Source organism: Mesorhizobium sp. CA12 (assembly GCF_020165255.1).
Lineage (GTDB): Bacteria > Pseudomonadota > Alphaproteobacteria > Rhizobiales > Rhizobiaceae > Mesorhizobium.
This window is the reverse complement of the sequence record NZ_JAIUHT010000005.1, coordinates 57672-115342: the sequence shown is the minus strand read 5'-3', so window position 1 is coordinate 115342 and position 57671 is coordinate 57672. Positions and strand designations below refer to the sequence as shown.

Here is a 57671-nt window from a genome sequence, read left to right as displayed (position 1 = left end):
CCACCGAGATCAGGCCGCCGCCGGAATGGATCATGAAGACCGGGCACTCGGCGCCCATGTCCTTGAGGCGCGTCTGCAGGCGGGCGAGATAGTCGGCCATCTGCGGCCGCACATAGGCGTTGGCGCAGACCGTGTTGAAGCGCTCGAACTCGCGCATCTGCGGCGAGACCTCGGCGCTGATCGAGATCGGGATGGTGAGCTTGCGAGCGAGGATCTGGCGCGCCCGGCGCTCGTGGTCGGGGTTGGCGTAAGCGTGGATGAAGCCGATCGCCACCGAGCCGAAATTGCCGGCCAAGATCCGCTCGGCGATTTCCTCCAGGGCTGCTTCGTCGAGCGGTTGCAGTTCCTGGCCCTCGGCGCCGATGCGGCCCTTGACGGTGAAACGATCTTCACGCGGGATCAGCGGCGTCGGCAGCTGCAGGTTCAGATCATACTGCTCGAACCGGTTCTCCGTCCGCATCTCGATCACATCGCGAAAGCCTTCCGTCGTGACAAGCGCGGTCCTGGCGCCGCGCCGCTCGATCAGCGCATTGGTGGCGAGCGTCGTGCCGTGGATGATGATGCCGATCTCGGCTGCCGAAATTCCGGCATCGCGCACGACGACGTCGATGCCGTCGAGGATCGCCTGCTCGGGCGCCGAATAATTGGTCAGCACCTTGGTCGAAAACATCGTTCCTCTGACATCGAGGGCGATGTCGGTGAAGGTGCCACCGATGTCCGCGCCGAGGCGGATGTCGTCTGATCTGGAGGTCATGGCGTGGCCTTCTGCGAAGCGAGTGCTGCGTCGCGCATCTGGGATAGGGTCTGCCGGGGCGTGAGCGCTTCGGGCGAGATGGCGATGTCGAGAACGGCGCCGGTCGCAGACTGCTGGGCCCGCCGGAACGCCGCCGCGAAATGCCCGGTGCTTTCGACGCGCTCGGCGTGAAAACCATAGGCCCTTGCCAGCGCCACGAAGTCCGGGTTTTCCAGCGAGGTGCCGGAGACGCGGGCCGGATAGTTGCGTTCCTGATGCGCGCGGATCGTGCCGTATATGCCGTTGTTGATGATGAGCACGATTGGCTGCGCGCCGGCCTGCATAGCCGTGCCGAGCTCCTGGCAGTTCATCTGGAAGTCGCCGTCGCCGGCAAAGCATACGACTGTGCGCTGCGGAAACGCGACTTTCGCGGCGATGGCTGCAGGCAGGCCATAGCCCATGGCGCCAGACTGCGGGGCAAGCAGCCGCGCGTCCGGCCCGAACTTGAAGAACTTGTTCGGCCACACCGTGAAATTGCCGGCGCCGTTGGTGAGGATGACATCGGCCGGCAAGGTCTCGCGCAACCAGGCGGTGACCGTGACCATGTCGACCGGGCCGGGCTGGACGGGTGCCGCGAATGTGGCTTCATAGGCCTTGCGCGCTGCCGCGCGCCAATCGGCCCAGGCGCCCTTGACCGGGGTGAGTGCCTTGGCGAAAGCGTTCGGGCCGGCATGGACGCCGATCGCGGGCACGTAGATCTTGCCGATTTCGCGGTCGGAGCCGTGCACATGGATCAGCTTCTGGCGCGGCACCGGAACGTCGAGCAGCGTGTAGCCGTCGGTCGTCATCTCGCCGAAGCGGACATTGACAGCCAAGATCACGTCAGCATCGCGGATCAGCGTCTTGACATGCGCCACCATGCCGACGCCGGCTTCGCCAACGAAGACTGGCGAATGGTTGTCGAACTGGTCCTGGTAGCGGAAGGCGGCAATGACGGGGATGTCGGAAGCCTCGGCGAAGGCCTGGAGCGCGGCGCGTCCGTCCGCGGTCCAGTTGGCGCCGCCCATGAGCAGCACCGGCCTCTCGGCCGCAGCCAGCATCTCAAGCGCCGACGAAAGGGCATTCTGCGACGGAGCGGCTTCGAAAATCGAAGCAGGGCCGCTGAGCGGCGCGGCCTCGGTCGAGGTCGTCAGCATGTCTTCGGGCAGCGCGACGACGACGGGGCCGGGCCGGCCGGTCAAGGCGGTGGTCCAGGCGCGCGCCAAGATTTCAGGCAGACGCTCAACGTCGTCGATCTCGACCGCCCATTTGGCGACGGTGCCGTAGACGGCGCGGTAGTCGATCTCCTGGAAGGCCTCGCGGCCCTTCATATCGGTGCCGACCTGACCGACGAAGAGGATCATCGGCGAACTATCCTGCATCGCGGTGTGGATGCCGATGCTGGCATTGGTCACGCCTGGGCCGCGGGTCACTAAGCAGATGCCGGGCGATCCCGTCAGCTTGCCGTAGGCCGAGGCCATGAACGCCGCGCCGCCTTCATTGCGGCAAAGCACATAGTCCAGCCTCCCCTTGGTGTCGTGCAGCGCGTCGAGAACGGCGAGATAGCTTTCGCCGGGCACGCCAAAGCTCTTGGTCGCGCCCAAGGCGATCAGGCATTCGACAAGAAGGCGACCGCCATTGCGGACCATGCTTCGACATCCTCTTAAGCCGGTGGCAAGCGGACCGAGCCTGCCTTTCGGATTTATACCTGCACTGCGGCCGGTCGACGCGAAATCAAGAAATGCGATCCATACGAAAGTTTTTCTTTCGCTATGCAATCCGCACCAAAACACTGGGGTTCATCATGCCCGACGGATCGAATGCATCCTTCAGCCGTGCCATGAGCTCCCGCTCCACCGGACTTCTGTTCCGGTCGGCCATGGCGATCTTGGCGCGGCCGAGCCCATGCTCGGCGGCGAAGCTCCCGCCCATGTCGGTGGCTGAAGCGGCCAGCGCCTCAGCGAATACCGCGGCTTTCCCATCGAAATCGGCGCGGCCCGCCGGCGGCGACAGATTGTAGTGGATGTTGCCGTCGCCGAGATGGCCGAACGGGTTGACCCGCACGCCCGGAAGAATCTCGTGGCATAGTTTCGCGCCCGCCTCGATGAAGCGCGCGATCGCGCCCGGCGGCACGGAGATGTCGTGCTTGAGCTGCTCGCCCTCCAGCCGCTGGCCTTCCGGCTGCTCCTCGCGCAGGCGCCAGAACTGCGCCCGCTGCGCGCCCGAATTGGCCAGTGCGCCATCGACGACCAGGCCTTGCTCCATGCCCCATTCCAGCGCCGAACCCAGGATGTCGTCGAGGGGAACGCGCGTCGAGCCCGACGCCATCTCGACGAGCAGATAGACGTCGCCCCGCGTCTCCAACTGATAGGCGAGGTCTGGAAGATGCTTGAGCGCGAGCGTCAGGCCGACATCCGAAAAGAACTCAAGGCCGGCCAGGAACTCTCCGGCCTCGCCACGCAGAAACGCACCGAACGACACGGCGGCGGCGAAGTCGGACATCACCAGGAGGGCGCTCGCCCGCTGCTTTGGCGAGGGATAGAGCCTGAGGATTGCTCGCGTCACGATGCCGAGCGTGCCTTCCGAACCGCAGAACAGCTTGCGCAGCTGATAGCCTGCATTGTCCTTCTGTACCGCGCGCATTCCGTCCCACACCGTGCCGTCCGCCATGACGACCTCGAGGCCGAGGACCAGATCCTGCATCATGCCGAAGCGGAAGGCCTGGCTGCCGCCGGCATTGGTGCCGATCAGACCGCCGATCCTGGCGCTGCCTTCGGCCCCAAGATGCATCGGGAACATCAGGCCATGCGGCTCCAGTGCCTCGTGCAGCGCGGCGAGCACGACGCCTGCCCCAACCGCGATCGAGCCGCTCTCCGGATCCGGCTCGCCGATTGCGGTCATGCGCGACAGCGAGACGATCACCGCGTTTGGCTGCTCGGCGACGGCCCCGCCGCACAGGCCGGTATTTCCGCCTTGCGGCACGACCGCCAATCCTGCCTGCCGGCAAGCCTTGACGACCGCGGCCACCTCCGCGGTGTTGGCGGGGCGGGCGACGCCCACGGGCCGGACGCCGTAGCGGTTGAGCCAATCGCGCTGGTAAGGTTGGGCATCATCGCCCGAAAGCCAGCCTTTCGGTCCGAGTATCCCGCGCAGGGCGACTATAGGATCGGTCATTGAAATTCCTGCTGATGTGCGCGCGAACGTTGCATCTCCCGGGATGCTGTTCAATGACCCAGCACCTGCGACAGGAACTGACGGGTTCGCTCGTTTCGGGAGGACGTGAAGAACACCTCCGGCGGCGCCTCTTCGACGATCTCGCCGCGGTCCATGAAGATGACCCGGTCGGCGACGCGACGGGCGAAGCCCATTTCGTGGGTCACGCAGATCATCGTCATGCCTTCGGAAGCGAGCGTCACCATGACATCCAGCACCTCGGCGATCATCTCCGGGTCGAGCGCCGAGGTCGGCTCGTCGAACAGCATGATCTGCGGCTGCATGCAGAGCGCGCGGGCGATCGCGACGCGTTGCTGCTGCCCGCCGGAAAGCTGGCTCGGAAACTTCATCGCCTGCTCAGGGATTCGCACCTTCTCCAGAAAGCGCCTGGCCGTCGTCTCGGCTTCCGCGCGCGGCCGCTTGCGCACGATCATTGGCGCGATCATGCAGTTCTCCAGCACCGTCATGTGCGGGAACAGATTGAAGTGCTGGAACACCATGCCGACTTCGCGCCTGATCCCGTCGATATTGCCGACGTCGTCGTTGAGCTCGGTGCCGAGTACGGCGATGCGGCCGCCGTCATGCTGTTCGAGCCGGTTGATGCAGCGGATCAGGGTGGATTTGCCGGAGCCTGACGGACCGCAGATGACGATCCTTTCGCCGCGCCCGACGGAGAGGTTTATCTTTCGCAGCGCGTGGAACGACCCGTAATGTTTGTCGAGGCCTTCGATATGCACGGCCGGGCCGGACGGGAGCGTGGAATCCATGCGCGCCTCCTACCGCTCGCCGACCGCCATGCGGCGCTCGAGGTAAGCGCCGTAGCGAGACAGGCTGAAGACGAAGACGAAATAGATGAAGGCAATGAAGGCATAGACCTCGACATATGCGAAGCGCCATTCGCCGGTGCCATAGGCGGCGTTGCCGGAGGCCAGGATCTCGAAGAAGCCGACGATGACCACCAGCGAGGTCTCCTTGAACGAGATGACGAACTGGTTGATCGTGGCCGGCAGCGCGTTGCGCATCGCCTGCGGCAGAAGGATGCGGCCGATACGCTGCCAGTAGCTCATGCCGAGCGCCATGGCGGCTTCTTCCTGCCCGGCCGGGACGCCCTGCATGCCGCCTCTGACGATCTCGGCCTGATAGGCGGAGAAGAACAAGGCGGAACCCAGGATCACCCGGTAGAGCTTGTCGCCCGCCAGCCACTGCGGCAAGGCGAAAGGCAGGACGATGGCGAAGGTGAACAGGATCGAGATCAGCGGCAACGACCGGACCCCATCGATGATGAGACCGGTGGTCCTGGATATCCATGGCAGCTCGGAGCGGCGCAGCAGCGCCAGGCAGACCGCCAGCGGGAAGCCGATCAGGCAGGTGGTCACGAAGATGAAGAGGGTGAGCGCCAGCCCGCCCCAGGCTTCCTCGCCGACATAGGAAAGGCCGAGCACGCCGCCCTTCATCAGCACGTAGTACGACGCTGCTCCTGCTCCCCACACCAGCGCGATCCGGCGTCCGGTCCAGAAGGCCGGAATACAGCTCAGCACCGTCATCACCACCACGGTCAGGCAGGCGAGCGCGGAGCGCCATTGCTCTTCGAAGGGATAGAGGCCGAACAGGATGATCCGCCACCGGGCAGCGATGACCGACCAGCAGGCTCCCGCCGCCGCCTGGCACGCCTCGGGTCCACCGCTGGTCCTGAACACGGCAGAAAAGACTGCCCAGTTGAGCAGTTTCCAGACGATAGAGACCATGATCGCCAAGGAGATCAGCGACAGCAGCGCCTGGAGCGGCGTCGCGAAGAAGCGGCGCTTCAGGTCTTCGAGCCTGCCCGGGGCAGGGGGGGCGACAATGACCATCTCCATCTCTGTCATCACCTCAGTTGATTGCCCTTGATGGCAATGGCCTTGTTGATGCGGTTGAAGACGGCGGCGAGGCTGAGATTGATGGCGAGGAAGCCTCCCATCAGGATGCCGATCACTTCCAGGGTCTGGCCGGAATGATTGATGGTCAACGCCACGATCATGAAGAAGTCGGTGAAGCCGACGGCAATGCCCATGGTCGTGGCCTTCATCAGCCAGACATACTGGTTGGCAAGGATCGGCAGCATGGCCCGCAACGCCAGCGGCAGACGCACCAGCGTGAAGACGCGCCATGGGCTCAAACCGAGCGAGCGTGCAGCTTCCATCTGGCCCATGCCGACAGATTTGAAGCCGCCGCGCACGATTTCTGCGATGTAGGAGCCGCCATAGATGGCGATCGCGATAGCCAAGGCGGAGAATTCCGGCGGAACGCGCAGGCCGCCCCTCAGGTTGAGGCCTTCTAGGGCCGGGAAATCGAGCAGCGGTGCGTCAGGCAGACGTCCTACCACCAAAACGATGGCCGCGCAGGCCAGCGCCGCAGCAGCACCGGCAAGCTGAATGGTGGCACGCTGGCCGAACGGCTGGCTGAGCCGTGACGTCCTGGCCAGCCAGACCGGCAGCGCGACGGCGGCGATCACGGCCGATGTGGCCAGCGCCATTGCCACCCCGCCGACATTCGGCGCCGGCACGTAGAGGCCGCGGCTGGTCAGCAGAAAGCCCCAGGCCTCGTGCGCAGCGCGCGGCGTCGGCAGGTGCGTGATCAAAGCGTACCAGAAGAAGACCTGGAGGATCAGCGGGATGTTGCGGAAGATGTCGACATAGGTGCGGCCGAGCAATTGCGCCAGTTCGTTGGACGAGGTCCGCGCCAGGCCGACGATCGTCCCGACGAGCGTTGCCAGGATCAGCCCGGTGCAGCCCAGGAACAGCGTGTTGATGATGCCGATAAGGAAGAACCACCAATAGGGATCGTTGGCCGTGGCCGGCAGCAACGAGAAGTTCACGTCCCAGCCCGTCGACTTGAACAGGAAGTCGAAGCCGGAGGTAATGCCTTGCTCGGCGAGGTTGCGCCTAGCGATCATCACGCAGGCAAGGACCATCGCGGCGAGTGAGCCGACATAAAGGGCCTGCAACAGCGCGTTGCGGACCTTCTGATTTCTCAGCAGGCTGATCATCAGGATCTTCCCGAATTGGCGCCGGCTCCGCCGGGCAGGCGGCCGGGCGGAGCGCAAAGCGGATGCGTTAGGAACGGATCAGTCGATCACCAAGGGGATCAGTCGATAACCAGCGGGAACAGGACGCCGCCATTGTTCCAGAGGTTGGTTAGCTCGCGATCCATCTTGTAGGGCGAATCCTTGCCTAGGTCGCGATCGAAGATCTCGCCGTAATTGCCGACCTTCTTGATCACGTTGTAGGCCCAATCGTCGGAGAGTCCGAGGCCCTTGCCCATGCCGGGCGTCACGCCAAGGAACTTCGCCACCTGCGGCGAGGTCGGCTTGGCCTTGATCTCGTCGACGTTCTTGGAGGTGATGCCTTCCTGCTCGGCGAAGATCAGTGTGCTCAGCGTCCAGTTGGCGATGTCGACCCAATTGTCGTCGCCTTGGCGCATGATCATGACTTCCGGCTCTACCGCGAGCACGTCGGGCAGGATGACATGGTCTTCGACCTTGCTCTTGGCGATGCGGGCGATGGCCAATGTCGGACCCCACTGCGCATAAAGATCGCAACGGCCGGAGAAGTAGGCCTGCTCCAACTCTTCCGTCTTTTCGATCAGCACCGGCTCGAGCTTGATGCCGAGCTTCTGGGCGTAGGCGGCGACCTGCTGTTCCTGCGAAGTGCCGGCGGGAATGCAGATCGTGCCGCCATTGGCATCCTTGAGCGATTTCAGGTTGAGCTCCTTATGCGCCATCACCTTGGTGGTGCCGAGATAGTAGGACATCGAGAATTGCAGGCCGAGCTCGGTGTCGCGGCTGAGTGTGCCGCCCGAGGCCTTGATGATGATGTCGACATCGCCCGACTGAAGCGAGGGCCAGCGCTGCGCCCAGCTGATCGGCACGATCTTCAGTTTCGCCGGGTCGCCGAACACAGCGGTCGCCACCGCCTTGCAAAGGTCGATGTCCATGCCCTTCCAGTTGCCCTTGTCGTCCACTTCGGCGAAGCCGAGATAGGAGCCGTCATGGCCGGTGCAGTTGAGCACGCCGCGGGCCTTCACGGTCTCCAGCGTCTTGCCGCCGGCGGCTTCAGCCGGCGCCGCCAGATGAACGAGGCCCAGGGCCATGGCGGCGGCCCCCCATTTGATCATTTTCATAGTTGTTGTCTCCACTGTTGAGGTTGTTCCGTTTCTTGTTGTTGGAGCCCCGCAAGATGTCTTCGGAACTCGGTCTCGAAGCCGCCTCTCAGTCGGAAAGCGGGGTCGGTTTCGGCAAGGAGAGTTTCAGGTCGCTCCGCCAATCCTCCTGGGCGAGCCATCGATGGAGCGCTGCCACCGCCTTCACGCGCAGATGCCCGCGCGGAACGACGAGGTAGAAACCCGGCACTTCCTCCGGCTTCATATCGGCAATGGCGTCGCGGCCGATCGGCGCCACCAGCGCGCCGGAGCGGAAATCTTCCTCGGCATCGATCACGGAAACCAGGCCGACGCCGATGCCTTGCAGGGTCGCCCGACGCATGGTCGCGGCATCGTCGAAGCTGATGCTGCGGTCTCCATCCGTCAGCTCGACGCCAAGGTGCCGCAGAATATCCGGCCACAGGCGCTTCGACTTGACGGTGTCGAGCAGCGTGAACTTCGTGAGATCGTGCGCCGACTTGATCTTTTCGCCGATCGCCGGCGTGCAGCAAATGATCTTCGGATCCGGCACCAACAGCGTGGTTTCGTAGTCCGGCCAGTTGCCGTAGCCCCACTGCACGGTCATATCGATGTCGTCGCGCCCGAAGTCAGGCAGGTCGACCATCGTCGTCAGGCGCAGATCGGCGCCCGGCAGCATCTCGCGGAAGAGCGAGAGCCTGGGCAGCAAATAGTGCGTGGCGAAGTAGGGGCTGGCATTGAGGTTGATGCGGTCGCGGTAGTTCGACTTGGTGACGCGGCGGACACCTTCGGAAAACTCCTCGAAGCCGGCCTTGACGTAGTGCGAGAGCAAAATGGCGGATTCGGTCAGCTCGATCGATCGGCCCTTGCGCTCGAACAGCGTCACCTGGAGCGTGTCCTCCAGCAGCTTGATCTGCTGCCCGACCGCTTGCGGCGTGACCAGCAATTCGTCGGCTGCCTGCCTAAAACTCTTGTGCTGCGCGACGGCGTGGAAAACGCGCAGCGCATTGAGCGATGGGAGGCGAAGCTTGCCGGTCATGGGAATTCCGCCTCCTTTCGTTCGAGACTCCGTCGATCATGCACTGCTGAATGTCAGCCGGGCCGGGCTGATGAAATTGGTTCAGGCGTAGATGTAACCACCTGAGACAATGACGTTTTCACCGGTCATGTAGGTATTCTTGGGTCCGCCCGTCATGAGTACCCACTCGGCGATTTCCGTCGGCTCGGCGCCGCGGCCGAGAGGGCTTGCCTTAGCCAGCTCCTCGAGGAAACCGAGCGCCTTTGCCTTCTCCGTGGCCATGCCGGCGGGTGCGACGGAATTCACCAGGATGCCGTCCTTGGCGACGTGATGGGCAAAGGAGCGCGTCAGGCTGACGACGGCTGCCTTCGTCGCTGCATAATGGGCGTTCTGCGGATGCGCCTTGAAGGCATCGACCGAGGTGAGGTTCACAATCCGCCCGCGGACATGGTTCTTCGGCTCTTGCGCCTGCATGTGGCGAACCGCGGCCACCATCATGTGATAGGTGCCCTTGATGTTGATGCCGTTGGAGGCGTCCCAATCGGCGTCGGTGATTTCGAGCAGCGGACGGCGCGGATAGATGGCGGCGCAATTGATCAGCGTGTCGATGCGCCCGAGCTTCGAAACGATGGCGTCGAAAGCGGCATGGCACTGCGGGCCGACCTGGATGTCGCAAGTCGCCGCTGCGGTCGGCAGGCTCTTGGCCTTTGCCGGATCGAGCGCGCTCTGCGCTGCTTCCTGGTTGATGTCGATGATACCGATCTTTGTCGCTCCGGCCTCCACGGCCATGCGGGCGAGAAGAGCGCCGAGGCCTGCGCCGCCGCCAACGATCAGAACGGAAAGGTCTTTCATCCTGTTTCCCTTACTTGGTGCCGCTCGGCGAGGTTGGCCAGGTCGGCATGATGTCAAAACGGGTAACGTCGGCCCATGCGGGGAGCGCGAGAACCGCGGTCACCATCTTGGCCACGTCATCCGGCTGCACCACTTTGCTGGCGTACATGGCCTCGCGCGCCTTGGCGTCGAGGATGTCTTCATAGAGCTGCGTCTCGACACGGCCGGCGACGATCTCGGTGACGCGTATGCCGGACGCAGAGAGGTCAGCGCGCAGCGCGCCGGCAAAGCCGGAGATCGCCGCCTTGGTGGCCGCGTAGACGGCGATGTTGGAGAATGCCGTGTGGCCGGCGACGGAACCGGTGAACAAGATATGGCCCGACTGCCGCTCGCGCATCTGCGGCACGACGAGGCGGGTGAGCAGGATCGCGGCGCTGAGGTTCACCTCGAGCGTGGTGTCGATGTCGGCGATGTTCATATCGGCGAAATTGCCGAGCGGCGGCATGATGCCGGCATTGTTGATCAAGACGTCGACGGTGAGATCGGCCAGCACCGATTCCAGCGCCTCGCGGTCGGTAACGTCGACGGCGATCGGCACGATGCCCGGACGCTCGGCCTGTAGCTCCTTGAGCGCGGCCTGGCTGCGGCCGACGGCATAGACTTCGTAGCCGGCGTCGCTCAGCGCAATTGCCATCGCCCGCCCTATGCCGCTCGTCGCTCCTGTTATGAAGGCTGTCGTCACCTGGGCTTCCCCGATTGCTTGGGCTTCAGTTTGCGGCCTGAGCCGATGCCGCGAAACCAAGAAAAGCAGCAAAAAGGAAAGATAAACTTTCCAACGCCTTTCGGCGGCTGAAATATTTCGGCGTGCCTATGCGGCGACAAACGCTGCTATCCCAAGGAAAACAATGTCCTCAACCCGCGAAGGCGGATTTCCGATCGCCAACTGAGAAAAAAAATGGCTTTCGTAAACAACCGGCCGCCCGCGCGGCGACAGAGGCAAACGACATCGAAGTCGGTGAACCTACCCGGCGGTCGGCAAAGGCTTTTTCAGCTTGGTGAAAAGCGAGGCCGCCGCGGCCTTCTGCTCGGCCTCGGTTGCCTCGACGCCCGAGGCTTTGGCAAGCGCGCGCACACGTCCCAAACTGTTCTGCAGATGCTTGCGCATCGCCTGTCGGGCTTTGCTTCCGTCCTGCCTTTCAATGGCATCGACGATGGCTTTGTGCTCGCTGTGGATGCGCGCGTAGTAGCTGTCCTTGAGGGCAGGCTCGACGACATAACCGAGCTGGAATCTCGGCACGATCATCGGCCCGAGATAGGCAAGGAAGCCGTGGATGAATTCGTTGCGCGCCGCCTTGGCGATCGCGAGGTGGAAGTCGTAATCGTAATGGATCTGGACCGCGGCGGGGTCGGCCTGCTGCGCGTCGATGTCATCCATTATGGCGCGGATGCCGCTTGCTTCCTTGTCGGTGCGGCGTTCCGCGCAGAGCCCGGCGGATTCCACCTCGACGCTCAGTCTGAGTTCAAGCAAGGAGATGGTTTCCGGCAGGGTCCTGAGTGCCTCGTCCGGGATCGAGAAACTGCGCGGGGTCGGCGTCTTGCTGACGAACATGCCGCGCCCCTGCTGCGGCACAACCATGCCTTCTGAGCGCAGCCTCGCCACCGCCTCGCGCACGACGGTGCGGCTGACATCGTATTCGGCGCAAAGCTCCGCCTCCGTCGGCAGCTGCGCGCCGGGCTGCAACTGACCGGAGCGGATCTTTTCGGCCAGGCTCTCCGCCACCAGGGTGGAAAGCGGCTTGCGTTTCGTCATTGAGGTCCTTCCGTTCAAATCAGATCAGGGCCGTTCAAGTTCAGATTCGGGATGATGCCCGAACCGGCAGGACCATTCAAACCGCCGCGGTGACGATCAGTTCGACCAGCATGCCGGGCTTGGCCATGCGGCCCTCGCCGGAGGAGCGGGCCGGCGCGTGCTCCTTCGGCATCCAGGCATCCCAGACCGTGTTGACCTCGTCGAAATCGCGCACGTCGTCCAGCCACATCTGGACGTGCAGGATGCGGGTCTTGTTAGTGCCCGCCTTGGCGAGCAGCGCGTCGATCTTGTCCAGCACCTCGCGCATCTGGTCGGCCGCGGATTGGCCCGGCTTCGCCACCTGACCGGTGAGGTACAGCGTGCCGTTGTGGATGACGCCGTGATGAACGTGGGTGTCGAAGTCGAAGCGCTGGATGTCGGTCACGGGTTCTCTCTCAGGTAGCCGGCGTCAGCCGAATGGGATTGCCTTGCAGATACTGCGCGTAGGGCGCCTGGACGAGCCAGCCGGCATCGACGGGCAGGGTCACGCCGGTTATCGAGGCGGCGCGGTCGGAGCACAGGAACAGCGCGGCCTCGGCAACGTCGCGCGGCTCGACGAAGCGGCGCAGAGCCGTGGTCGCCTGGATGGCTTCGGGGTTGCGCTCGCCCTTGGCGATCTTTGCTTTCAGCCCGTCCGACAGCGTGTAACCCGGAGCCACGGCATTGACGCGTACCCCATGCGGGCCGAGCTCGGCGGCCAACATCTGGGTGAGAGCCAGCACCGCATGTTTGCCCGGCGTATAGGCCGGCAGCGACAGCGGCGCGAAAGAGGCAAGCGAGCCGACATTGAGGATCGCCCCGCGCCCGGCCGCCGACATCAGCCGGCCGAACACCTGGCAGCCGAGCAGGGTGCCGCGATAGTTGATGCGCCACATCTTTTCGTCTTCGGCGAGGTCCTGGTCGAGCACATGCTTGCCACTCTGCAGGATGCCGGCGCAGTTGACGACGACATGAGGCGTGCCGAAGGCGTCGCCGACGGCTTGCGCCAGCGCCTCGACGGAGACGGGATCGGCAACGTCGGTCCGGACGAAGAGGGCGCGCGGCGCGCCTACGCTCCCGCAGGCGCTCGCCGTTTCCTTGCCACGGACGCTGTCGCGGCCGGCGACGACCACCTGATAGCCGTCCCCGGCAAAGCGCTCGGCGATCGCACGGCCGATGCCGGACGTGCCGCCGATGATGACGGCGCTCATTGCATCAGCCATGGCGGTGGTCCTTTCGCTCGATGTCGAAGAATTCGGCCATGGCCTCGACCTGGAAATCCATCATCGGGCGTCCGGGTTGGATGCGGCAGCCGATTCCCTTCGCAGCTTTGAGCAGCGCCGTCTCGGCCGGCTCCATGATGATGTCGACCACTGTCATCTCCGGCGTCAGCTTGCTCACGTCCATCGGCAGCGGATCGATGGCCTTCAGTCCCGAAGGTGTCGCGTTGATCGCCATATCCATGCCGGACGGATCAGGCTCTCCGACCTCGATCCGGCAGTTGGGAAAAGCCTTGTTGACCAGCGATGCGAGTTTTTGCGCGCGTTCCCTGTCGATGTCGGCCAAGCGGATTTCCGCCGCGCCTTCTTCGGCAAGGCAATAGGTCAGCGACGACCCCGCGCCGCCGGCGCCGACCTGGAGGATGCGCTTGCCGGCGATCTGGTTTCCGCCTGCCTTCAAGCCATCGATGAAGCCGACGCCGTCGAAATTGTCGGCATACCAGCTGCCGTCCGCCTGCCGGCGCACCGAGTTGGCGCTCTGCACGCGCGCGGCGCGGTCGTGAGCGGCCGCGCATTTGTGGTAGACCGGGACCTTATAGGGCACGGAGATGATCACACCCTTGATGTTCTCGGCCGCCGTGATGCCGGCCCAGAAAGTGTCGAAATCTTCCGGACGGCAGCTCAGCGGCACCATCAGGCTGTCGAGCCCCTTCTGCTCGAAGATCTCGTTGAATATGCCGGGGCTCTTCGCATGGCCCACAGGATGGGCCAGCATGACGAAGATGTCGGCCTTGCCGGTTCCGCGCATCGGTTATTCCTTTCCGTTTGACAGTTCGTGATCACTCAGGATTTCGAGCGCCCGCACGAGTGACGAATGGTCGGCGTCCGCGCCGGCGGTTCGCGCTGAGCAGGCATTCATCAGCTGCTGCGCCGTTGCCGTGCCCGGCAATGCAACGCCAAGCGCGCGAGCACTTTCGAGCGCAAGACCGAGATCCTTCTGGTGCAGCCGGATGCGGAAACCCGGGGCGAAGGCGCGGGCGATCATGCGCTCGCCATGCACTTCAAGCACGCGCGATGAGGCGAAGCCGCCCATCAGGGCAGTGCGCACCTTCGCCGGATCGCAGCCGGCCTTGCCGGCAAAGACCAGCGCTTCGGCAACCGCCTCGATGTTGAGCGCGACGATGATCTGGTTGGCGATCTTGCATGTCTGGCCGGCGCCGTTCTTTTCACCGATCAGCGTGATGTTGTTGCCGAGCTCCTCAAAGATCGGCAGCGCGCGCTCGAACTCGGCGGCCGGTCCGCCGACCATGATGGTGAGTGTGGCCGCCTTGGCGCCGACCTCGCCGCCGGAGACCGGCGCGTCGAGAAAACCCGCTCCGACTTCTCGTAGCTTCGTCGCGAATTCGGCTGTGGCGATCGGGCTGATCGAGCTCATGTCGATCACCAGCTTGCCGGCGGATATCCCTTCAAGCACGCCGTTCTGGCCAAACAGGACGCGCTCCACCTCAGGCGTGTCGGGCAGCATCGTGATGACGATCTCGGCGGTCCGCGCCACCTCAGCGGCGGAGGCGACGACCGATGCTCGCAGATCTGCAGGCAGAGGCGAGCGGTTGAGCACCGTGACGACCTCATGCCCTGCGTCGGCGAGATGCCTTGCCATCGGCGCCCCCATGACGCCCAGTCCGATAAAGCCAATCTTCATTTGCAACTCCGTTGCGGCCAGAGCCATCTTGCAGGTTGAGCTGGCCATATGATATAGGACATCATACAAATTTCAATGCACCTTCTTCTCATTGGAGACCGATCGCAAAATGCAGGAGCGTGTCAATTCGCTAAAGGCTGCCGTGCAGGCGGGCAAACCCCACATCGGTATCTGGTGCTCGCTGGCTTCGGCGCTGACCACCGAGGTCGTCGCCGGCTCCGGGACGGGCTGGCTGCTGATTGACGGCGAACACAGCCCGAACGATCTGCGCAGCATCATGGCGCAGCTGCAGGTCGCGGCAGCGTTTCCTTGTGAGGCAGTGGTGCGCCTGCCGTCGGACGATGCCAACCTCATGAAGCAGGCTTTGGATGTCGGGGCCCGTAGCTTGATGATTCCAAATGTGCGCACGGCGGAGCAGGCACGCGCCATCGTCGCAGCCATGACCTATGCGCCAGGCGGCTTCCGAGGCTTTTCCGTCGGTCATCGTGCCAACGCGTTTGGCCGCATCGCCGGCTATCACGCCAAGGCACGCGAGCAGCAGCTGCTGGCCGTCCAGATCGAGGACGAATCGGGCGTCGCCAATGCGGGCGAGATCGCCGCTGTCGCGGGCGTCGATGTGCTCTTCGTCGGCCCCGGCGATCTCTCCACCAATATGGGCGCGATGGGCTATCCAGGCGCTGCACATGTGCAGGAGGCGATCGCTTCCGTGCGCAAGGCCGCGGCCGCCGCTGGCAAGGCCAGCGGCATCCTGGCGCCGGTCAAGGCCGACGCCGACCGCTATGTCGCCGACGGCTTCACCATGATTGCGGTGGGCTCGGATCTCGGTTTGCTGGCGCGGGGCTCGGATGCCCTGATCGCTTCGTTCAGGCAGTAGGAAAAGCCATGGCAATTCCTCCTTACAAGGCGCCTTCCCGGAACGCCTACGACATCGTCATCGTCGGTGGCGCGGTGATCGGTTCGTCGACCGCTTACTGGCTGAGCCAGGCGCTGGGCAGCGGCGCGTCGATTCTCGTGGTCGAACGCGACTCAAGCTACGAATTTTCCTCGACGGCGCTCTCCACCAGCGCAATCCGCCAGCAATATTCCAACCCGATCAATGTGAAGATCAGCCAGTTCGGCATCGAGATCATCCGCGGTTTTCAGGAGCGGATGGCGCCGTTCTACACCAATGAGCCCGCGCCTGATCTCGGCTTCAAGGAACATGGATATCTCTACTGCTGCTCGCCCGAGGGCGTGAACGCGGCGCGCGAACGGGTCGAGCTGCAGCGCAGCCTCGGCGCCCACACCGTCTTCCTCGAACCGGGCGCGTTGAAGGAACGTTTTCCGTGGCTGAATGTCGACGACCTCGGCGGCGGTTCGTGGGGTTCGCGCGAAGAGGGCTGGTTCGACTCCATGGGCTTGCTTAATGGGTTCCGCCGCGCGGCGCGAGCGAGCGGCGTCGAATATATCGACAACGCCGTGACGGATTTGGATGTTTCCGAAGGCCGGGTCGTCTCGGCCCGTCTCTCGACCGGCCAGACGGTTCGTTGCGGAACCCTAGTCAACGCCGCCGGTCCACGCGCACAGCAGGTCGCCGTCATGGCTGGCTTGTCCATCCCGGTTGCTCCCTACAAGCGCTACAGTTTTGTTTTCGCCAGCGCCAATCCCATCCCCGGGCGGATGCCCAATGTCATTGATCTTTCCGGCACATTCGTACGCCCCGAAGGCGAGCTCTTCCTCACCGGCAACACGCCGCAGGGCGACGGGCCGGCCGACTACGACGACTTCGAGATGCATTTTGAAGAGTTCGACGACTACATCTGGCCGGCGCTCTGGCACCGCATTCCAGCCTTCGACGCGTTGAAGGTGCAGACCAGTTGGACCGGCCATTACGAATACAACATGCTCGACCACAACGGTATCGTCGGCTTCCACCCGGAGGTGACCAACTTCATGTTCGCCAACGGTTTCTCCGGCCATGGCCTGCAGCAGTCGCCTGCCGTCGGCCGGGCGGTCTCGGAGCTGATTGTCCACGGGGCTTTTCAGACGCTCGACCTGTCGCCGTTCAGCTACGAGCGCATACCGCGGAATGAACCGTTTCTCGAAGAAGCGGTGATTTGAGCCGTGTCAAACTGAGCCGACCGGCGCTCCCAATTTGATTTCAGGGAAAACGGAAATGAAGATCCTTGTGCCCGTGAAGCGGGTTGTGGACGCCAACGTCAAGGTCCGGGTGAAAGCCGACGGACTGGGCGTCGAGCTTGCCAACGTCAAGATGGCGATGAACCCCGTTCGACGAGATCGCGGTCGAGGAAGCCATCCGCATCAAGGAAGCCGGCAAGGCTGAAGAGATCATCGTCGTGTCGATCGGCCCGCAACAGGCGCAGGAGACGCTGCGCACCGCGCTCGCCATGGGCGCCGACCGCGCCATCCTGGTCAAGACCGACGAGCAGACCGAGCCGCTGGGCGTCGCCAATTTGATCATTTGATGACTCGCAGGACAGCTGGCTGCTTCATTGCATCGCTTTTCGCCTCGCGATCATTTCTGGCGCGAGCGATATCCACCGCGATCCGCTTCTTGTTTGCTTCGGGACGTAGTTGTCCGTCACGCTTTTTGACGAATGACCCATAGTCCCCATGATGGCGGGCCTGAATGTTGCATTCTCTTCTGGCGAAAATGGAAGGCTTCGATTAGCTCCAAAGAGCGTCGAACAGCTCGAAAATGGCTTCAATGACAGCGCGGAGCCGATCTGCGTCGAGATGTTCCATCGATGTCGCGTCAGGTCAGAGGGTACTCTGGGTCGACCTTCAGGCTTAGAAATCGTTCGATCGATCATGCATTCTTCTGTTGCGTCGCACTGTCAAAGTCGAGCCACCCCATCGTGTCCTCAAGCCGTCTCGCTGCATGAGAAAAGGTCTTCGCCAGCGCTCGAGCTGGCAGGTCGATGACTGCAGCTTTTCGAAGCGAAGTTGAGCAACTCATTGGTAGACGAAGTTGCCGGAACTGCGCCAACGGACTCTGCCGTCCAAGTGAGTGGAACCTTCCGATCGATGCTGCCTTATCTTCATGTTTGAAGAAGCAGCGAGAGGAAGCAATTGAGCAGCATTGCCTGGCGGAGTCTGCTTTTACTGCCGGTGCTTGCACTGGCGCTGGCCTCCTGCTCCTCATCTGAAACCGTCGAACAGCAATCGAAGCTTGCCGCCTCGACGGCGGAGGCGGCGGTATTGGTGATCGATGCCTGGCTTTCGGGCGCCGCACCGCCGCACTATGCATCTGCGGCCCTGCAATCCTTTGCCGGCACGCTTGGTGATGCCGACCGGCAAGTTCAATCGGCCCCCTCATCCGATATCGCAAGGCGGGACGCGCTGAAGTCGGCGGTCGGCCGGCTGACGATCGCAGCAGCCGCGGCCGAGCGCGCCGTTAAGGCTGAACAGCAGATCCAGGCCAGACAGGCGCGGCAGGATCTTCGCGCCGCGCAAGCGGATCTCGCCGGGGCCTATCGCCAGTATTTTGCGCAGCAGCAATGAAGAAGCTGCTTGAAATTTCACTCGGTGTCGTGACCAGCGTCGGCGGCTTCCTGGAGGTCGGCTCGATGGCGACGGCGGCGCAGGCCGGTGCATTGTTCGGCTACCAGCTCATCTGGGCGGTGGTGCTCGGTACCATCTGCATCATCTTCCTGGTCGAGATGGCCGGCCGCTTCGCCGCGGTCAGCCATCACACCATTGCTGACGGCATCCGCGAGAGGTTCGGCTTCAATGCGTTCATCTGGCCGCTGCTTGCAGTCTTGCTGGTCAACTTCCTGGTGCTTTCCGCCGAGATAGGCGGTGTTGCCGTCGCTGCCGAGCTTGCCACGGGGATCAGCTTCCAGTGGTGGGCCTTGCCGGTCGCTTTCCTGGCGTGGCTGCTGCTGTGGAAGGGCACGTTCGGCCTCATAGAGAAAGGGGTGTCGATGCTTGGCCTCGTCACCCTCTGTTTCGTCGTCGCGGCCTTGATGCTGCGCCCTGAATGGAAAGAGGTGGCGGTCGGGGCCGTGCCCAGCCTGCCGCAGCACGACACGGCGACCTACTGGTTCATGGCCGTCAGCATTCTCGGCGCATCGATCTCGCCTTACCTTTTCATGTTCTATTCGTCGGGCGCGATCGAGGACCAATGGGACAAGAGTTACCTCGGCACCAATCGAGCGATTGCCGGCCTCGGCATGAGCTTCGGTGGCACGATCTCCGTGGGCGTGCTCATCGTGGCCGCGCTCGTGCTGGGCGCTCATGGCGTGAACCAGGTGGATGACTATAACCAGCTTCCGCTGATGCTGATCCCGATATTCGGGTTCTGGGGTTTTGTCCTCTTCGTTGCTTCGCTGGCCATCGCCTGCTTCGGCGCCGCCCTCGAAGTGGCTCTGCAGCAAGCCTATCTCGTCGCCCAGGGGTTCGGCTGGAACTGGGGTGAGGATCTCAAGCCGCGCGACGATCCTGGCTTCAGCCTCGTCTACACGCTGACGCTCTTCCTCGCCGCCGTTCCGATAGCGTTCGGCCTCGACCCGTTGAAGCTCACCATCTTCTCGATGGCGCTGACCGCGGCCAGCCTGCCGCTGACGGTCGTTCCGTTCCTTTTCCTGCTGAACGACGACCGCTATGTCGGCAAGCATCGCAACGGTGTCATTTCGAACGCGGCCGTGATCTTCGTCATCGCGCTCGGCTTCGTGCTGGCGGTGGTGACCATTCCGCTGCAGATATTCGGAGGCACATGATGCAGCTGCTGCGCGATATATTGGACAAGCAGGTCGTCGATCGCGAGCAGGTAAAGATCGGCAAGGTTGATGGCCTGGTCGCCGAGCTGAGGCAAGGCAAGCCGCCCAGGGTCATTGCGATCGAGCTTGGCTCGATCGCGCTGGCGCGTCGGCTTGGCGCGCAGCCAGGCCGATGGACCGCGCGGCTCGCGGCAAAGCTTGGCGGCAAGCGCCAGGCACGGCCGCACCGGATCGCGTGGCACAAGGTGCGCGACATCGGCGTCGACATCGAATTCGATATCGACGTTCGCAGGACGAAGATCTTTGCCTGGCAGCACTGGTTGCGCGATCACGTCGTCGGCCGGATCCCGGGAGCCTGACGATGACGAATGTAAACCTCGAGCATCTGGCCGGTCGGCGCGTGTGCTCAGAAAGCGGCAAGAGCATCGGCTACATCGAGGAGATCATCGCCGAGCAGGATGGTGACGATCTCGTCGTCACCGAATTCCATATCGGCATCTTCGCGGCGTTCGAACGTCTGTCCGCGTCGACCGTCGGCACCGCATTGCTCGATTTTTTCAAGCTGCGTCGCAGGTCGGGCCTCTATCGCATACCTTGGGACAAGCTCGACATTACCGATCCGGCGCACCCGCGGCTGCTCTGCTCGGATAACGAGCTTTCGGGATTAGAAGATATTGGCAATTCTCGCACAAGTCCCGCTCCCCTCCATCAGCGCGACAGTTGAGGCAGCGGTCTCCCGATGTCGTCCGAGACGCTTTGCACCGATCCGCGGGCGCGCCGTCTGTCCAGATGAGCCCGGACTTGCCGACGCCAAGGCCGCTACTCTTGCCATATTGCATTTATGCCCAAGGAAACTCCTCCTATGCGGAACGATCGAGTCCAACTGCCGTTACCGTCAAAAAGACAGGAGCGAGCAATGACTGGACGCACGACCCACGATCAGCAGATACGTGTCATCGAGAAGTGTGAGAATACGAAGAACGCGCCCAAGGAATTCGAGGCCAAAGCGGAGCTGAAGCGGTCGGCGGCGGAGCGCGAGGCACGGCGGAAGGGGTCGAGCCTCAGGGGCGATACGCCTGACCTGGTCGATCCAGACGATCGCAATATCCTTCGCGGCAAAAATCAAGAAAGTGCCCATAACAAGAATCGAGGTTCCAAGTAGGACCGCCTTCCGCGGCAACCCCAGGGCCTCCCGGCCGCAATCGGTGCCTTCTCGATAATCTGTGGCAGCAGTCTTTTGCGCAACTTGCCCGGATTCTCGACGAATAACTGTGATCGGCTTCGACGTGTTCGACTGGAAAAGGTCTCCAGGCTGAATCACCGCCTTCGCTAGCGGTTGACCACCAAAAGACCGCAGCCCCGGCGCCCGCGGGAATGGAACCTCGCCCATCCTGCAAAGTTAAAGCGCGGGAGCGGTTGTCATGTCAGCAAACGCCGGCCTTCTGGTAGGCTTCGCATTTTGGTTTCTTGCCTATGCCAGCAACTGGGTCGCAGCCGAGGAACTCGGGCATCAACAAGCGAAGGTCGTCAAACCTCCGATCGAGCCCGTGATTCCGGCTGCGCCGCAATTCTCGAACCTAACCGCATCCCAAGACCCGCCGGGCAGCGGGCTGTCGCTGTTCCTGAGCAACGGTTGTGGTGCATGCCATACCATAAGAGGCACCGAGGCCCGCGGGACGATTGGCCCGGACCTTTCCCATGTCGGATCGCGATCAGCGATCGGCGCCGGGGTCCTGCCTAACACCGAGGAAGCCATTGCACGTTTTGTCGCTCGCCCTGATCTGTTCAAGCCAGGCGTGAAAATGCCGGCGTTCGACATGCTGCCGCAAACCGAAATCCAGACGATCGCGCGATATTTGAAAGCCTTGCAATGACGCCTGGTTCTCGTACCGAATTCGGGACAGCGTCGTCCAATGCTACTGCCGAAGAAGACGCCGTTCGCGTGGCGAACCAGCCGATGATGATCCGCGTGAAGCATGTCGTATTCGGCGCCATCGGTTTGCCTGTCGTCCTGTTGCTTGGGGCATGGATCGGCTTTTTCAACGTCGGCGCCAGCAGCGGCCATTGGAAGGTGACGGCCTGGTTCCTTCAACTCGCCATGCGCTCGGCCGTACGCACCTATGCATTAGCCGTGGACGCGCCGAAAACGCTTGACCGGCGGGGGCTCCCGGCGGCAGCCGGACATTTCGCGCGAGGCTGCGCGATCTGCCACGGCGCACCCGGCGAGCTCCGCTCGCCGGCGGTGCTGCGGATGCTTCCGCAACCGCCGGATCTTGCGCTCACGGTCGGAGATTGGACCGACGCCCAGCTTTTTCGGATCGTCAAGCATGGAATACGGTTCACCGGCATGCCCGCCTGGCCGGCCCGCGACCGCGATGACGAGGTCTGGGCAATGGTTGCTTTCCTGCGGGAACTTCCAAAGCTCAATCCGAATGAATTTCGAGCGCTTGCCTTCAATGGCAGCGATGCTACCAGCAGCGATCGGCAACCCGCCACCCCGGATGTTCTCTCCGACTGCATGCGCTGCCACCGAGGCGACGGCGAGGGCAGGGGTGACGCCGTGCCCGTGCTGGCCGGGCAGAAAGAAGCTTACCTGCTCGCCAGCCTTCAGGCCTATGCCAAAGGCGATCGCACGAGCGGCTTCATGGCTCTGCCGGTGACTGGCGTCGACCCCGCCGATCTGGCTGCGCTTGCCCGGTATTTCGCGGCGCAGCCGCCGGTATCAGCGGACCGCGATCAAGTTTCGGCGGAGGTGATCAACAAGGGACAGCAAATCGCTGAGGCCGGAATTCCGGAGCGGAACGTGCCTGCCTGTTCCGGCTGCCATCTCGGCTCCGACAAAAATCCGGTTTATCCACGCCTTAACGGTCAGCGTGCTGCTTACCTGGAGCGGCAGCTGAAGCTGTTCCGGTCCGAGGACCGAGGCGGCACGCCGTTCTGGCATATCATGGCTACCGCGGCCCAACGCCTCACGGACGACGATATACAAGCCGTATCGGCCTATTTTTCCAGACGTGCTGAAGGTCCTCGGTGAGCACAATGCGCCTGCTGTACAAGGCGCCTCGAAATCGGTTCAAGGAACTTTATCCCATCCTGCCAGTTCCAACTCCGCACAGACGGCCTGAGCAGACAGCCGGCTGAAGTATCCTTTGCGGGTGAACCAGGCTGAATGCACTTCCGGTGGCCCCACGAGACATGCAATTTCGGGACTGCAGCCTGTCCCGGCCCCCTGTCGCAGCTATGGCGCGTAGATGCCGCAGAACAGAAGAACGCCGCCGATCAGGCAGAAGGCGAGGAGTGTCGCAACGCAGAATCCGGGTTCGCGAAAAATCTTGGTATCGCGTTTCAGACTCAAGGCTCGGCCCCTTCGGTACTCTACGAAGCCCTCAACACGGAACGGGACCGGCGAGTTCCGGATGCTGTGTTTCGTCTGTTTCGAAGAGCCCCCAATTGGCGGGCGTTGGCCAGTCTCACGGCTGCCGCCGGCGGATCCGTTCTCGCCTCTGGCTGCACCGGTGTGCAGTCGGCCCTCAATCCGCACGGCGAGCAGGCCGACGCTCTGGCTGTTCTGTTCTGGATATTCACGGCCGTGCTCGGACTTGTCTGGCTGGTCACCATGGCCGGGTTGTTCTTCGCGCTGACACGCCGGCGAGACAGTCGCGTCGAACTGGCGCAAGCGCATCCAGCCGTCAAACGGCCGATGCGTATCGCCTTTGCTGCGATGCTGACATCGACCGTCATCATTCTCTCGGGCCTGGCCGTGCTCAGCTTCGACGGACAAGGGGCGGTTTACGGAGACAGGGCCGGGGCGGCCATAACAATATCCGTCATAGCGCACCAATGGTGGTGGCAGGTCCGCTACGAAGGAAACAATGGTTTCGAAACGGCGAACGAGATTCGCATTCCGGTAGGCAGCGCGGTCGACATCAAGCTCACCACGGGTGACGTGATCCACTCGTTCTGGATACCGAGCCTTGCCGGCAAGCTCGATCTCATTCCAGGCAAAAGCAATGAGCTCCGCATCCAAGCGGATAAGCCCGGCGTGTACCGCGGCCAGTGTGCCGAATTCTGCGGCCAACAGCATGCGCATATGGCGATCTTCGTGGTGGCGCTGGAGCCGAGCGAATTCGAACGCTGGCGCGCAAAACAGGCCGCGCCGGCAAGGCCGATGGCTCATCTTGCGAAGCAACAAAATGTCTTTGCTTCCGCGGCATCGTCTCCATCCCCCGCCCTTTCGGAGCGTTGGCGATGAGCCAGGCGGTCGAAGAACGTCACGAGACCCGTGACACCGATCTGGGTGACGAGGAACTGCGCGCAAGGCTGAGCAAGACCTGGGGCTCGGCGCGTGGTCTGATAGGCATTCTTTCGACAGTCGATCACAAGATCATCGGCATCCGCTATGCCGTCACCGCCTTCGTCTTCCTGTTGGTTGGCGGCATCATGGCGATCATCATGCGGCTGCAGCTCGCGCGGCCGGACAGCCACCTTGTCGACGCCGAGCTCTACAACCAGCTTTTCACCATGCATGGCACAACGATGATGTTCCTGTTCGGGGTGCCGGTTGGCGAGGCGTTCGCCGTCTATCTGGTGCCGCTCATGGTCGGCACCCGCAACATCGCCTTTCCGCGCCTCAATGCCTTCTCCTACTACGTCTATCTGTTCGGCGGTCTGATGTTGTGGGGCGCTTTCGCGTTGAGCATCCGCCCTGATGTCGGCTGGTTCTCCTATGTGCCCCTCGCAAATCTGAATTTCACTCCAGGCAAGGGGCCGGACTACTGGGCGCAGATGATCACTTTTACCGAAGTCGCGGCGCTCGCAGTCTCGGTGGAGATCGTCGTCACAGTCCTGAAGCAGCGCGCGCCGGGCATGACGCTCGACCGCATTCCACTCTTCGTATGGACGATGCTCGTCCATTCCTTCATCATCATCTTCGCCATGCCGGCGATCATGCTCGCCTCGTCTATGCTGATCATGGAGCGGCTGGTCGGCACGCAGTTTTTCAATCCGGATGCGGGCGGCGATCCGCTGCTTTGGCAGCACCTTTTCTGGTTCTTTGGTCACCCCGAAGTCTACATCATCTTCCTGCCTGGAACCGCTTTCGTGTCGGCGATCGTAGCGACATTCTCCCGGCGGCCGGTCTTCGGCTATTTGCCGATGGTGCTGTCGCTGATCGCGATCGGCTTTTTGTCCTTTGGCTTGTGGGTTCACCACATGTTCGTGACCGGCCTGCCTGAAATCGGCGCCGCATTCTTCACCGCCTCCAGCATGGCAATCGCCATTCCGAACGGGGTCCAGATATTCTGCTGGATCGCGACGCTGTGGGACGGCAAGCCGGTGCTCAAGACGCCGTTGATCTTCGTGCTCGGTTTCTTCTTCATCTTTGTCGCCGGCGGGCTCTCGGGTGTGATGCTGGCGTCGGTGCCGATCGATACGCAGGTGCACGACACCTATTTCGTCGTCGCCCATTTCCACTACGTGCTTATAGGCGGCACCCTCTTTCCGCTTGTCGCGGCCGTTTACTACTGGTTCCCGAAAGTGACGGGCCGGCTGATGGATGAGCGGCTCGGCAAATGGCAGTTCGTCCTCGCTTTCTGCGGTTTCAATGTCACGTTTTTTCCGATGCACCTGCTCGGCCTGTATGGCATGCCGCGCAGGGTCTACACCTATCCCGCGGAGATGGGCTGGGGCGCACTCAACCTGCTCGCCAGCGCCGGCGCGCTGCTGTTCTTCGCAAGCTTTCTGCTCATGCTCTACAACATGATTGCCAGCGCCCGCTCGGGCGTCCTTGCCGGCGACAATCCCTGGGGAGCCGACACGTTGGAGTGGGCGACCAGCTCGCCGCCCCAGCCGCAGAACTTCGATCGCATTCCCTGCGTCACAAGCGGCTCGCCACTATGGGATCAGGGCGATGACAAGGCGGTGGTCGGCGGCCTCAAGGTTGATGAGCGCGAACTGCTCGTGACGAGCGTCACGGAGGCCCGGCCTGACATTCGCGAGGAATCGCCGGCGCCCTCGATCTGGCCCTTTCTGGCGGCGTTTGCCACAGCCGGCGCGTTCATCGGCTCGATCTACACGCCTTGGGCGGTTACTTGGGGTTCGCCCGTCGTTGCCATCGTGCTGGTCGCCTGGTTCTGGCCGAAAACCATCGAGGAGAATGTCTAGATGGCCCGCAGCGTCATCGATGTCTCGGGTTTGCCGACCTATGCCTTCGGTTCGCGTGTCACCCCCTGGTGGGGGACGTTCTCGTTCTGCCTGCTGGAGGGAACTGGCTTCGCCCTCGGCATCGGCGGCTATCTCTACCTGGCCGTCACCAATAAGGAGTGGGCGAAGGACGCGGTCCCTTTGAGCCTGCTCTGGTCGGCGCTCTTCACGCTCGTCCTTGTCGTCAGCGCACTGCCGAATTTCCTGATCAAGCGAGCAGCGATGCGGGAGAGCTTGCGCTCGGTCCGTCTGCTGCTGCTGATCATGAGCGCGATCGGGCTGGTGCTTATCGGGCTGCGCATCATGGAATTCTCGGCCTTGCCGGTACGCTGGAGCGACAATGCCTATGGCTCCTTTGTCTGGCTCCTTCTCGGTCTGCATGGCGTGCATGTGCTGACCGACGTTGCCGACACGCTGGTCCTGGCCGTGCTGATGTTTACGCGGCACGGAACGGGCAAACGCTTCAGCGATGCCGAAGACAATGCTTTCTACTGGTATTTCGTCGTGCTCTCATGGCTGCCCCTCTACGCCGTGCTCTATTGGCTGCCGAGGTTGTGATACGGCCGGGATCGCGCAGTTCCTCCGACGCCACGCACGGCGCCTGATGACCGTCTACCTCCAGCGCTTCGCGCAACAAGTCGAGACCGTCGACATGAAGACGATTCTCTCGGCCTGGACCTGAAGCTATGCGACGATCCTCACCGGCACCGACTTCGCCGCCGGGACGTGCGCTTTATGAGCCCTGTGCCACAGCGGAATCAAAGGATTGAGTTCGGGATAATAGCCGGCGCAGTTGCCGCTTGGTATGGAGTAAGGCGTGACCCGCAGGCCTCCCACCCGCCGCTCGACGCCATCATCGGCATGCGCCTCGAGAGCGACTTCCTGCCCGGCGCTGAGCCCCATCCGTCTGATGTCTTCCTCGTTCATCAGCAGGACCATTCGCGTTCCGATGATGCCGCGTAACCGATCACGATAACCATACACGGTCGTGTTGAACTGGTCGTTCGACCGTACTGTGATCAGCGTCAGTACGTCCTCGCCCGACACATCGATGTCGGGGTCGGTTTCCAGCGTGGTGGGCAGCTTGAAATTCGCCTTTTTGTTCGGCGTTTGCCAGACGCGCTTCGACGCCTTGATATCGCGATGGAATCCACCCGGCGTGAGGAAGCGTTTGTTGAAATCCTTGAAATGTGCCGGGAAGCAGCGCTCGATCTCGTCGCGGATGCGGGAATAGTCAGCGACCCAGTCGTCCCAGGGAATCGAACTCATGCCGGCGACGGTCGCCTTGGCGAGTTCCGCCACAATGCTCGGCTCGGACATGAGATGCTCGCTCGGTTTTGGCCGCGACCCGAAGGAACCGTGGATGCAGGCGGTCGAATCCTCCATCGAGACCCATTGCGGCCCGCTGGCCTGAATGTCCTTCTCCAGCCGAGACAGGCATGGCAGCAGATACGTGACTTTCCCGGCGATCAAATGGCTGCGGTTGAGCTTGGTCGCGATCTCGACGTGCAGGTCGAGGTTCCGCCAGGCCTTCTCGACCAGTCCGGTTTCCGGAACGGCCCGCACGAAATTACCGCCGAGTCCGACGAAACCGCGAACCCGCCCGTCGATCACGCCCTCGCACGTCTCGACGGTATCGAGCCCCTTATCCCGCGGCGGCTCGAAGCCGTAGAAGTCGCGAAATTTGTCGAGCGGAACAAGCTCCGGCTTTTCGGAAATGCCGACCGTTCGCTGTCCCTGCACGTTGGAATGTCCGCGCAACGGCGATATGCCGGCTCCGGGCTTGCCGATATTGCCGCGCATGAGCAGCAGGTTGCACAGCATCTGCACATTCTCGGTACCGTGGCGATGCTGAGTGAGCCCCATGCCGTAATTGCCGATGACCGCATTGGCCGAACTGTATACTTCAGCGACATGTTCGAGATCAGCCCGCGAGATGCCGGAACGTCGAACGATGTCTTCCCAATCGGTCGCGCGCAGATAGGCTTCGAAGTCGGCAAAGCCGTATGTATGCTCCTCGATGAAAGCGGTATCGAGGACGCGTTTTCCGCCTCGCTCTCGGGCTGCGTCATCGAGCGCCAGCACAGCCTTGGCAATACCAGTCATGGCCGCAATATCCCCGCCCGCCCGGATCTGGAAGAAATCGCTCGACATTTTCGTCCCTGGGCCTGGCGACAGCATCTCGACCGGGTTCTGCGGGTTCTTGAATCTCACCAAGCCCCGCTCCCGCAGAGGGTTGAAGGTGATCACCGGGACACCGCGCTGGCGAGCGTCCTCGATGGGGTGTAACAGGCGCGGCGCGGTGACACCGGTATTGTGGCCGAAGAAGAACATCATGTCGGATTTGGCGAAGTCCTCCAATTGCACCGTGCCGACAGGAGAGCCGATCGATTCCGGTAGGCCGACAGACGTCGACTCGTGACACATGTTCGAGGAATCGGGCAGGTTCGAAGAGCCGTAGATGCGGGCGAAGAGCTGATACATGAACGAGGCCTCGAGCGAGGCGCGTCCGGACGTGTAGAAGACCACGGACTTCGGGTCGAGGCGCCTGAGCTGAGCGCCCATATCGCCGAACGCGTCCGGCCACGCCACAGGCTCGTATTTGTCGGTGGCGCGGTTATAACGCATCGGCTCCGTCAGGCGTCCCTGTTTCTCAAGATCGTGATCCGGCCAATCCAGGAGTTCGGTCACTCTATGGGTGGCAAAGAAGGACGGCTCGCAGCGCCTGCTGGTCTGCTCCCACATCGTTGCCTTGGCGCCGTTCTCGCAGAACTCGAAAGGCCGCGGCTCGGCCGGCTTCGCCCATGAGCAGGAGACGCACATGTAGCCATCCGCCTTGTTCTGCTTCAGCAACGTGCTCCATATGTCGGACAGCAGCAGCCCCTGGTCCCGCGCGTTGCGGATCAAAGACTTGAGCGAGCCCCAGCCGCCGGTCGGATGATTGTATTTCTTGATCTCGACGCGATCGGTGACAGCAGGTTCCATGTGAGTCGTCCAAAAAAGAGGAAAGCAAAGGGAAAACCGAAGCGGGCCTCAGTTGTTCCAGCTTGCCTCGTCAATGACTTATCGTAGGCCGCCAGTGCTCAGGCTCGCTAACGGTAGCGCACGGTCGTGTCGAATGGCTCAATTGTGTCCAAAGAGGCGCTGCCGATCTCCACCAAGAGTGCCGAAGGACGGTGCCGGACAGCCTTGAACCGAGCGGACGATTGAGGTGGTGCCCGTCTATCATCAGCTTCGCGCTGCCCAGGGCAACCGTGGACGTCCGGCCGCCGCTGCGCTGCGCTCGTTGATAGGAGAGATCGTGCTCACGCCCGGCGACAAGCGCGGCGAGGTCCATGCCGAGCTATGCGGCGAGCTGCTCGGCATCCTCAAACTCGTCAACCCTTCATGCGCCAGGGGTATGGTGCGACCTGAGCTCAGATGTCGGGTTATAGCGCCCGGGCGGCGAGCGACACTATGGTTCGAAAGGCTCTCCCAGCGAAGCCACGCCGTTGAGCTTGAGCAGACGCCGGTTCGAAGAAATGATGCCCAGCACGACGATTGTCACGAGATAAGGTAGGCTCGATAGAAGTTGCGAGGAAACGTCGAGCCCAGTTGTCTGGGCCGCGAGGCTTGCGAGGGACACGGCGCCGAAGAGGCAAGCACCAAGGAAGATACGGCTGGCAAGCCAAGTGCCGAAGACGACGAGCGCGATCGCTATCCAGCCGCGCCCGGCGATCATGCCATCGGCCCAGAGCGGAGTGTAGACCACGGCCGCGTAGGCACCGGCAAAACCCGCCAACGCGCCGCCGAAAGCGACCGCGGCGAAGCGCACGGCGATTACCGGATAGCCGAGCGCACGGGCCGCCTTGGGATTCTCGCCGACGGCGCGGATGACGAGGCCGGTCTTGGTGTAGGCGAACACCGCCCAAATGGCAACGGTCGCAGCGAGCGAAAGCCACACGACAATGTCTTGGCTGAACAGGCCGCCGATGACCGGGATATCTGAAAGCCAGGGCAATGAGAGCTTCGGAAGCCCTTTGACCGTGAGGCTCTCAAAACTCTTGCCGAACAGCGCCGACAGGCCCTGGCCGAGGATGCCTATGGCGAGGCCCGTCGCAACCTGGTTCGCCCGGAATCCTAGCGCCACGACCGCAAAGACAAGGGAAAGAGCGGCGCTGGCGAGACCAGCGGCCAGGAAACCCAGGAGATGCCCGCCGCCTTGATAGACGATGATGAAGGCAATGACTGCGCCGAGGGCCATCAGGCCCTCCACACCGAGATTGAGGACCCCGGCGCGCTCTGCCACCAGTTCGCCGAGCGCCGCCAGAAGGAACGGCGTAGCCGACGCCAACATCCCGGCGATGATGAACTCCACGGCGTTCATGGCGTGCTTGCGTGGGCGGCATGGCGCCATTCGAGCCGATAGCGGACGAAGGCGATGGCGACAAGATAGGCAAGCAGCAGGCTGCCCTGGAAGACCCTGACCGCAGCGACCGGCAGATTTGCCGAGACCATGGCGTTATCGCCACCGATATAGAGGGCCGCCATGAGCAACGCGGAAAAGACGATACCGACCGGGTGAATGCCTCCGAGATAGGCGACGATGATGGCGGCATAGCCGTAGCCGGTCGAGATGGAGCGCTGCAACTGTCCGAGCGGCCCGGCCACCTCGGCCGCTCCGGCGAGGCCTGCCGCGAAGCCACCGACGAGGAGCGAAAGCCAGATCGCACGTCCTTCGTTGAAGCCGGCGTATCCGGCGGCGCGCGGCGCGAGGCCGCCGACCTGCAGCTTGTACCCCGCGAAACTCCTCTGCATGAACACCCAGGCGCCGAGGGAGAAGGCGCAGGCGACAAGCAGCGAGACGTTGACGCGGGTGCCGGGGATCAGGATCGGCACCATCGCGTCGTACTGGAACATCACCGATTGCGGGAAGTTGAAGCCATTCGGATCCTTCCAGGGGCCGAGAAGCAGATAATTGAGCAATTGCGCGGCAACGAGCGCCAGCATGAGCGATACGAGAATCTCGTTTGCGTTGAGCTTCACGCGCCAGAAGGCCGTTAGCGACGCCCACAGCGCGCCGCCCAGCGCGCCGATGACCAGCATCGATGGCCAGATCCACTGGCCCGTTGCCTGCGGGAACCAGACGGGAATGGCGGATGCGAAGATCGCGCCGAGGATGAACTGACCCTCGGCGCCGATGTTGAAGACCTTCGCGCGAAAGCCGATCGCAAGCCCCTGCGCGATCAGCAGGAGCGGCCCCGTCTTCAGCAGAACTTCCGAGAACGAGGCCCAGGACAGGAAAGGCTCCAGAAGCATCGCGTGGAAAATAGCGGCCGGATCGCGGCCCATCAGGAGGTAGAGGCCGAGATTAAGCAGCGTCGCCAGGGCGAGCGCCATGGGCGGGGCGACCAGCTTCACGGTAAGCGAGGCATGCTCCCGGCGAACCAGAACCGGAAGGAACGGCCTGGAAAGAGCGCTCATGCCGGGACCTTCGTGGCCATTGATTGCGCGCCGATCATGTAGCGGCCGATCTCCTCGGGTCTGGTGTCGCGCGTCACCAGCGGCGGGCTCAGCCGGCCTTGATGGATCACCTGGATCGAATCGCAGAGTTCGAACAGTTCCTCCAACTCCTCCGAGATGACGAGGATGCCCATGCCCTCGTTGCGCAGGGCGACAAGGCGCCGGCGGATGGCGGAGGCCGCGCCGATGTCCACGCCCCAGGTGGGTTGCGCCACGAACAGCAATTTCGGGGACAGCATGATCTCGCGGCCGACGATGAACTTTTGCAGATTGCCCCCGGAAAGCGCGCCGGCCTCCGCTTCGGAACCGGGCGTGCGCACGTCGTATTGCCGGATGCAGTCCTCGGTGAAAGCCTTCGCCCGGGCTGTGTCGACAAGGCCGCGTTTCAGCAGACCGAATGGATGGGCGGTCAGAAGGCTGTTGAGGACGAGCGACATTTCCGGCACCGCGCCGCGGCCGAGCCGTTCCTCCGGAACGAAAGCGAAGCCCAGCCGGCGGCGGGCGGCCGTATCGAGCGCGCCGACATCCTTTCCCATCATGTAGATGCAATCGGACTTTTGGCGCGGCAGCACCGTTTCGCCCGAGATCAGCGCCGCGAGTTCGCTCTGCCCGTTGCCCGATATGCCCGCTATGCCGAGGATCTCACCGGCACGCACCGTCAGATTGACGTCGCAAAGCGGCACGGCGAAGGGATCATCGGGCTGATGGTCCAGGCCCACGATTTCGAGGCGCTTTTCGCCGCCGGAATGCGCCAACGCCGGCATGGGCTGCGGCATGTCGCGGCCGATCATCATGCGGGCGAGGTCGTGCGCGTCATGGTCGCGCGGGTCCACGTGGCCGGTGACGCGCCCGTCGCGCAGGATGGTCGCTCGATCGCAGACCGCCCGGATCTCCTCCAGCTTGTGCGAGATGAACAGGATCGAAACGCCGCCGTCGCGCAGCCGCCGCAAAGTCTCGAACAGCTTGTCCACCGATTGCGGCGGCAGGACGGAGGTCGGTTCGTCGAGGATCAGGAGCTGGGGTTCGGTCATCAGGCAGCGAATGATCTCCACCCGCTGCCGTTCTCCCACCGAGAGCGCGTGCACATGGGCAAGCGGATCGACCTCGAGTCCGAAGTCGCGGCCGAGCGCACGGATGTGTTGCGCCAGATCCGATTTGCCCCTGGGCACGACCAGGCGGATGTTCTCCACCACCGTCAGTGTTTCGAACAAGGAGAAATGCTGGAAGACCATGCCGATCCCCTTGCGCCTCGCATCCGCGGGGGAAGCGAGGGCCAGGGGGTCTCCTTTCCAGGTCGCCATTCCGGCGTCCGGCTGCTCGACGCCGTAGATCAGCTTCATCAGCGTCGACTTGCCCGCTCCGTTTTCCCCGAGGATCGCATGGATCGAGCGTGGAGCCACATCCAGATCGATGTCTCGATTGGCATGGATCTGGCCGTAGCTCTTGGAGATGCCGCGCAGCGACAGGAGCGGGACGGTCACGGTCACTTGGGCAGCGGCGTGGTGACACCCTTGACGTGCCAGTCCATGGCAACGATCTCGGCCCCGGTCATCGTCTTGCCGGCGGGCACGCCCTCGCTGCCGTCGGCCTTGACGATGGGACCGGTAAAGGGCGAGAAGCTGCCGTCGGCGATCTTGGCTTCAACGTCCTTGATCCTGGCCATCATGTCGGCCGGGATTCCCGGGTTCCAGTCAACGACCTCGACCACCTTGTCGCCCACACCCAGGAAAGCGTTTGCGCCCTTGAAGGTGCCGGCGATGTGGGCGTCGACCGAGGCTTTGAAGAAGGGCGACCAGTCGGTCGCCACGCAGCCGAGATAGTTTTTGGGCGCGTATTTCTTCATCGACGAGTTGAGGTTGAAGGCGGGGACGCCGGCCTCCTCGCAGGCCGAGACGACGGAGGGTGTGTCCTGCGCGTTGGAGAAGATCACGTCGCATTTCTGCGCCAGCAGCGCCTTGGCGGCCTCCTGCTCCTTGGCTGGATCGAACCAGGAGTTCACCCATACGACCGAAACCTCGACATCGGGCTTTACCGCCTGCGCTCCCAGCGTGAAAGCGTTGATGGAGGTGATCAGCTCGGGAATGGCGAAGGCAGAGACCGAGCCGAGCTTGCCAGTCTTCGAAAGCGCGGCTGCCGCCATGCCCATAAGGTAGGTACCCTGGGAATATTGGGCCGCGAAGGGCGAGAAGTTCGGCGCCACCTGGAAACCGGAAGCGTGCAGCACGGTTACATCGGGATTGCGGCGCGCGATCTGCAGGGCGCCGTTCTGATAGCCGAAGGAGCCGGCAATGAGGAACTTGTTTCCGTCGGCGACGGCCTTGTTCATGATGCGATCGGCGTCGGGTCCCTCCTGTATGTTCTCGATGATAGTGACCTTCACCTTGTCGCCATAGGCTGCCTTCACCGGCTCGAGCCCGTCGGCGAGCGCGCGGCCCCAGCCGACATCGCCGACCGGCGACGGGACCACCAGCGCGATGCCTAGCGGCTCGTCGGCGGCAAGCGCTCGGCTGCCCACCGCGGCAACGAGGCCGGATGCCGCGGCGCCCTTCATCAATGTTCTGCGGGTAAGATTTATCAGCATGTCGGTTCCCCTTGCTTTTGGTTTTGGCTGCTAGAATTGCACGGTCGCGAGCGCCGCCTCGGCTTGCGCGAACAGTCTGGCCTCATCGAGCCCCGGGAACTCGCCTTTGGCCCAGACGATGCGGCCGTTGATCATGGTTATGTCGGTCGGCGCGCCGATGCCCACCTTGGCCAGCAGGCTCAGCGGATCGTGCCGCGTGCCGACATAGTCCATGCGCCGGGTGTCGATGGCGAAGAGATCGGCGGCCATGCCAGGCGCCAGCCTGCCGATGTCGCCGCGCCCGAGCAGCGCCGCGCCCCCCGCCGTCGCATAGCCGAGAAAATCAGCCGGCGGCGGCACCGAATGACCGCGCGTCGATGCCGCGAGGCATTGCAGCATGTAGGCGGAATGGATGCAGTGCATCAGGTTGGAATTGTCGTTCGAGGCGGCGCCGTCGCAGCCCAGTCCGACACTGAGCCCGAGGGCCGACATCGCCGGTATGTCAGTGATCTCGGCGCCGACGAGGTAGACCGGCTCAGGGCAATGCGAGACGCCGGTGCCGCTCGCCGCCATCTTGCGCAGCTCGTCGTGGGTCAGCTCCCAGCAATGGGCATAGAAGGCATCCGGCCCGCAGAAGCCGATCTCGGTGCAATAGTCGACGGTGCGCAGGCCGTGACGGGCCTGCATGACCGGGCTTTCGCCCTCGCCGACATGGGTATGCATGCGCACCCCACGGTCGCGCGCCAGCGCCACCGATTCCACGAAGGTGTCGCGATAGCAGTTGACTGGCTGGCAAGGCGCGACGACGACCTGCCGCATGCCGAAGGGACCGGCATCATGGTAGGCGTCGATCAGCCGGGCGCAGTCGGCGATGAATTCGTCGGTCGTTTCCAGCATGGCGTCGGGGATGGTCGAGCCTTCCGATTTGGGCAGCGTGTTGCCGCCACGTCCGGCATGGAAGCGCATGCCGAGCAGTTCGGCTGCTTGGAACTGCCGGTCGATCAGCCGCTTGCCCGCCTGCCGCGGAAAGCAATACTGATGGTCGAATGCCGTCGTGCAGCCGTGCTTTATCAGCTCGGCCATCGCCGTGACCGATGCATGGTAGAAGCATTCCTCAGTCAGCCGCGAGAAAATGGGATAGATGCGGTCGAGCCATTCGATGACCGACAGCTTCGTCCAGTCCAGATCGGCGCGGTTGCGCACGAAGCATTGAAAGAAGTGGTGATGGGTGTTGACGAGGCCGGGATAGACGAACCAGCCGGCGGCGTCCTGCGTGATTGTTCCAACGGGCAGCTCTGCCTTGTCGAGGCCTGCGCCGATGGCCCGTATTGCCGGGCCGTCGGTCAAGACATCGACATTGCGTCGGATGTCCGGACCGTTGCCCTCGTCCACGATGACCGCAGCGCAGCCCTTCAGCAAATAGCCCGCCACGTCAGGCCTCGCCGACTTCGAGGACGGGCGCGGGTGTCAGTTCGTGCAGCCGGTGGATGCCCGGCATCTCGATGAAGCCCTCGAGACTGCGGACCGCCCGTGACCAGAGCCGGATCGCGGGATAGGGGTCGAGCGAAACGCCGCCGTCCGGCGCCAGCGCAACATAGGGAAAGCAGGCAATGTCGGCGATCGTCGGTCGATCCGACGCGAGGAAGCGCTGGCCGCGGATATGCTGTTCGACGAGGCCGGCTTCCAGCTCCCGCAGTGCCGCTATTCCCTGCTCCCGAAGGGCGGCGATATTGCCCGGACGCAGCAGCATCTCGTGCAAGCGCGCCGCCCCAAGGCTCGCGGTCAGCCGGTGCGAGAAGGAGAGCCATTGTTGGACGCGCGCCGCCCGCCCGACCGTATCATTGCCCAGCCATTGGGGTGCCGCTTTCGCGGCGAGATAGACCAGCATGGCCGAGGATTCGGTCAGCACGAGGTCGCCATCCTCCAAGATCGGGATCGAACCGGCCGGATTGAGCGCCATGAGCTCAGGACCGCGATGCTCGCGACCGGGATGGAAGTCGACAGGACGGATGTCGAGCGTCACCCCGATCAGCGCAGCCATGAGGCGCACCTTGTAGCAGCTCGGCGACAGCACGTAGTCGTAGAGCTTCATTGCGCCACCAGTTGCGCGCCGTAGGTGTAGCCGTGGCGTTTCAGCCAGCGCCGGTAGGCAACCGAGGTAAGGTCGGCGCGCGTGGGAATCTCCATGCCGGGATCGAGCGGGAGCAGCGTCGGAATTTGGTTTTCGAGGATCGATCGGTCCTGAACGAAGATCGTCTGCTGGAAATGGATCAGGTCGGCCATCGGTGTTTCGTCATCGAACAGCGCCATCCATGGCCAGACGTCGCACAGGTCTTCGGCAAGTGGCTGCACGAAAAGTGTGATGACGTCCCATTCCGCCGGGCGAGGCGGGCAGGTCTTGTAGAGCACCGAGCAGGTCGGCGCGGGCACGCGATACATGTATTCCGTGGTGATGCCACCTTCCGCCGACTTGGCGGCCTGCGGCTGGTAGAACTTCACCTGAGTGGCCCAAACCTCGTCTTCGTCCTCTCGGATCTCGACCTTGTAGTTCTGCACCTCCGTATGCGGCTCGGCCCCCAGTATGTCGGTGTGCACGAAAGGAAAATGCGCGATGTCCAGGAAGTTCTCCACCGCACGCAATGGCGAGCAGCGCACGCGCACCACCCCGACATCGACGAGCCGGCGGCCCGGCTGATCGGCCTCGGGGATCGCAAACAGCGGCTTTTGTGGATTACCGAGCGATGACCAGACATGGCCATAGCGGATGCAGGCCGGCAGGTCACGTCCGTTGCCGCCCGTGACCTTCGCGTTTCCATCTTCGCCGCGCCTCACCGCGATCGGCTCGCCCATCAGGGCCGTCCTGCGCCCATGCGCATCGAGCTGGCTAGCAAGGCCGACAGGGTACCATCCGTCGATCATCGTGTTGCGGGTCATCGGGCGATCCCGGCGCGTGCAATATCCTCGGCCGCCCGCCGCAGCGCCTCGGCGGCCCTCGACGCGGCGATACGCTCGTCCGGATTGCTGTCCTCGTCCACCAAAACATGCATCAACGTGCGCGCCTGCCCATCGGGAGCAAGCAGCAGCCGGACGGTCCGGTCATCATAGGTGTAGTCGAGCAGGTCTACAGCGGCCGTCGTGCCCGCGGCCGCCTCCAGCGCCACGATGCCCGCTTCCACCACCATGGAGCGGAGCGGCGCAAGGCCCTCGAACCGCGGCGGCCCGGCGGCGGGTTCGCCAACCGAAATCCATATGATGCCGCCGCCATCCTCGACGTGCTGCGTTGCGACACGAATCGTGTCCGGCGGCGTCAATGCCGGATGGGCCGGAATGCGCTGGCAGTTTCCCGCCTTGGCGTAGCTCCAGCCGTGATAGATGCAGGCCAGGGTCTCACCGCGTACGAAGCCGTGGGAAAGGCGCATGCCGCGATGGGGGCATCTGTCGGCGAAGGCCGCCGCACGGCCGGAGCGGGTTCGCCAAAGGGCAACCGGTCCGGCCGGGGATTGCGCCGGCATAACGGTTCCCGCCGGCAAGTCCGCGGAGAGGGCAACAGGCATCCATGAGCCGGTGGGATAAGACGGCATGCATCAACTTTCAAAACGGCACCAGCATCTTCCCGAGCGAAGCTTCGCGGTCAAGGATATGCTAATACGCCGGGTTACGTTTGCACAACATTTCCTCACTGGCAATAATGCCTAAAAAAGGTGCATCACACCTCCGGAGGCAGAGGGCCGCAGGCCCAGAAACTTAGCCCGATTCGCTCTCGATCGGCGCCCGGCGGATGGTCTCGACCCAGACATCGATTGGTCCAAGAGAGCACCCCATCTCCATCATGTCGATGAGTTCGACCGGACCGGCAATGTCGAGTTCAACGCGGTCGGGACCGGCAACGCATATCGCATGCGCGAGCCCGAGCTTGGCGGCATGACGCTCGATCCACGGAAGAAACGATGCCACCTCGACATCGCCGAAGATCGTCATGCGCTCCCGCCAGGAACATCGATTTTGCTCGTTCATAGAAACCTCGGCAATGAAGCTGATATTCTATCTATCTACATCGTGCTCAATCGCTGAAGCATCTGCTTATGAGAGCGTCGTCACGCCAGATATGAGGTCGAAGACCGCTATATGCGAGTTGATCCCCAAGATCGACAGACAGGTTTCGGTCCAACTAGTCGCGCTCACGACCTGGTTGATATGCCTTCGACGACGCGCTACGGGATTGAGGGATCGTATAGGCCGCTGGCTTCCCAGCGCGATCTATCCTGGCGGATCGAGGGTGCCGACGGTCGCGAAACACTCAAGAAGCTTTTCACGATTTCTCCCTACGGGTCCGAGGAGCAGCGCGTGCTCAACCGCCTCTGGACCCAGATCAAGACCGGAAGCTAAACGGAATATGGCGGCTCAAACCTTTTTCGAGCGGCGCCTCGGCGTGGAGGCCTGCCGCCGCGTCGTAGCCATGCGACAGAGGAATGGCAGAGGGACATGGCGAAATCTCTGGGGTCGGTAAAGAGCATATTCACGCTCAGGGCCGACCAGAATGACTCCCGCGATCTCCAGCACGCCGCTGCCGAGAGCGCTTTCTCGCGCCGGCAGGATATGGTCGAGCGCCCGTGACGGGCGCAAGTCGGTGGCGATCTGGCCAATTGCCAGTTCCGCCGCGTTAACGAACTGGCTGTGTCTGATGCTACCGGCCTCGCGATCGTTTGAGCCTTTCCGACCCGATCAGATCGAGCGTAGCTGCGATCACGTTCGCGTGGCCGCGTTCACAGGACAGCAATGAATGCTCAAGCCCGCATGGCCTTCCACAATTTTCGGGCGCGCGATGGTATCCGCGCAGGCGGAGTTCATGGTTGCCGCGACCACGAAGACCACCAGTCCCAATCTCTTCAGCATTTCAGTGCTCCTCATCAGGCTTGATCGCCGGGCGTCGGAGTTGGCCTCCTGCTTTGCAATGCGAGAGACGGTTGAGCAGGTTCAGGGTGATCCTCCCCACGTCGTTCATTGTTTTGCCGGCAGGCAGCGCACCGCACCAGGCGACCGAACTTGCCGAAAAGATCAGGCCACCCGCAGCAAGATTTCGTAAGGTCATTTCGGCGCAGCGACGCCCGGCGCGCTCTTCATCCCCGCCCACGTACCAGCGTGAGGGATCCTGGAAGAAGCCGGCCGGAAAGTCCGTCGCGCGGGCGATCACAATGGTGTCGGCCGACGTGCCCAGGGCCGGGTTCGTCGCATCCACCTCGTAACCCGCGGCGGCACCCAATACGATGCCTTCCGAACCGAAGGTTTCGTCCTCGATGCCTTCAAACAACCATGCGCATTCCGGCGCGTGGCTTTCGGGCGTTCGCGTGAACGGGCGCGCGCCGTCGAAACCCATCAGCGAAATCGCGCCGCCGACCAGTGAAAACTCGCCGCGGCCCCGGGAGCGAAGGTGGCCGCCAGGCTCGTTGGTTATCGACAGATATTGTTCGCTGACCGGACCATCCCAAGTGCGGCCAGGTTCCAGGGGCGAGCGGCGCAATTCCATCAGGTCGTCCTTGAAGGCGACCGTTCCGGCAAAGCCGTTTCCGCCGAGATAGGCGATGCTGCCGCCCTCGGCCGCGAATTGCCGCAGTGCCCCTTCCATCTCGGTCGACATGTATTCCGGATGGCTTCCGGTCACGACGGCCCGATGCCCGCGGAGAACCTCGATCCCCTGCCGATGCAGATCGTGATCGGTGACGATGTCGAGCGCTACGCCGTTCTCGTTGCAGAATCTGAGGAAATGCAGATCGACCGGCAAGTTGTGAGGGCAGCCGCATAGCGGGTAGTTGTAGTCGTCCCGCAATGTCACTTTGGGTTTGCGATAGGAGCAGATCGACACGCCGCTGAGATCGGAGTGATAGTCGTAGAGCGACTTGAGGCTGTTTGCGATGGCAAAGCGGTGTCCGCGATCGTCGCACTTCCATTCATAGAGATGGTCGGGGAGATACTCGTCCGCGTAAGCGAGATAGGTCGCGGTCGGCAGCAGATAAAGCAGCGGTGAGGAGGCACGCGCGGTGGTGACGAAAAACACGATGCGCTCGTAGCCGCCGTCCCATTCCACCTGGAAAGCGTATACGCCCGGCTTCGCATTCTCGGGCACCGCGGCGCGGTGGGAAGCAGGCCAATCGAGCGGTCCCATGTCATCGTCATGGCAATGGACGGCATCGTAGTGCGAAGGCACGAGCCGGGGGTCGAAGCTCGATCCGTCCCAGCGCGCCGATGTCACGCAGAATGTAGGCTGATTTATCACATCGAGCGCCAGCGGAACCGGTCCGCCTGACGACAGGATCGGTCCCGTCGGCAGCAGAGTCGGGAAATTCCAGGCGATTGGCCCCTGAGAAGTCTCCAGCCGAATAGCTGCAAATCTCGCATTGAGAGTCAGCTCGCTTCGAGAGCCGCTCGCGCCGAAGAGGATGTCGCGCCCTTGTGGATGCCATTCGGCGTCGTGCAGGCGCCGCTTGAATTCGTAAGGGGCGAGGAGGTCGTGAGATTTCAGCTTGAAGAACGGCTCGTCCTCATGCAGGCCGAGCTCGACGGTCAGCCAAACCCCTTGCGGAACCGGCGCAGACAACAGACGATCATTCCGCATCTCCAAGGCGATCGCCCCATCGCGAAGGCTCAGCAGAAAGGACCCCACTTCCAGGATCGTGCGCGGCCCCGTATTGCGGGTGAGAAACAGCTCAAAGCGGATGCCCTTGACGGCAGGCGCTTTTGCAAGCTCCTCGGCACGCAGGCGAAGGTACGATCCATGATCGAAGCTGCGATGGGCGTCCGGCTCGGATGTCGCCTCGATCGGCCAATTCACAAAATCCGCGGCTTGCGTGTCCAGCCGGCATATCCGCACGCTCTCCACCGGCCGGCTGCAGGAGAGGCCAAGTTCCACCCGCTGGCCGGGCCTTACGCTCCAGGGCGTAGCATAACCGGCAGCGCTCATCGCTCCATGGTCAACCAAGCGGCGCATCGATCGTGCCTCTCAAATCCATGAATGACGGCGCGACTTCGCGGTCTTGGTTCCAGATCGACCGGTTGTCGCGCATGCCCTCAACCACTACCGCAACCCAGTTGATTTGTATATGCTTGTATAGGTAAGTTCGATCCATTAGGCTCAAGGCGAGATCGCCAAGCCGGCCCTGCCAAGGAGGATCGCATGCGCAACGCTCCGCTCTTCGACCTGTCGGGCCGGAAAGCACTTGTCACCGGCGCAAGCCGCGGCATCGGGCGTTCCATTGCCGAGGCGCTGAGCGCGGCCGGCGCCGATGTCGCCGTCACGGCACGCAGCCTTGCCTCGCTTGGGGAGACGACGGCGACCATCCGCGCCGCCGGCCGGGTGGCACATGCCATCGCCCTGGACGTCACCGATGTCGGCCGCTGCAGGGCGGCGACGGCAGAGGCCGCCGGCCTGCTCGGCGGTCTCGATATTCTCGTCAACAATGCCGGGATGGAGGAAGTCCGCCCCTCGCTCGATGTCGACGAGGCGCTTTGGGACAGGATCGTCGACACGAATCTCAAAGGCGCATTCTTCTGCGCCCAGGCCGCCGCGCAGCGCATGAAGGACGCCGGCCGGCCGGGCGCCATCATCAATCTTTGCTCGCTCACCTCCGAAGTCGGGATTCCGACGGCTGTGCCCTATGGCTCGTCGAAGTCGGGCCTGCTCGGCATGACGCGCGCTCTGGCGGCCGAGTGGGCGGATCTGGGGATCAGGGTCAACGCCATCGCCCCCGGCTATTTCAGGACGGCAATGACGGAAGTGTTCTACGGCAATGAGGCATGGCGGCAATCGATGCTCGCCAAAATCCCGCAGCATCGCTTCGGCGACCTGTCGGACCTGCACGGGATTGCGGTATTCCTCGCCTCCGATGCCTCGGCCTACATCACCGGTCAGTCCATCCCGGTCGATGGCGGCTTTCTCGCGTCGATCTGAAGATGGCCTCTCATCAGCTGAGCTCGAGTTGGCGGGACGCAGAAAATGCTGGCAGCCGTTATGTGTACATGTATATACTTTTGCAGGCTGGCAATGTTCCACCTGCGGCCCTTGCCTCGTATTGCCGGTCTCAAAGGTCTTCCAGGCGTGTGACCGGCCATCGCCAACCGCCACTGCGTTCCGGGAGAAGGAGCAGCCATGTCCGATATCAGCTTCCACGACCTGTCGACCCTCGACGCCGACCGGCGGGCCAGCTTGCTGAGGCGCGCCGAAGCCGATCTTTCGGTCTTTGTCGAAAAAGCCCGTCCGATCATCGAGGCGGTCAGGACCGAAGGTGACGCCGCCCTGCTTCGGTTCGCGCGCGAGCTCGACAAGGCCGATGTGGCCGATGGCGGGCTCAAGGTCTCGGAAGCGGAGTTCGACGCGGCATTCGACAAGGTCGAAAAGGATGTCGTGGAGAGCATCCGGTTCGGTATCGAGAACATCCGGCATTTCCACGAGGAGCAGCGTCCGGAAACGATGTGGCTGAAGGAAGTCCGGCCGGGCGCCTATGCAGGTGACAGATACACCCCGATCGCCTCCGTGGCGCTTTACGTTCCGCGCGGCAAGGGCGCCTTCCCGTCGGTGACGATGATGACCTCGGTCCCGGCTGTGATTGCCGGCGTGCCCCAGATAGCGATCGTGACGCCGCCGACTTCCGATGGATCCGTCGATGCCGCGACCCTGGTTGCCGCACGTCTCGCCGGCGTCGAGACCGTGTACAAATGCGGTGGCGCCCAGGCGGTCGCTGCTGTCGCCTATGGCACCGAGACGGTGAAGCCCGCCGTCAAGATCGTCGGGCCGGGCAGTCCCTGGGTGGTGGCGGCAAAGAGCCTGCTGTCCTCGGTCATCAACACCGGCCTTCCGGCCGGCCCTTCCGAAGCCATCATCTTTGCCGATGATAGCGTCGATGGCGGCCTTGCCGCGCTGGACCTTTTGATCGAAGCCGAGCACGGACCGGATTCCTCGGCCTATCTGGTGACGCACAGCCGCAAGGTCGCCGAGGCCGCGCTGGCCGCGCTGCCGCAGCATTGGTCCCGCATGAGCGAACAGCGCGTCGAATTCTCGCGCGCTGTGCTGACCGGAACGCGCGGCGGCATCGTGCTGACCGCGTCCCTGGAGGACAGCTATCGCTTCATCAACGACTACGCTCCGGAGCATCTCGAGATCCTGTCGAAGGAACCGTTCGCGCATCTCGGGCACATCACCGAAGCGGCCGAGATCCTCATGGGTCCGCATACGCCGGTGACGCTCGCCAACTTTGTCCTCGGGCCCAATGCCGTGTTGCCGACCAGCCGGTGGGCGCGCACGTATGGGCCGCTGTCGGTCACGGATTTCGTCAAGCGCTCGTCAGTCGGTTATGTGACGTCGGCGGCCTATCCGGAACTCGCCCGGCATGCGCGCAGGCTCGCCCGCTACGAAGGCTTCAGCTCGCATGAAAACGCGGTCTCGGAAATCCGCAGCCGCTATCTCTCGGTCTGAGCGGAAGCGAAGACGATGAAGGCCGCGCGACTTTACGGGCCCGGCGACTTGCGCGTTGAGGATATCGCCGCCCCGGGCGTCCCCGATGCGGGCTGGGTGAAGCTCAAGGTGGACGTCGCGGGGATCTGCGGCTCCGACCTGCACAATTTCCGCACGGGCCAATGGATAAGCCGCTCGCCTTCGACGGCCGGCCATGAATTGACGGGCACGGTGATCGCCGTCGGAGAGGGCGTCGACACCATCGCCATTGGCGACCGGGTGGTCGCCGATTCCCGCTTCTGGTGCGGAGAGTGCGCGCAATGCCGTGCCGGCAGGCGCCATCTCTGCACGTCGCTAGGCTTCGTCGGCGAAATATGCGACGGCGGATTTGCCGAACAGGCCGTGCTCCCCGCGCGCCTGTTGCATAGCGTCGATGCCGCGCTTGATGCACGGGTGGCGGCGATGGCCGAGCCGCTCGCCGTTGCGCTGCACGCGGTACGGCGCCTGCCGAAAACAGCAGGCTCGGTGCTTGTCCTCGGCTGCGGGACCATCGGCGGCCTTGCCGCCTTGCTGCTGTCGCGGACGTTAGCGGGCACCGTGCTGATCGCCGACCGCAACCAGGCTCGCTGCGCTCGCGTCGCGCGCGTGACCGGCGCCACGATCGTCGATCTAGACCCGCACGCCATCGCCTCAGCGACTGCGAATACCCCCTTGCTCGCGGCCGTCGAGGCGACAGGCAGCGTCGCCGCGCTCAGTCAGTTGCTGGGTGTTCTCGGCCCGGGCGGCACCATTGCGATGGTCGGCATCTTCCACGGCCGGCTCGACATCGACCCCAACATGCTGGTCGAGCGGGAGATCGCGTTGCTGGGCTGCCACGCCTTCGCCGACGAGCTTCCCGATGCCATCCGGATGCTGGGTGAGCTGAGCGAGCCGCTGATCAGCCTGATCGACCGCGAGATCGGCCTGGATGACGTCCCCGCAGCCTATCGGCGGCTGCTGGAAGGCCAGGGCGACGGCTTGAAAACAATCATCCGGATGCGGCAACCCCTTGAGCATTCCTGATTTCCGTGCTTGCCGGAAAGGACATCTGAAATGAACACTCTGCCCGATACGGCCAGCCCCCTCTACGAGAAGGTCAAGGACTACATCCTGACGAACATCGGAACCGGCCGGTGGAGCAAGGACCGCAAGCTGCCGTCCGAAAATGAATTCGTGGCAGCGCTTGGCGTCTCCAGGATGACGATCCACCGTGCCTTGCGGGAACTGACCTCGGCGGGATTTCTGATCCGGCTGCAGGGCGTGGGAACATTCATTGCGCCGCCGCGGCCGCAATCGGCCCTGATCGAGATCAACAATATCGCGGCCGAGATCCTGGCACGCGGCAACAAGCATCGTTCCGAGGTTCTCGTCCTCGAAAAAATCATGCCGGAAAAGGAGCTTGCGCTGTCCTTCGAGTTCGCCAGGCGTTCGTCGGTCTACCACTCCGTCGTCGTCAATTTCGAGAACGATCTGCCTGTGCAACTGGAAGAGCGCTTCGTCAATCCGAGCCTGATACCCGACTACGACAAGCAGGATTTTTCCAAGACCGCGACCTACGACTATCTGATGCAGAAAACACCGGTGACCGAGGTCGAGCACATCATCTCGGCAATCCCAGCCGATGCCGAGACGGCGCGGCATCTAGGCATCGATGCCGGCAGCTGCTGCCTGCTTCTGCACCGCCGGACGTGGACGGGAGCGATCGTCGCCACGATCAGCAAGCTGACCTATGTCGGCAGCCGCTATTCGCTCGGCAGCCGGTACTCTCCTTCCAAAAGCGGCTGATCGCGGCAAGGCGAGCCCTGTTCCGGCGCAAATCGCGTGACGGACTTCCTGGATGCCATCGGCCATAACGCCATGCGGCAAACGAATGCGGTCTGATGTTCCGAAAGTTGCGAACCCAACCCGTCCAACTTGTATATGCATGTATGTATTTTAGTCTTGACATTCACCGCCGCCGACGTCGAGTATCCTTGCGCTTCCGTTGAAGTGGCAGGTAAGACGCCGAGGCAGAGTGCCGCAAGAGCATAAGCCTGCATTCTCATCCAGGCCGGATATGTAGTTCAAAGAGCGGCGCGATCATAAAGGGGAACAGAGATGATGCGTAACCTAGCAGGACAATTTCGTGCACTCGTCGCGGCTGCCGTCATCGGGTTCGCCCCGGCGGCCTTTGCCGCCGACGCGGCCATTCCCGCGACGCCTGAAGCGGGCACCTTCAAGATCGGCATCGAGCCATGGCTCGGCTATGGCCAGTGGCACGTCGCCGAGGCCAAGGGCCTGTTCAAGGCAAGCGGGTTGTCGGACGTCCAAATCGTCAACTTCGCGGAAGACAAGGACATCAATGCCGCGCTCGCGAGCGGCCAGCTCGATGCCGCCAACATCGCGACCCATACCGCGATGGGCATGGTTGCGGCGGGCCTGCCGGTGAAAATCGTGCTGCTGCTCGACGTCAGCATGACGGCCGACGCCATGATCGCCGGCAAGGATATTTCCTCCGTCGCCGACCTCAAGGGCAAGCAGGTCGCCTTCGAGGAGGGCACGACCAGCGACATCCTGCTCAAATACGCCCTTGCCAAGAACGGCATGTCCATCGCCGATGTGCAGCCCGTGCCGATGCCGGCGGCCGACGCCGGCAGCGCGCTGATTGCCGGACAGGTCCCGGTCGCGGTCACCTACGAACCTTATCTCACCGCGGCCAGGGCGCAGAACAAGGACGTCAAGCTGCTCTTCACCGCCGGCGAGGATCCCGGGTTGATCAGCGACGTGCTTGTGGTGCGCGACGAGGTGATCAAGTCGCGACCCGGCCAGGTGCTTGCCATGATCAAGACCTGGGATGCGGCCCTGAAGGACTACAACGGCGATACCGCCGGTGGCCGCGCCATCATTTCCAAGGCCGTCGGTTCCAGTGTAGAGGACCTCAACACGGCCTTCGACGGCGTGCGCTATTATTCTCTCGCCGAGAACAAGAGCGCTCTGACCGGCGAGTTCTCCACCAAGACATTCGCCGATGTCGAAGCCGCCGCCAAGAATGCCGGGCTGCTCCAGGCCGACGTGACGCCGGAGCAGATGATCGACCCGTCATTCGTCAAGGCCGCGGAATGACCAAGGCTGCGTCGCGGTGGTAGCGCGGATGTCCGAGCAGCGTGCCGCCAAAACGAGCCAATCCGGCCCCGCGCAAGGACCGGCTGCGCGACCGGTGCCGCGCCGCCGATCCTCCGGAATCGGCGCGCCCATCACGCGGTCGCGTTTCCTGATGATCGCCGTGGCCGTTTTTGCCGGCCTCGGCCTTGCCTGGTGGGCGGCAACAGGCCTGGAGCTGGTGAAGCCCATCTTCCTGCCTTCTCCGGAAAGCGTGGCGGGACAGCTCGGCAAGCTCTGGAGCGACGGCACGCTGTGGCTGGACCTCAAGGCCTCGATATACCGCATCTCCGTCGGCTTCCTGATCGCCTCGGCGCTGGCGATACCGATCGGCGTGCTGATCGGCAGCTTCAGGGTCTGGGAAGCCGCCGTAGAGCCGCTGGTGGATTTCATCCGCTATATGCCGGTGGTCGCCTTCGTGCCGCTTTCCATCCTCTGGTCGGGAACCGGCGACGCCCAGAAGTTCCTGATCATCTTCATCGGCACCTTCTTTCAGCAGGTCCTGATGATCATGGACAATGTGAAGCGGGTTCCGACGGATTTCGTCGGCCTCGGCAGGACGCTCGGCCTGCCGGACCGCAAGATCCTGACGCGCATTGTGGTGCCCAGCGCCTTGCCGGGCATCTGGGACACGCTGCGCATCAGCCTGGGCTGGGCGTGGACCTGGCTCGTGCTGGCTGAGCTCGTCGCGGCGACATCCGGCCTCGGCTACCGCATCACCGTGTCGCAGCGTTATTTCCAGACAAACACCATCATCGGCTACATCTTGCTCCTGGGCGTGCTCGGTCTCATCACCGACCAGGTGATGAAGGCGCTGGGAAAGGTGCTGTTCCGGCAGGAAGGGCACGCGCAATGAGGTTCGGCCGATGAGCTTGCCCAAACTGCGCATCGAAGGCCTCCACAAGAGCTTTGGCACCGGGGAGCGGCGCACGCAGGTGCTGCGGGACATCAATCTCGATCTTGCCGACAACGAGTTCGTCTCGCTGGTGGGCACGTCGGGTTGCGGCAAGAGCACGCTGCTGTCGATCGTTGCCGGGCTGCAGGATTTCGACGCCGGCGAGCTCGATATCGACGGCTCGCCGATCCTCAAGCCCGGCCTCGACCGCGGCGTCGTCTTCCAATCCTACACGCTGCTGCCTTGGCTGACGGCGCAGCAGAACATAGAATTTGCCCTCAAGGCCGCCGGCTATGATCGCTCGACCTGCCGCAGGATCGCGCGCGAGCATCTCGACCTCGTCAAGCTTCCGCACTGCGCCGATCTCTATCCGTCGGAACTGTCGGGCGGCATGAAGCAGCGCGTTGCCATCGCGCGGGCGCTGTCCTATCGGCCCAAGATGCTGCTCATGGACGAGCCCTTCGGCGCGCTCGACGCCTTGACCAGGCACCAGATGCAGGAGCTGCTGACGCAGATCTGGGAAGAGCACCGGCTGACCGTGCTCTTCGTCACTCATGACGTGGAGGAGGCCGTCTATCTGTCCGACCGCATCGTCGTCATGGGGATCGGCCCGGGACGCATCATGCGAACCTTCAACGTCGACATAGAGCGCCCGCGCCGGGAAGAGGTCATGGAAAGCGCGGAGTTCATGGACCTGCAGCGCAATGTTCACAAGGCGATCCGCGAAGCTTCAAGACGCCCCGAAATGGCATGAGGCGAGCCGGCCTTGCCGGCCGCCTGCGGTATCGCCCCTCTGCGACTAACATAATCGTTATCGGCCAATAGCTTACGAAGCGGTTCGCCAAAATTGACAAGAGCCCGCGAGCGGCGCTGTCGCAGCTTCCGATCGAGCGGAATACGCCAAGCAATTCCAAGGACAAAGCAAGCCACATAACGGGCGAGCCTTCGCGCATTTTTAAGAGTTTGCCGGCGTGCGGATAAGATTCGATCTGCACATCGGAACAAATTTGCCCCTACCACGTTTCAGGGCTTGCGGCGAATTGTATACCTCGCCGCGAGGGCGGGACTTCATCTGATCATCAGTTTCTTCAAAAGCAGATGGACTGGGGAGGGGCACTGTGAGCGTGCAGGCATCAAGGGCGCAATTAGATCGCCGTCAGATTCTCAATTCCTTAAAGGCCTTCAGGCGAGGCGACTTCTCCATCCGGATCGATAACATCTACGAAGGAATCGATTCCGATATTGCCGATGCCTTCAACCAGATCGTCGAACTCAACGATCAGGTGACGAAGGAGTTTGAGCGACTGAGCAGGGTCGTCGGCAAGGACGGGAGAATTGGCGAGCGGGGTCATGTCCGCAATGCCACCGGCAGCTGGGAATCAAGCGTCAGGTCGGTCAACGACCTGATCGAAGACATGGTTCAACCGACCGCCGAAGTGGCCCGCGTCATCGGGGCAGTGGCCAAGGGCGACCTTTCCCAGACAATGATGGTCGAAATCGACGGCCGCCCGCTGCGCGGGGAGTTCCTGCGCATAGGCAAGATCGTCAACACGATGGTGGGGCAACTGGCTTCCTTTGCCTCCGAAGTGACACGTGTCGCGCGTGAGGTTGGAACGGAGGGAAAGCTCGGCGGACAAGCGCGGGTGAAGGGCGTGGCCGGCACGTGGAAGGACCTGACCGACAACGTCAACGCCATGGCCACCAACCTTACCGGCCAGGTGCGCAACATCGCCGAGGTGACCACTGCGGTGGCGTCAGGCGATTTGTCTAAGAAGATCACTGTCGATGTGAAGGGCGAGATCCTCGAGCTCAAGAACACCATCAACACGATGGTCGATCAGTTGAACTCGTTCGCATCGGAAGTGACGCGCGTCGCGCGCGAGGTCGGCACGGAAGGCAAGCTCGGGGGCCAGGCGCGGGTCGAAGGCGTCGGCGGCACGTGGAAGGACCTCACCGACAATGTGAACTCGATGGCCGAGAATCTGACCGGCCAGGTTCGCAACATTGCCGAGGTGACGACGGCGGTCGCGCTGGGCGATCTCTCGAAGAAGATCACCGTCGACGTGAAGGGCGAGATCCTGGAACTCAAGAACACCATCAACACGATGGTCGATCAGTTGAACTCGTTCGCATCCGAGGTCACGCGCGTCGCGCGCGAGGTCGGCACCGAGGGCAAGCTCGGCGGCCAGGCCCAGGTTCGCGGCGTCGCCGGCACCTGGAAAGACCTGACCGACAACGTCAATTCCATGGCCGAGAACCTCACCGGCCAAGTGCGCAACATTGCCGAGGTCACGACGGCGGTTGCTTCGGGTGACCTGTCGAAAAAGATCACGGTGGCAGTGCAGGGGGAGATACTCGAGCTCAAGGATACCATCAATACGATGGTCGATCAGCTGAACTCCTTCGCCTCCGAAGTCACGCGCGTTGCGCGCGAAGTGGGCACGGAAGGCAAGCTCGGCGGGCAGGCAGAGGTGAGGGGCGTCGGGGGCACCTGGAAAGACCTGACCGACAACGTCAATCTGATGGCGGCCAACCTGACTGGCCAGGTTCGAAACATCGCCGAGGTTACGACAGCCGTCGCCCGCGGCGACCTTTCCAAGAAGATCACCGTGGACGTCAAAGGCGAGATCCTCGAGCTCAAGGATACCGTCAACACGATGGTCGACCAGCTGAACTCCTTCGCCTCCGAAGTCACGCGCGTGGCGCGCGAGGTCGGTTCGGAAGGCAAGCTCGGCGGCCAGGCCCATGTGGAAGGCGTCGGCGGCACTTGGAAAGACCTGACCGACAACGTCAACGCCATGGCCGGCAATCTGACCGTGCAGTTGCGCGACGTGTCCAAGGTCGCAACCGCGATCGCGACCGGCGATCTGACGCAGAAGATCACCGTCGATGCCTTGGGAGAGATCCTGCAGATCAAGGATGTGATCAACACGATGGTTGATCAGCTGAATTCCTTTGCCTCGGAGGTGACGCGCGTGGCGCGCGAGGTCGGTTCGGACGGCAAGCTCGGCGGCCAAGCGCAGGTCAGAGGCGTGGGCGGCACCTGGAAGGACCTGACCGACAATGTGAATGCGATGGCGGCCAACCTGACGGGCCAGGTGCGCAACATCGCGGAAGTGACCACGGCCGTGGCGCTCGGCGACCTTTCCAAGAAGATCACCGTGGACGTCAAGGGCGAGATCCTTGAGCTCAAGTCGACCATCAACACCATGGTCGATCAGCTGAACTCCTTCGCCGGCGAGGTGACTCGCGTGGCGCGCGAAGTCGGCACCGAAGGAAAGCTCGGCGGCCAAGCCCAGGTGCGAGGCGTGGCCGGTACATGGAAGGATTTGACCGACAACGTGAATTCCATGGCCGAGAATCTGACCGGTCAGGTTCGCAACATCGCCGAAGTGACGACGGCGGTCGCGCGAGGCGATCTTTCGAAGAAGATCACCGTCGACGTGAAGGGCGAAATCCTCGAGCTCAAGTCGACCATCAACACCATGGTCGACCAGCTGAACTCCTTCGCCGGCGAGGTGACACGCGTCGCACGTGAAGTCGGCACGGAAGGAAAGCTTGGCGGTCAGGCCGAAGTGCGCGGCGTGGCCGGCACCTGGAAGGATCTGACCGACAACGTCAACCTGATGGCCACCAATCTGACCAACCAGGTGCGCGGCATCGCCGACGTCGTGACTGCGGTTGCGCAAGGCAATCTCAAACGCAAGCTGACTGTGGACGCGAAGGGCGAAATCGCCTCCCTGGCGGACACCATCAACGGGATGATCGAAACGCTCGCCACCTTTGCCGACCAGGTGACCAATGTCGCGCGCGAAGTCGGCATCGAAGGCAAGCTTGGAGGCCAGGCGCGCGTGCCTGGCGCCGCCGGTCTGTGGCGCGATCTTACGGACAACGTCAATCAGTTGGCGGCCAACCTAACCACGCAGGTCCGCGCAATCGCCGAGGTCTCGACGGCGGTGACGAAGGGCGATCTGACGCGCTCGATCAGCGTCGAGGCTTCCGGAGAGGTCGCCGCGCTCAAGGACAACATCAACGAGATGATCCGCAATCTTAAGGATCAGACGTTGAAAAACGCCGAGCAAGATTGGCTGAAGACAAATCTCGCGCGTTTCTCCCGCATGCTGCAGGGAGAGCGCGATCTCGCCACGGTGTCGCGTCTCATCATGTCCGAGCTCGCTCCGCTTGTGAACGCGCAATACGGCGTCTTTTATGTGACCAATCGGGACGAGGAGGAGTCCTATCTGGAACTGGCGGCGTCCTATGGTGCCGAGAGCAAGGCGGCAATCAAGCAACGCCTCGATCTGCGTGAGGGTCTCGTCGGACAAAGTGCTGCCGACAAGCGAGCCATTATGCTCGACAATGTTCCGCCGGACTTTTTGCGCGTCACATCGGGGCTTGGCAGCGCCTCGCCGGCAAACGTCATCATTCTACCTGCCTTGTTCGAAGATGAGGTCAAGGCTGTCATCGAGCTCGCATCCTTCAGCGAGTTCCGCGACACGCACCAATCGTTTCTCAATCAGCTGATGGAATCGGTCGGCATCGTCCTCAACACGATCGCGGCGACGATGCGCACCGAGGGCCTGCTCAAGCAATCGCAATTGCTGACATCCGAGCTGCAGGCGCGTCAGACCGAACTGACGAAAAAGCAGGAGGAACTGCACGCCACGAACGAGGAACTCCAGGAGAAGGCTCAACTTCTGGAGAATGAGAAGAAGCAGGTCGAAAACAAAAATCTCGAAATCGAGATGGCGCGCCGGGCGCTTGAGGAGAAAGCCGAGCAGCTGGCGCTTACCTCCAAGTACAAATCCGAGTTCCTCGCCAACATGAGTCATGAGCTCAGAACCCCGCTCAATTCGCTTCTCATTCTTTCAAATCTGCTTGCCACGAACCAGCAGGGCAACCTCAACGAAAAGCAGGTCGAGTTTGCTCGCACCATCAATTCGGCCGGCACGGATCTTCTCAGCCTGATCAACGACATTCTCGATTTGTCGAAGATCGAGTCCGGCACGGTCTCGATCGACATCAACGATATGCCAGTCGCCCATTTGCGCCAGCATATGGAGCGCACGTTCCGCCAGCTTGCAGCCGACAAGGGTCTGGGCTTTACCATCAATGTCGATCCCGCTCTTCCGGAAACCGTGCGCACGGACGAGAAGCGGTTGCAGCAGATCGTGCTCAACCTGCTGTCGAACGCCTTCAAGTTCACCTCCGAAGGCAAGGTCAGCCTGAGTTTCAGAATGGAAAAGGCGGGACGCCGCAACGGCGCCAAGCTGCCCAGGAAAGCGCTTGCCATAGCGGTAACCGACACCGGTATCGGCATCCCGGAAGACAAGCAGAAACTGATTTTCGAGGCGTTCCAGCAGGCCGACGGCACGACCAGCCGCAAATATGGAGGAACCGGTCTTGGGCTCTCGATCAGCCGTGAGATCGCCCGTTTGCTCGGCGGTGAGCTAAGAGTTGAAAGCATTCCCGGCAAAGGATCGACGTTTACGCTGGTCATTCCGATCGATGGTCCCAGGGTTGCCGCCGCCAGCCAGCCGGAACTGCTTCCGGCCACCGAGGCAATCGCGACGACAGCGGCGCCCAGCGGTTTGCCGTCGGCGGAATTGATGGACGATCGCGACGCTATATCGGCGCAAGACAGGGTCGTTTTGATCGTCGAGGACGACCCGACCTTTGGCGGTCTGCTGCTGGGCCTGGCACGGTCTGCCGGATTGAAAGGCGTCCTTTCGACCGCAGGCTCCGGAACCTTGGCGCTGGCCCGCAAGCTGGTGCCGGACGCGATCACGCTGGACCTCGGCCTTGCGGACATCGATGGATGGGTGCTCTTCGACCTGCTGCGCCATGATCCGAAGACCGCCGGCATTCCCATTCATGTGATTTCCGGAGCGGAAGACATCGATAGCCTGGCTCGCAAAGGGGCATCGAGCATCTCGACCAAACCGGTCTCCTCCGAGGAGCTGGTGAAGGTGTTCCAGGAAATTCATTCGAGGAACCTGCGCGTCCAGCGCCGCGTGCTCGTGGCTGACTCCGATCCCGAGCGCCGCCTTTCCCTGGTCGAGACGATCCGCGACGGCGTCACCTCGGTCACCGCAATCAGTCGCGCGGCAACCGCAGAGGACATCGACCTCGCCTCATTCGATGCGGTTGTCCTTGGGCTTGGAAAGTCTGCCAGGGATAATGCGCGGGCCCTTGACGAACTCACCAACCAGTTTTCAGACGGCCTTCCGCCGCTGCTGTTTTTTGCCCCTCATTCAGAGGCAGTTGAACAGGTGCTGGCGTTGAATCCCGCTTTGTCCTCAGTCCCGCGAGCTGAGAATTTTGCTCAATTGGCTCTCCATATATCTGCGACGCTTCCGGGAGGATTGCGCGAGGAAAGCGGGGCAGGTGTCGAACGAGCTGACAACAGGTCGAATCTTGCGGGCGCGAAAGTCCTGATCGTCGATGACGATATTCGAAACATCTATTCGCTGACGAGCGTCCTTGAGACCTACGATATCGAAGTCCTTCACGCTGAGCGCGGTCGCGATGGGATAGCGTTGCTGGAGGAGAATGCCGACGTCGATGCAGCCTTGATCGACATCATGATGCCGGAGATGGACGGCTACGAGACGATGAGGAGTATCCGCAACACACCCTCCATCGCGCATATTCCATTGATATCGGTGACAGCAAAGGCGATGAAAGGCGACCGGCAGAAATGCCTGGAAGCCGGTGCTTCCGACTATATTGCCAAGCCTGTCGATCTCGACCTGCTGTTGGCACTGCTGCGGGTCTGGATCGGTCGCTCTCGGGATCGGGTCGAGACATCCCAAAATCTGCTTAGGTCAGTCAGCTGACGGGATGCCCCGATGCAAAGGCTGTCGCGAATCCGTTCGAAGAAACTGGAGATTGTGCAGTTGGCGGACAATCAGTCAAAGGCACGCATCCTGGCGGTCGATGATGACGAACGAAACCTGTTGGCGATCGAAGAAGTTCTCACTCCACTCGCGGAAGTCGTCGCTGTGCAATCCGGCGAGGAGGCTCTGCGCTGCCTCCTAAAGGAGGATTTCGCCGTTATCTTGCTGGATGTTTTGATGCCGGGCCTCGACGGCTACGAAACAGCCGCGTTGATCCGCCAGCGCGAACAGTCCAGACGAACCCCTCTCATCTTCCTCACGGCCATCAACAAGGAAGATGCTCATATGCTGCGTGGCTACGACGCCGGCGCAGTGGACTATATGTTTAAGCCCTTCGACCCCGCCATGCTGCGATCGAAAGTGGCTGTATTCGTCGAGCTTCACGAAAAGACGCTCGAGATCCAGCGCAATGCGGTCGCCGAACAGGCACTGCTGGCGAAAGCCTTGCAGGCCGAAAAGCAAAAGCTCGAGGCCGAACGATCGCTGCGCGGCGCCGAAGAACGGCAGGAGGCCATTCTTGGATCCTTGCCCGTCTGTTTTCACGCCAGGTTCGCCGAGCCGCCCTTTGCAGCCCGGTTTGTTTCAAAAGGTGTCGAACGTCTGACGGGATTCCCGCCTGAGCGACTGACGTCCGAGCCGCGGTTTGGGCTGAGCCGGGTGCATCCGGAAGATCTACCCAGGGTGCGGGAAGCTTTATTGGCGGCAAAGGTGACAGGCTCCTACACATGCGAGTTCCGCTGGCAGTGCGCCGATGGCAAATATCGTATCTTTCTCGACCAAGGAATCCTGTCGAAAGGTGTCGACGGACGCCGACCTGAAATCCTCGGCACTTTGCTTGACGTGACCGAGCGGCGTGAGCTCGAAAATCAACTTCTTCAGTCACAGCGCCTCGAAGCGGTCGGGAAACTTACCGGAGGGCTGGCACACGATTTCAACAATCTGCTTGCCGCGGTTCTGAGCGGACTAGGATTGCTCGAGAGGCAGCTTACGCTTGACGAGCAAGCAAAGAAGATCGTTGAACTCACTCGCCGCTCCGCGAAGCAAGGCGCCGAACTTGTCAACCGCATGCTTGCCTTTTCGCGGCGTCAGAATCTGAAGCCGACGGCAGTGCGGCTGGCCGCGCTGGAAGATACGATGAACGGCTTGGTGGCTCCCGTGCTCGGCGGCCTGATCCGCTTTGAGTGGGAGGTCGACAACTCCGTTTGGCCCGCGCATGTCGACGTCGGCCAATTGGAGTTGGCGTTGATGAATCTGGTGTTCAACGCGCGCGACGCGATGCCCTCCGGCGGGACAATTGCCGTGCAGGCGCAAAATCGGGTCATCAAAATACCTTCCGAAGACCTGGCGGCCGGAGAGTATGTAGTCCTCACCGTCAAGGACACCGGTGCCGGCATCCCGAAGGAGATTCTGACCAAGGTCGTCGAACCGTTTTTCACGACGAAGCCCGTCGGGAAAGGCACCGGGCTTGGTCTCAGCACGGTATACGGTTTCATGAAGCAATCGGGCGGCGCGCTTCGCATAGACAGCCTCGTCGGGCGCGGAACATCCATGGAGCTGTGGCTGCCGCGTTCAGCGGAGCAGCCTTCCGACAATGTGGCAGATCTGGATGGAGAGAGAGTCCTGGTCGAGACTGCAGGGAAGGCTTTCCCTTCGCTTCTATTGATTGACGACAGCAGCGGATTGCGGCAGCTGACCGCGGAATCGCTTCGGCAACACGGGTTTACAGTGACATGCGCAGCAGGGGGTGCCGAGGCGCTGGCAATTATTGAACGGACACCGCATGAGTTCGACGTGATTGTCACCGATTTCGCAATGCCGCTCGTGTCCGGAGTCGAGGTAATTCGCTTCGCGCGCAACCTGCGCTCCGATTGGCCAGCGGTTATGATAACCGGCTATGCCGACGCTGAGGCAATTTCAAACCGCCCATCGGACGTGCCATTGGTCAACAAGCCGTTCCGGGAAAAAGATCTCATCGAGAGCATCTTGCGGGTCAGCGCCTTGAAGCCAGTCGGCGGCCGGCCGACAGCCGGTTCCGGTTAGATCAAGACTTGGCAGTGGCCAACCGGTCTTTCGCGCCAGACGACCGCACCCACTGACGACTGAGCATTCGAGGGACTGCTGCTCATCCGTTGGCGGGCGGCACCTTGGCCGGCATGTGCCGGGCGAGATGAGCGATGAGTCAGCGCCAGAAATCCAGAACCTCCTCCGCAGCGGCGACTTCGACATGATGCGAATATCGCGTCGTGAACAGCTTGAGTATATTTTCGTAGGCTTCGTCCGATGTGCTGCAGATCGCATCCTCGACCAGGATCGTTCTGTAACCGAAGTCGATCGCTCCGAGCAGCGTCGCCAACACGCACATGTCGGCCTCGCCTCCGCTGACGATAAGCTCGGTCACACCTTCCGCCTGAAGGCTCCGGTGGAGCTCGCCGGTCAGCCAGGGAGAGTAAACGGACTTATCGAAAACGCGAGCCGGCGGCACGAAATCACGCAGTTCGGGCAGCAGCTCGAGGCTCCCCGGGCCGGCACATTCGATAGTCATCTGCGACCAGCGCTCATAGTATTGACGCCAATGGCCCTGGCCTTCGCCAGGTCTTCTCGCCGTTATGAACCTGGTGAAAATCGTTCGCTCCGGCCTGCCATCGACAAGCGAAAGCACCTTCGGCAGGATGGCGGGCAGCCACTCAACCGCCCATGGCCCAGGCGGCAAGAACATCATCTGCATGTCAACGCAAATGTGGACGGCTCGTGTTGAGATTGGCGTCATCGCGATCCAAACTTCCCTGCCGTGAAAGCTAAGCCTTTGTGTCACCCAATGCTTGCGCCGTCGGACCGGTGTCGACGCCCGTTTCGCGGCCGGCCTCGGCGAGGAGCGCGTCGGCGAGGTACTCTTTCAAGTCGCCGACCTCATCGCTGATTTCTTCCGCGAGGATGCCTTCCCGCTCCGCGTCCGCGATGCAAGCTCTCGCCAGTCTTTCTGCCGCGGCCTCCGGGGATGCTTCGGCGGCCGGTCTAACCGCATGGCCCTCGATCCACTCCTCGACGAAGTGTCCCGGTTTGTTGACGAGGATATCGACCTGGTCTGGGTTGACTTTAGGCGCAGGGAGAGTGTCGACCTTCATGACTTGAACTCCGGATTTGTGAATTACAAACGCGGACGCTTAAGCAAGGATGCATAGTCTCTGCCCCTCTCGAAGGACTGTGATCGTAATGTGAAGGAGAGCTGATGGCGCATTCGTCTGAAACGGCAAGAGCGTGGCCCGCCGTCTGAAACGGCAAGAGCGTGGCCCGCGCCTTTTTTTGGATTGCGGTTGGTTTCACTTACGCTTGCGGTCGAGACGCTTGAGTGATTCGCGCAGTTTGTCAGGAAGCCAGCGGTTTACGTGAAACAAAGGCAAGCTCCGTAGATATCGACGCATCGTTTCATTCGAGAATTGCCGCCTAAGAAGAGCGGCTGTGGATTTGTTGTCGCGTTTCTCGGCCATGGCTGCAGGTCAAACAAGAGGCGGCTTGCTTGATCAAAAACTTGTTCCAC

The 57671-nt window shown here is 62.5% G+C and carries 51 protein-coding genes and 2 pseudogenes (1 of these 53 only partly in view); 24 read left to right on the top strand and 29 right to left on the bottom strand.

The genetic code is table 11. The features are described 5' to 3' along the window. The 15 genes from LB520_RS10920 to LB520_RS10850 form a co-directional block, all read right to left on the bottom strand. Window positions 1–754, bottom strand: partial view of a hydantoinase/oxoprolinase family protein gene (locus LB520_RS10920; RefSeq protein ID WP_224637504.1) — the beginning only. 1343 nt of this gene lie to the left of the window's left edge; only the first 754 of its 2097 coding nucleotides appear in the window; the start codon lies at window positions 752–754; the stop codon falls past the left edge of the window. Further along, window positions 751–2421: a thiamine pyrophosphate-dependent enzyme gene (locus LB520_RS10915; RefSeq protein ID WP_224637503.1), complete on the bottom strand. Its 1671-nt coding sequence runs from the start codon at window positions 2419–2421 to the stop codon at window positions 751–753. The genes LB520_RS10920 and LB520_RS10915 overlap by 4 nt, the downstream gene beginning before the upstream one ends. A 121-nt stretch (window positions 2422–2542) precedes the next feature. Continuing rightward, the gene (locus tag LB520_RS10910; protein ID WP_224637502.1) at window positions 2543–3946 is read right to left on the bottom strand and encodes an FAD-binding oxidoreductase; all 1404 of its coding nucleotides are present in this window, start codon (window positions 3944–3946) and stop codon (window positions 2543–2545) included. Between the two features lie 50 nt (window positions 3947–3996). Further along, entirely contained in the window at window positions 3997–4752 is a 756-nt protein-coding gene (locus LB520_RS10905) for an amino acid ABC transporter ATP-binding protein (RefSeq protein WP_224637501.1), read from the bottom strand. 9 nt (window positions 4753–4761) lie between these two features. Further along, window positions 4762–5835 (bottom strand): amino acid ABC transporter permease, encoded by a 1074-nt coding sequence (locus tag LB520_RS10900; protein WP_224637500.1) that lies wholly within the window; start codon window positions 5833–5835, stop codon window positions 4762–4764. 14 nt (window positions 5836–5849) lie between these two features. Continuing rightward, window positions 5850–7010: an amino acid ABC transporter permease gene (locus LB520_RS10895; protein ID WP_224637499.1), complete on the bottom strand. Its 1161-nt coding sequence runs from the start codon at window positions 7008–7010 to the stop codon at window positions 5850–5852. Between the two features lie 98 nt (window positions 7011–7108). Beyond that, window positions 7109–8143, bottom strand: coding sequence for an amino acid ABC transporter substrate-binding protein (locus tag LB520_RS10890; protein WP_140654345.1), 1035 nt, complete (start codon window positions 8141–8143; stop codon window positions 7109–7111). An 88-nt stretch (window positions 8144–8231) separates the two neighbouring features. Further along, window positions 8232–9179, bottom strand: coding sequence for a LysR substrate-binding domain-containing protein (locus LB520_RS10885; RefSeq protein ID WP_224523045.1), 948 nt, complete (start codon window positions 9177–9179; stop codon window positions 8232–8234). Between the two features lie 81 nt (window positions 9180–9260). Beyond that, window positions 9261–10010, bottom strand: coding sequence for an SDR family NAD(P)-dependent oxidoreductase (locus LB520_RS10880; RefSeq protein ID WP_224637498.1), 750 nt, complete (start codon window positions 10008–10010; stop codon window positions 9261–9263). 10 nt (window positions 10011–10020) lie between these two features. Beyond that, window positions 10021–10731, bottom strand: coding sequence for an SDR family oxidoreductase (locus LB520_RS10875; protein ID WP_224637497.1), 711 nt, complete (start codon window positions 10729–10731; stop codon window positions 10021–10023). 279 nt (window positions 10732–11010) lie between these two features. Next, window positions 11011–11799, bottom strand: coding sequence for a FadR/GntR family transcriptional regulator (locus LB520_RS10870; RefSeq protein ID WP_224637496.1), 789 nt, complete (start codon window positions 11797–11799; stop codon window positions 11011–11013). A 76-nt stretch (window positions 11800–11875) separates the two neighbouring features. Then, a complete protein-coding gene (locus LB520_RS10865) occupies window positions 11876–12223 on the bottom strand; it encodes a RidA family protein (RefSeq protein WP_224637495.1) in 348 nt (115 codons plus the stop codon). A 10-nt stretch (window positions 12224–12233) separates the two neighbouring features. Next, window positions 12234–13040, bottom strand: coding sequence for an SDR family NAD(P)-dependent oxidoreductase (locus tag LB520_RS10860; protein ID WP_224637494.1), 807 nt, complete (start codon window positions 13038–13040; stop codon window positions 12234–12236). Next, window positions 13033–13845, bottom strand: a complete 813-nt coding sequence (locus tag LB520_RS10855; protein ID WP_224637493.1) for a shikimate dehydrogenase family protein — start codon at window positions 13843–13845, stop codon at window positions 13033–13035. The genes LB520_RS10860 and LB520_RS10855 overlap by 8 nt, the downstream gene beginning before the upstream one ends. Window positions 13846–13848: 3 nt before the next feature. After that, on the bottom strand, window positions 13849–14739 hold the full coding sequence (locus LB520_RS10850; RefSeq protein ID WP_224637492.1) for a 2-hydroxy-3-oxopropionate reductase: 891 nt from the start codon (window positions 14737–14739) through the stop codon (window positions 13849–13851). 109 nt (window positions 14740–14848) lie between these two features. Between LB520_RS10850 and LB520_RS10845 the strand changes: the two genes are divergently transcribed. The 14 genes and pseudogenes from LB520_RS10845 to LB520_RS10780 form a co-directional block, all read left to right on the top strand. Beyond that, window positions 14849–15613, top strand: a complete 765-nt coding sequence (locus LB520_RS10845; protein ID WP_224637491.1) for an HpcH/HpaI aldolase family protein — start codon at window positions 14849–14851, stop codon at window positions 15611–15613. Window positions 15614–15621: 8 nt separating this feature from the next. Further along, complete coding sequence (locus LB520_RS10840) at window positions 15622–16839, top strand: NAD(P)/FAD-dependent oxidoreductase (protein ID WP_224637490.1); 1218 nt, start codon at window positions 15622–15624, stop codon at window positions 16837–16839. 55 nt (window positions 16840–16894) lie between these two features. Next, window positions 16895–17198 (top strand): annotated as a pseudogene (locus LB520_RS10835) (electron transfer flavoprotein subunit beta/FixA family protein); the annotation flags it as partial. A gap of 613 nt (window positions 17199–17811) precedes the next feature. Next, window positions 17812–18243 (top strand): hypothetical protein, encoded by a 432-nt coding sequence (locus LB520_RS10830; protein ID WP_224637489.1) that lies wholly within the window; start codon window positions 17812–17814, stop codon window positions 18241–18243. Beyond that, a complete protein-coding gene (locus LB520_RS10825; RefSeq protein ID WP_224523018.1) occupies window positions 18240–19460 on the top strand; it encodes an NRAMP family divalent metal transporter in 1221 nt (406 codons plus the stop codon). The genes LB520_RS10830 and LB520_RS10825 overlap by 4 nt, the downstream gene beginning before the upstream one ends. Continuing rightward, complete coding sequence (locus tag LB520_RS10820; RefSeq protein ID WP_411969874.1) at window positions 19457–19819, top strand: hypothetical protein; 363 nt, start codon at window positions 19457–19459, stop codon at window positions 19817–19819. The genes LB520_RS10825 and LB520_RS10820 overlap by 4 nt, the downstream gene beginning before the upstream one ends. 2 nt (window positions 19820–19821) lie before the next feature. Then, the gene (locus LB520_RS10815; RefSeq protein ID WP_224523016.1) at window positions 19822–20184 is read left to right on the top strand and encodes a hypothetical protein; all 363 of its coding nucleotides are present in this window, start codon (window positions 19822–19824) and stop codon (window positions 20182–20184) included. A gap of 192 nt (window positions 20185–20376) precedes the next feature. Then, on the top strand, window positions 20377–20622 hold the full coding sequence (locus LB520_RS10810) for a hypothetical protein (protein ID WP_224637488.1): 246 nt from the start codon (window positions 20377–20379) through the stop codon (window positions 20620–20622). A 259-nt stretch (window positions 20623–20881) separates the two neighbouring features. After that, window positions 20882–21334, top strand: coding sequence for a c-type cytochrome (locus LB520_RS10805; protein ID WP_224637487.1), 453 nt, complete (start codon window positions 20882–20884; stop codon window positions 21332–21334). Continuing rightward, entirely contained in the window at window positions 21331–22494 is a 1164-nt protein-coding gene (locus LB520_RS10800) for a c-type cytochrome (RefSeq protein WP_224637486.1), read from the top strand. The genes LB520_RS10805 and LB520_RS10800 overlap by 4 nt, the downstream gene beginning before the upstream one ends. Before the next feature lie 135 nt (window positions 22495–22629). Then, complete coding sequence (coxB, locus tag LB520_RS10795; protein WP_224637485.1) at window positions 22630–23712, top strand: cytochrome c oxidase subunit II; 1083 nt, start codon at window positions 22630–22632, stop codon at window positions 23710–23712. Continuing rightward, window positions 23709–25622 carry a cytochrome c oxidase subunit I gene (gene ctaD, locus LB520_RS10790; RefSeq protein WP_224637484.1) on the top strand — a complete coding sequence of 638 codons (1914 nt, stop codon included), beginning with the start codon at window positions 23709–23711 and terminating at the stop codon, window positions 25620–25622. Before coxB ends, ctaD begins: the two co-directional genes overlap by 4 nt. Beyond that, the gene (locus LB520_RS10785) at window positions 25623–26219 is read left to right on the top strand and encodes a heme-copper oxidase subunit III (RefSeq protein ID WP_224637483.1); all 597 of its coding nucleotides are present in this window, start codon (window positions 25623–25625) and stop codon (window positions 26217–26219) included. 14 nt (window positions 26220–26233) lie between these two features. Further along, window positions 26234–26343: pseudogene (locus LB520_RS10780) on the top strand (cysteine hydrolase); the annotation flags it as partial. Between the two features lie 2 nt (window positions 26344–26345). On the opposite strand, the gene LB520_RS10775 reads toward LB520_RS10780, so the two are convergent. The 10 genes from LB520_RS10775 to LB520_RS10730 all read right to left on the bottom strand — a co-directional run bounded on the left by LB520_RS10775 (window position 26346) and on the right by LB520_RS10730 (window position 37737). After that, entirely contained in the window at window positions 26346–28646 is a 2301-nt protein-coding gene (locus LB520_RS10775; RefSeq protein WP_224637482.1) for an FdhF/YdeP family oxidoreductase, read from the bottom strand. Window positions 28647–29115: 469 nt separating this feature from the next. Then, complete coding sequence (locus tag LB520_RS10770; RefSeq protein ID WP_224637481.1) at window positions 29116–30027, bottom strand: ABC transporter permease; 912 nt, start codon at window positions 30025–30027, stop codon at window positions 29116–29118. After that, window positions 30024–31124, bottom strand: coding sequence for an ABC transporter permease (locus tag LB520_RS10765; RefSeq protein ID WP_224637480.1), 1101 nt, complete (start codon window positions 31122–31124; stop codon window positions 30024–30026). Before LB520_RS10765 ends, LB520_RS10770 begins: the two co-directional genes overlap by 4 nt. Beyond that, a complete protein-coding gene (locus LB520_RS10760) occupies window positions 31121–32644 on the bottom strand; it encodes an ABC transporter ATP-binding protein (RefSeq protein ID WP_224637629.1) in 1524 nt (507 codons plus the stop codon). Before LB520_RS10760 ends, LB520_RS10765 begins: the two co-directional genes overlap by 4 nt. A 2-nt stretch (window positions 32645–32646) precedes the next feature. Further along, window positions 32647–33741 (bottom strand): BMP family ABC transporter substrate-binding protein, encoded by a 1095-nt coding sequence (locus LB520_RS10755; RefSeq protein WP_224637628.1) that lies wholly within the window; start codon window positions 33739–33741, stop codon window positions 32647–32649. A 33-nt stretch (window positions 33742–33774) separates the two neighbouring features. Further along, window positions 33775–35154 carry an amidohydrolase gene (locus tag LB520_RS10750; protein WP_224637479.1) on the bottom strand — a complete coding sequence of 460 codons (1380 nt, stop codon included), beginning with the start codon at window positions 35152–35154 and terminating at the stop codon, window positions 33775–33777. Between the two features lies 1 nt (window position 35155). Beyond that, on the bottom strand, window positions 35156–35815 hold the full coding sequence (locus tag LB520_RS10745) for a glutathione S-transferase family protein (RefSeq protein WP_224523006.1): 660 nt from the start codon (window positions 35813–35815) through the stop codon (window positions 35156–35158). Next, on the bottom strand, window positions 35812–36657 hold the full coding sequence (locus LB520_RS10740) for an aromatic ring-hydroxylating oxygenase subunit alpha (RefSeq protein WP_224600629.1): 846 nt from the start codon (window positions 36655–36657) through the stop codon (window positions 35812–35814). The genes LB520_RS10745 and LB520_RS10740 overlap by 4 nt, the downstream gene beginning before the upstream one ends. Beyond that, the gene (locus LB520_RS10735; protein WP_224637478.1) at window positions 36654–37304 is read right to left on the bottom strand and encodes a Rieske 2Fe-2S domain-containing protein; all 651 of its coding nucleotides are present in this window, start codon (window positions 37302–37304) and stop codon (window positions 36654–36656) included. The genes LB520_RS10740 and LB520_RS10735 overlap by 4 nt, the downstream gene beginning before the upstream one ends. 163 nt (window positions 37305–37467) lie before the next feature. Beyond that, window positions 37468–37737 (bottom strand): acylphosphatase, encoded by a 270-nt coding sequence (locus LB520_RS10730; protein ID WP_411969873.1) that lies wholly within the window; start codon window positions 37735–37737, stop codon window positions 37468–37470. A gap of 468 nt (window positions 37738–38205) precedes the next feature. Here LB520_RS10730 and LB520_RS29130 point away from each other — a divergent pair, with 468 nt between their 5' ends. Next, complete coding sequence (locus LB520_RS29130) at window positions 38206–38337, top strand: hypothetical protein (RefSeq protein ID WP_263483685.1); 132 nt, start codon at window positions 38206–38208, stop codon at window positions 38335–38337. Window positions 38338–38466: 129 nt separating this feature from the next. On the opposite strand, the gene LB520_RS10725 is transcribed toward LB520_RS29130, so the two are convergent. Both LB520_RS10725 and LB520_RS10720 read right to left on the bottom strand, forming a co-directional pair. Continuing rightward, complete coding sequence (locus LB520_RS10725; RefSeq protein WP_224637476.1) at window positions 38467–38616, bottom strand: hypothetical protein; 150 nt, start codon at window positions 38614–38616, stop codon at window positions 38467–38469. Window position 38617: 1 nt separating this feature from the next. Then, a complete protein-coding gene (locus LB520_RS10720) occupies window positions 38618–40705 on the bottom strand; it encodes a N,N-dimethylformamidase beta subunit family domain-containing protein (protein ID WP_224637475.1) in 2088 nt (695 codons plus the stop codon). Window positions 40706–40891: 186 nt separating this feature from the next. Between LB520_RS10720 and LB520_RS10715 the strand changes: the two genes are divergently transcribed. The 9 genes from LB520_RS10715 to LB520_RS10670 all read left to right on the top strand — a co-directional run bounded on the left by LB520_RS10715 (window position 40892) and on the right by LB520_RS10670 (window position 56176). After that, window positions 40892–41665 (top strand): SDR family NAD(P)-dependent oxidoreductase, encoded by a 774-nt coding sequence (locus LB520_RS10715; protein ID WP_224637474.1) that lies wholly within the window; start codon window positions 40892–40894, stop codon window positions 41663–41665. A gap of 198 nt (window positions 41666–41863) precedes the next feature. Next, window positions 41864–43186 (top strand): histidinol dehydrogenase, encoded by a 1323-nt coding sequence (gene hisD / locus LB520_RS10710; RefSeq protein WP_224630774.1) that lies wholly within the window; start codon window positions 41864–41866, stop codon window positions 43184–43186. Window positions 43187–43201: 15 nt separating this feature from the next. After that, a complete protein-coding gene (locus tag LB520_RS10705) occupies window positions 43202–44227 on the top strand; it encodes a zinc-dependent alcohol dehydrogenase (RefSeq protein WP_224637473.1) in 1026 nt (341 codons plus the stop codon). 30 nt (window positions 44228–44257) lie between these two features. Then, window positions 44258–44989 (top strand): histidine utilization repressor, encoded by a 732-nt coding sequence (hutC, locus tag LB520_RS10700; RefSeq protein ID WP_095768633.1) that lies wholly within the window; start codon window positions 44258–44260, stop codon window positions 44987–44989. A 315-nt stretch (window positions 44990–45304) separates the two neighbouring features. Further along, window positions 45305–46306 (top strand): ABC transporter substrate-binding protein, encoded by a 1002-nt coding sequence (locus LB520_RS10695; protein WP_095768689.1) that lies wholly within the window; start codon window positions 45305–45307, stop codon window positions 46304–46306. A 28-nt stretch (window positions 46307–46334) separates the two neighbouring features. Further along, on the top strand, window positions 46335–47198 hold the full coding sequence (locus tag LB520_RS10690) for an ABC transporter permease (RefSeq protein WP_411962427.1): 864 nt from the start codon (window positions 46335–46337) through the stop codon (window positions 47196–47198). Between the two features lie 10 nt (window positions 47199–47208). Continuing rightward, window positions 47209–47991 (top strand): ABC transporter ATP-binding protein, encoded by a 783-nt coding sequence (locus LB520_RS10685; protein WP_224522998.1) that lies wholly within the window; start codon window positions 47209–47211, stop codon window positions 47989–47991. A gap of 370 nt (window positions 47992–48361) precedes the next feature. Continuing rightward, the gene (locus LB520_RS10675) at window positions 48362–54076 is read left to right on the top strand and encodes a HAMP domain-containing protein (RefSeq protein ID WP_318012088.1); all 5715 of its coding nucleotides are present in this window, start codon (window positions 48362–48364) and stop codon (window positions 54074–54076) included. 12 nt (window positions 54077–54088) lie between these two features. Continuing rightward, window positions 54089–56176, top strand: a complete 2088-nt coding sequence (locus LB520_RS10670) for a response regulator (protein WP_224637472.1) — start codon at window positions 54089–54091, stop codon at window positions 56174–56176. A gap of 139 nt (window positions 56177–56315) precedes the next feature. On the opposite strand, the gene LB520_RS10665 is transcribed toward LB520_RS10670, so the two are convergent. Both LB520_RS10665 and LB520_RS10660 read right to left on the bottom strand, forming a co-directional pair. Then, on the bottom strand, window positions 56316–56903 hold the full coding sequence (locus tag LB520_RS10665; RefSeq protein WP_140839082.1) for a cysteine hydrolase family protein: 588 nt from the start codon (window positions 56901–56903) through the stop codon (window positions 56316–56318). A gap of 28 nt (window positions 56904–56931) precedes the next feature. Beyond that, window positions 56932–57258, bottom strand: a complete 327-nt coding sequence (locus LB520_RS10660) for a hypothetical protein (RefSeq protein ID WP_224637471.1) — start codon at window positions 57256–57258, stop codon at window positions 56932–56934. Window positions 57259–57671: the final 413 nt, after the last annotated feature.

Excerpts from the sequence above, each read along its gene's own strand:
- LB520_RS10915 (WP_224637503.1), bottom strand. The coding sequence starts at position 2,421 with ATGGTCCGCAATGGCGGTCGCCTTCTTGTCGAATGCCTGATCGCCTTG.
- LB520_RS10910 (WP_224637502.1), bottom strand. The coding sequence starts at position 3,946 with ATGACCGATCCTATAGTCGCCCTGCGCGGGATACTCGGACCGAAAGGC.
- LB520_RS10905 (WP_224637501.1), bottom strand. The coding sequence starts at position 4,752 with ATGGATTCCACGCTCCCGTCCGGCCCGGCCGTGCATATCGAAGGCCTC.
- LB520_RS10900 (WP_224637500.1), bottom strand. The coding sequence starts at position 5,835 with ATGGTCATTGTCGCCCCCCCTGCCCCGGGCAGGCTCGAAGACCTGAAG.
- LB520_RS10895 (WP_224637499.1), bottom strand. The coding sequence starts at position 7,010 with ATGATCAGCCTGCTGAGAAATCAGAAGGTCCGCAACGCGCTGTTGCAG.
- LB520_RS10890 (WP_140654345.1), bottom strand. The coding sequence starts at position 8,143 with ATGAAAATGATCAAATGGGGGGCCGCCGCCATGGCCCTGGGCCTCGTT.
- LB520_RS10885 (WP_224523045.1), bottom strand. The coding sequence starts at position 9,179 with ATGACCGGCAAGCTTCGCCTCCCATCGCTCAATGCGCTGCGCGTTTTC.
- LB520_RS10880 (WP_224637498.1), bottom strand. The coding sequence starts at position 10,010 with ATGAAAGACCTTTCCGTTCTGATCGTTGGCGGCGGCGCAGGCCTCGGC.
- LB520_RS10870 (WP_224637496.1), bottom strand. The coding sequence starts at position 11,799 with ATGACGAAACGCAAGCCGCTTTCCACCCTGGTGGCGGAGAGCCTGGCC.
- LB520_RS10860 (WP_224637494.1), bottom strand. The coding sequence starts at position 13,040 with ATGGCTGATGCAATGAGCGCCGTCATCATCGGCGGCACGTCCGGCATC.
- LB520_RS10855 (WP_224637493.1), bottom strand. The coding sequence starts at position 13,845 with ATGCGCGGAACCGGCAAGGCCGACATCTTCGTCATGCTGGCCCATCCT.
- LB520_RS10850 (WP_224637492.1), bottom strand. The coding sequence starts at position 14,739 with ATGAAGATTGGCTTTATCGGACTGGGCGTCATGGGGGCGCCGATGGCA.
- LB520_RS10845 (WP_224637491.1), top strand. The coding sequence starts at position 14,849 with ATGCAGGAGCGTGTCAATTCGCTAAAGGCTGCCGTGCAGGCGGGCAAA.
- LB520_RS10840 (WP_224637490.1), top strand. The coding sequence starts at position 15,622 with ATGGCAATTCCTCCTTACAAGGCGCCTTCCCGGAACGCCTACGACATC.
- LB520_RS10825 (WP_224523018.1), top strand. The coding sequence starts at position 18,240 with ATGAAGAAGCTGCTTGAAATTTCACTCGGTGTCGTGACCAGCGTCGGC.
- LB520_RS10820 (WP_411969874.1), top strand. The coding sequence starts at position 19,457 with ATGATGCAGCTGCTGCGCGATATATTGGACAAGCAGGTCGTCGATCGC.
- LB520_RS10815 (WP_224523016.1), top strand. The coding sequence starts at position 19,822 with ATGACGAATGTAAACCTCGAGCATCTGGCCGGTCGGCGCGTGTGCTCA.
- LB520_RS10810 (WP_224637488.1), top strand. The coding sequence starts at position 20,377 with ATGACTGGACGCACGACCCACGATCAGCAGATACGTGTCATCGAGAAG.
- LB520_RS10805 (WP_224637487.1), top strand. The coding sequence starts at position 20,882 with ATGTCAGCAAACGCCGGCCTTCTGGTAGGCTTCGCATTTTGGTTTCTT.
- LB520_RS10800 (WP_224637486.1), top strand. The coding sequence starts at position 21,331 with ATGACGCCTGGTTCTCGTACCGAATTCGGGACAGCGTCGTCCAATGCT.
- coxB (WP_224637485.1), top strand. The coding sequence starts at position 22,630 with ATGCACTTCCGGTGGCCCCACGAGACATGCAATTTCGGGACTGCAGCC.
- ctaD (WP_224637484.1), top strand. The coding sequence starts at position 23,709 with ATGAGCCAGGCGGTCGAAGAACGTCACGAGACCCGTGACACCGATCTG.
- LB520_RS10785 (WP_224637483.1), top strand. The coding sequence starts at position 25,623 with ATGGCCCGCAGCGTCATCGATGTCTCGGGTTTGCCGACCTATGCCTTC.
- LB520_RS10775 (WP_224637482.1), bottom strand. The coding sequence starts at position 28,646 with ATGGAACCTGCTGTCACCGATCGCGTCGAGATCAAGAAATACAATCAT.
- LB520_RS10770 (WP_224637481.1), bottom strand. The coding sequence starts at position 30,027 with ATGAACGCCGTGGAGTTCATCATCGCCGGGATGTTGGCGTCGGCTACG.
- LB520_RS10765 (WP_224637480.1), bottom strand. The coding sequence starts at position 31,124 with ATGAGCGCTCTTTCCAGGCCGTTCCTTCCGGTTCTGGTTCGCCGGGAG.
- LB520_RS10745 (WP_224523006.1), bottom strand. The coding sequence starts at position 35,815 with ATGAAGCTCTACGACTACGTGCTGTCGCCGAGCTGCTACAAGGTGCGC.
- LB520_RS10740 (WP_224600629.1), bottom strand. The coding sequence starts at position 36,657 with ATGACCCGCAACACGATGATCGACGGATGGTACCCTGTCGGCCTTGCT.
- LB520_RS10735 (WP_224637478.1), bottom strand. The coding sequence starts at position 37,304 with ATGCCGTCTTATCCCACCGGCTCATGGATGCCTGTTGCCCTCTCCGCG.
- LB520_RS10730 (WP_411969873.1), bottom strand. The coding sequence starts at position 37,737 with ATGAACGAGCAAAATCGATGTTCCTGGCGGGAGCGCATGACGATCTTC.
- LB520_RS29130 (WP_263483685.1), top strand. The coding sequence starts at position 38,206 with ATGGCGAAATCTCTGGGGTCGGTAAAGAGCATATTCACGCTCAGGGCC.
- LB520_RS10725 (WP_224637476.1), bottom strand. The coding sequence starts at position 38,616 with ATGCTGAAGAGATTGGGACTGGTGGTCTTCGTGGTCGCGGCAACCATG.
- LB520_RS10720 (WP_224637475.1), bottom strand. The coding sequence starts at position 40,705 with ATGCGCCGCTTGGTTGACCATGGAGCGATGAGCGCTGCCGGTTATGCT.
- LB520_RS10715 (WP_224637474.1), top strand. The coding sequence starts at position 40,892 with ATGCGCAACGCTCCGCTCTTCGACCTGTCGGGCCGGAAAGCACTTGTC.
- hisD (WP_224630774.1), top strand. The coding sequence starts at position 41,864 with ATGTCCGATATCAGCTTCCACGACCTGTCGACCCTCGACGCCGACCGG.
- LB520_RS10705 (WP_224637473.1), top strand. The coding sequence starts at position 43,202 with ATGAAGGCCGCGCGACTTTACGGGCCCGGCGACTTGCGCGTTGAGGAT.
- hutC (WP_095768633.1), top strand. The coding sequence starts at position 44,258 with ATGAACACTCTGCCCGATACGGCCAGCCCCCTCTACGAGAAGGTCAAG.
- LB520_RS10695 (WP_095768689.1), top strand. The coding sequence starts at position 45,305 with ATGCGTAACCTAGCAGGACAATTTCGTGCACTCGTCGCGGCTGCCGTC.
- LB520_RS10690 (WP_411962427.1), top strand. The coding sequence starts at position 46,335 with ATGTCCGAGCAGCGTGCCGCCAAAACGAGCCAATCCGGCCCCGCGCAA.
- LB520_RS10685 (WP_224522998.1), top strand. The coding sequence starts at position 47,209 with ATGAGCTTGCCCAAACTGCGCATCGAAGGCCTCCACAAGAGCTTTGGC.
- LB520_RS10670 (WP_224637472.1), top strand. The coding sequence starts at position 54,089 with ATGCAAAGGCTGTCGCGAATCCGTTCGAAGAAACTGGAGATTGTGCAG.
- LB520_RS10665 (WP_140839082.1), bottom strand. The coding sequence starts at position 56,903 with ATGACGCCAATCTCAACACGAGCCGTCCACATTTGCGTTGACATGCAG.
- LB520_RS10660 (WP_224637471.1), bottom strand. The coding sequence starts at position 57,258 with ATGAAGGTCGACACTCTCCCTGCGCCTAAAGTCAACCCAGACCAGGTC.